The organism is Streptomyces sp. NPDC004610 (assembly GCF_040609715.1).
Lineage (GTDB): Bacteria > Actinomycetota > Actinomycetes > Streptomycetales > Streptomycetaceae > Streptomyces.
The window spans coordinates 283,082-340,752 of sequence record NZ_JBEXLA010000004.1 but is presented as its reverse complement, the minus strand read 5'-3'; the positions used below and the strand labels follow the sequence as shown (position 1 = coordinate 340,752).

Below are 57,671 nucleotides of genomic sequence, written 5' to 3'. Positions count from 1 at the left end.
TCGCCGATCAGGCTGGATCGCTCCAGGGTTCTGGCCCACGGAAGGCCCACATCTGGTGGTGCTGCGTCGTCTGCTTCCGGAATCCGGCACCGGTCGCCGTAAAGGCATAGGCGTCTGCCTGAGCCAGTACTGCCGCTTCCAGTGCCTTGATCGGTCGCTCATTGCGCTCACGGACGGGGAGACCGGCCGGAGACACAGGGGCAGCCGGGCGCACGGCGGGAATGCCGGACAGACCGGTGCCCGGGTTCGAGACGCCGAGCATGCACAGCGAGACGGTCGAGCGATCGGTCATTTTGACCGTGCTGCTGAAGCTGGTGTGGATGCTGATCACTGGACTCGCCTCCTCTCGGCGTATCGGGGGGCTGGGGTGAACCAACCCGTCGGATATGTAAGTAGAACACGGAATCAGGGCCTCCGAGAAGGCCGCTGCTCTCGTGTGTAAGAACCTATGGGGATTGACGGGGCTTTCGCAAACTATTTTTTCGACGAGTTCGGAAAGGTTTCGTCACCGGGCTCGGCGAGGTCCCGGCCTGCGCAGATGTCCAGCACATCGGCCCCGTAGCGGCGGAACTTGCGGGCGCCGACGCCCGGGATGCGGGCCAGCTCGCCCTCGTCCTGGGGTCCCGCCTCGGCGATCGCGATCATCGTCTTGTCCGTGAGAACGCAGAACGCGGGCTGCCCGCTGCGGCGGGCCACCTCCTCGCGCCAGACCCGCAACCGCTCGTACAGGCCCTCGTCCATGTCGGAGGGGCAGTCCTCGCAGCGCATCAGCTTCATCTCACCGGCGTCGGTGAGGGTGCGCCCGCAGACCCGGCAGCGGGCCGGGGTGCGCCGGGTGGGCCGCCGCTCGCCGCTGACCACGCCGGGCACCCCGCGCTCGACCCCGCCCGCGCCGCCGGCCGTCCCGGCACGGGCCGCGCCGGACGCGGAGCCGGGGCGCAGTCCGTCCAGAAAGCGGCTGGCACGGCGGTTGGGCCGGTGGCCCGGGGAGCGGGCGAGGGCCCAGGAGACATGGAGCCGCTCCCGGGCACGGGTGACCCCCACATAGAGGAGACGGCGCTCCTCCTCGATCTGCTCGTCCGTTCTCGCGTAGGTGATCGGCATCATGCCCTCGGCGACACCGACCAGGAACACCGCGTCCCACTCCAGGCCCTTGGCCGAGTGCAGGGAGGCCAGGGTGACGCCCTGCACGGTCGGGGCGTGCTGGGCGCCGGCCCGCTCGTCCAGTTCGGCCACCAGATCGCCGAGGGTGGCGCCGGGTCCGGCGGCGGCGAAGTCCTGCGCGAGATGCACCAGCGCGGCCAGCGACTCCCAGCGCTCGCGCACCGCTCCGGATCCGGCCGGGGGCTGTGTCGTCCAGCCCTCGCCGGAGAGCACGGCACGGACCTGGGAGGGCAGGTCGACGGCCTCGTCCAGGGCGGCGTCGTTGCCGCCGAAGCGGGCGGCGGCGCGCAGGGCGACTCCGGCCTTGCGGACCTCGGGCCGGTCGAAGAACCGCTCGGCGCCGCGCAGCTGATAGGGGACACCGGCGTCGGCGAGGGCCTGCTCATAGGTCTCGGACTGGGCGTTGGCCCGGAACAGGATGGCGATCTCGCCCGCCGGGACCCCGGAGTCCAGCAGGGCGCGGATCCGCCGGGCGGCGCCCTCGGCCTCGGCGGGCTCGTCGCCGTACTCGGTGTGCACCGGTTCGGGGCCGGCGGGGCGCTGGGAGATCAGTTCCAGCCGGTGGTCTGCGGCGCGGCCACGGGCCTGGGCGAGCAGTCCGTTGGCGAGATGGACGACCTGGGGGGTGGAGCGGTAGTCGCGGACCAGTTTGACGACGGTGGCGCCGGGGTGGCGGACGCGGAAGTCGAGCAGATGGTCCGGCGTTGCTCCGGTGAACGAGTAGATGGTCTGGCTGGCGTCGCCGACCACGCACAGGTCTTCCCGGGGCCCCAGCCACAGCTCCAGCAGCCGCTGCTGGAGCGGGCTCACATCCTGGTACTCGTCGACCACGAAGTGCTGGTACTGGGCCCGTACCTGGTCGGCGATGTCATGGCGGTCCTGGAGGACGCCGACGGTCAGCAGCAGCACATCCTCGAAGTCGATGACCCCGCGGGCCCGCTTGAGGTCCTCGAAGGCCGCGTACAGCTGGGCGATCTCCGCCGGGTCGCGGGGGAGATCGCGGCCCGCCTTCGCGGCTGCGAGCGCGTAGTCCGCGGGCACGGTCTGGGTGACCTTGGCCCACTCGATCTCTCCCATGGCATCGCGCAGCTCCCCCCGGTCCAGCCGGAGCCGGCAGGCCGCGGCGGCGTCCGCGACCAGCTGGCTCTTGCGGTCCACGAGCCGGGGCATGGCCCCGCCGACCGCTTTCGGCCAGAAGTACTGGAGCTGACGCAGAGCGGCCGAGTGGAACGTACGGGCCTGGACGCCCTGGGCGCCGAGCATGCGCAACCGGCCGCGCATCTCTCCGGCCGCGCGGTTGGTGAACGTGACAGCGAGGATGCTGGAGGGCTGGAGGATGCCCGCGCGCACCCCGTAGGCGATGCGGTGGGTGATCGCCCGCGTCTTGCCCGTACCGGCACCGGCCAGGACGCACACCGGGCCGCGCAGGGTGGTGGCCACCTCGCGCTGCTCGGGGTCTAGCCCTTCGAGCACCGCGTCGGCCGTGTCCGGTACCCGCGGGAAGAGAGGGGAGTGCGTTGCTGCTGTCACACCGCCATGCTGCCAGGTCGCCGGAGACGGGTGAGCCGGTTGTCCACAGGGGCACCCTTGCGGTCGTACTAATGCCGGACGGCGAGGCTGAGGCCGGGTGCGGTCACCTGCGTGCCGGGCGGCGGCGGGCGTGGCTCTTCCCGGCGGCGACCTGACGGAGAGCGTCCCGGATACCCCCGGCGGGAATGGCCGCCAGGTCCGATACGTTCCATCAGCGCGAGCACCCGTCCCCGGAACCGCATAAGGAGCGCAAGAGACATGTCGGGCACTGTGACGATGTACAGCACCACGTGGTGCGGTTACTGCCGCCGGCTGAAGAGCCAGATGGACCGCGAGGGCATCGCGTACAACGAGATCAACATCGAGCAGGACCCGGAGTCGGCGGCCTTCGTGGAGAAGGCGAACAATGGGAATCAGACGGTGCCGACCCTGCGTGTCGTCCCGGCCTCCGGCGGTGACGAGGTGGTCATGACCAACCCGAGCCTGGCTCAGGTCAAGCAGGCCCTCACGGCCTGAGGCCGGTTGCCGGTGCCGGTCGCCGTGGCCGGTCAGAGGGACGTTGACGGCCCCTTCCGCAGGTGGCGGAGGGGGCCGTCGGCGTTCTCGGACCGGGGCGGAGCGGGGTCAGGGCATGTGCCGGGTCGGCATGGGCTTGCCGTACCAGAGTTCGATCAGCCGGGCCGCGACGGAGATGCCGTACGGCGGCAGGACCTCGCCGGAGTCGAAGGCCGCGCGCAGTTCGTCGCGGGAGAACCAACGGGCCTCGCCGATCTCGTCGCCGTCGACGGTGATCCTGGTGGTGGTGGCGCGGGCCATGAAGCCCAGCATCAGGCTGGACGGGAACGGCCAGGGCTGGCTGGCGACGTAGTCGACCTGGCCGACCGTGATCCCGGCCTCCTCGAACACCTCGCGGCGCACCGACTGCTCCACCGACTCGCCGGGCTCGACGAAACCGGCCAGCGTGGAGAAGCGGCCCTCGGGCCAGTGCACCTGGCGGCCGAGCAGGATGCGGTCGTCCTCGTCGGTGACCGCCATGATCACGGCCGGGTCGGTGCGCGGGTAGTGCTCGGCGCCGCAGGCGGGGCAGCGGCGGATATGACCGGCGGCGGCGATCACCGTGCGCTCCCCGCAGCGGGAGCAGAAGCGATGGGTGCGCTGCCAGTTCTCCAGGCCGACCGCGTGCACCATGAGACCGGCGTCGCGCGGGGAGAGCAGCAGCCCGGCCTCGCGCAGGCCCGCCGGGCGGGCCGACTGGTCGATCCGGCCGGGCAGGGCGTCCTTCTGGAGGGCGAAGTAGCTCACGCCGTCCCCGTCGATGCCCAGGAAGTAGCGGTGGGCCTCGGTGAGGGGGGCCTCGAAGGACGGGGTCATGACGAGTTCGGTGCGGCCCTCGGGCGTCTCGTCGATCAGGACCTGGCCGCCGGACACCACGAAGCAGCGGGTCGTGGGGTGGCTCCACGCCGCCGCGAGCCATGCCTCGTCGAGCCGGTGGTGCGCGGCACGGTCGATGCCGCTGGGGGCGGTGAGCGAGACGGGTCGGTCGGCGGTGTGGTCGGTCCAGGTGGTCACGGGTGCTTCCAACTCCCCCAGGGCAACGGTTCGTTTCGGCGGGCGGTTCGGCGGGACGTACGGCAGGCGGTGACCTGGTCCGTCCGGGCCCGGCCGGGCGGGGCGGTCCTTCCAGTGTGCCCCGCGCGGGAGGTCCTTCCGGACGGGGCGGGAGGGGGGTCAGTGCGCGTCATGGGGGCCCTCGCCGCCGTGCGCTCCGCGCTGGTTCGCCGTGACGTGGCGGGTCCCCGGGACGTGGTTGGTGCCCGGGACGTCGTGGGCCCCCGTTACCTGGTCGGTCCCCGGGACGCGGTGGGCCCCCGTTACCTGGTGGGCCCCAGTTGCGTGGTCGGCCCCCGTGACCTGGTGGGCCCCCGCGGCGCCGAGCGGCCCTTGCTGGGGCGCCTCGGCGCCGAGCGCCTCATGCTGGCGGCCCTCGCCGTCATGCACGGCGGGCTGGTCGCCCGCGTTGCCGTGCATGCCGGGCTGGTCGCGCGCGCCGCCGTGCATGCCGGGCTGGTCGCTTCCGTCGCCGTGGACCCGGCGCTGATCGCCCTCGTCGCCATGCGTGCCGTGCTGGCCGTCCTCGTCGCCATGGGCCCGGCGCTGATCGCCCGCGCCGCCATGCGCGCCGTGCTGGCCGCCTCTGTCGCCACGCACACCAGGCTGATCGCCCTCGCCAGCATGCGCCCCGTACTGGTCGCCCGCGCCGCCCTGCACCCCGTGCTGATCGCCCCCGTCGCCATACGCCCCACGCAGGCCGCCCCCGTCGCCATGCTTCCCGGTGCTCCAGTGCTCCGCGAGGTCGCCCCACAGGTAGGCCGTGGTCTCCACGCCCTTGAACAGCAGGTCCAGCTCCACCTTCTCGTTCGGTGCGTGCCAGCCGTCGGACGGGACGGAGATGCCGAGGAAGAGCACCGGGGCGCCCAGCACCTCCTGGAGGTCGGCGGCCGGTCCCGAGCCGCCCTCGCGCGTGTAGCGCACCGGCTGCTCGAAGGCGCGGCTCATGGCCCGCGCCACGGACTGGAGCGCGGGGTGGTCCAGCGGGGTAAGACAGGGGCGGGTGGCGCCGCTGAACACGATGTCGTAGCGGATCCCGGACGGGACCTGCCCGGCCGCCCAGTCGCGCACCGCCTTCTCGATGTGGTCGGGGTCCTGCCCGGCGACCAGCCGGAACGACAGCTTCACCATCGCCTCGGACGGGATGATCGTCTTGGTGCCGGGGCCCTGATAGCCGCCGCCAATGCCGTTGACCTCGGCGGTCGGGCGGGCCCAGACCCGCTCCAGGGTGGTGTGCCCGGCCTCGCCGACGGCCGCGTACGACCTGGCCGTGCGCAGCCAGCTCGCCTCGTCGAAGGGAAGCTCGGCGAACAGATCGCGCTCGCGGTCGGTCAGCTCCACCACACCGTCGTAGAAGCCGGGGATGGCCACGCGCGCGTGTTCGTCGTGCAGGGCGGCGACGAGGCGGGCGGCGGCGGTCGCCGGATTGGGCACCGCGCCGCCGAACGAACCCGAGTGGATGTCCTGGTCGGGTCCGTGGAACCGGATCTCGCACTCGGCCAGGCCCCGCATCCCGGTGCACACGGTCGGGATGTCGGCCGCCCACATGCCCGTGTCCGAGACGATCACCGCGTCCGCCGCGAGCCGGTCGGCCCGCTCCTGGACCAGCGCCCGGAAGTGCGGCGAGCCGGACTCCTCCTCGCCCTCGATCAGCAGCTTGAGATGGACCGCCGGAGCCGTGCGCCCGGTCGCCGCGAGATGGGCGCGGACACCGAGTGTGTGGAAGAACACCTGGCCCTTGTCGTCGGCCGCCCCGCGCGCATAGAGCCGGTTCTCCCGGACGACCGGCTCGAAGGGGTCGCTGTCCCAGCCGTCCTCCGGCGCGGCGGGCTGTACGTCGTGGTGGCCGTAGACGAGGACCGTGGGGGCCGCCGGGTCGTCGCTGGGCCACTCCGCGTAGACGGCGGGGGCGCCGGGCGTGGGCCATACCTCGGCGACCGGGAAGCCGGTCTCGGTCAGCTTGGCGGCGAGCCAGTCCGCGCTGCGCCGGACGTCCGCCGCGTGGTCGGGCCGGGCCGACACCGACGGGATGCGGAGCCACTCGCGCAGACCGTCGAGAAAGGGCTCGCGGTGCTCGGCGATGTACGTACGGACGGCGTTGTCCGGGGTGTGGCTCATGGTCACGAGCCTATCGGCCCACAGTGACAACCCGTTCGTGCTGTTCGTCACCGGGCGGCTCGTCCCCGGGCGGCTCGTCCCTGGGGTCCGTGAGCAGCAGCCGTTCCAGCGCGGCCCGGTCCGGCAGTTTGTCGGGGCGCACCACCTCGCCGGTGCGGATGTGCACGAACGCCGCCGTGACCGCCTCGGGCGGCACCCCCCGCTGCTCGGCCCACGCCAGCCGGTAGACGGCGAGCTGAAGCGGATCGGCGTCCTGGCTCCGCCCGGTCTTCCAGTCCACGATCTCGTACGTCTCCGGCTCCGTACCGCGACCGGCGGTGTCGCCCCCGCCGGTCCGGTAGACGGCGTCGATGCGGCCCCGGATCACCCGGCCCGCGATGCCGAGCTGGAAGGGCGCCTCCACCCGGTAGGGCGTGCGCCGGGCGTACTCGGTCCGCTCGAACGCCTCCTTCAGGGCCTTCAGGTCCCGTTCGTCCGCGATCTCGGCGTCGTCGCCGGGCAACTCGTCCGGGCCCAGCAGGGGCAGGGTCAGTTCCTCGAAGCGGGCCTCGACCCAGGCGTGGAAGCGGGTACCCCGGCGCGCGGCGGGCTGCGGCGGGCGGGGCATGGGGCGGGCCAGCTCCCGCGCGAATCCGTCGGGGTCGGCGGCCATCCGCATCACCTGCGAGGCGGTGAGCGAGGCGGGCAGGCGCACCTCCGTGACGGCCTCCCGCGCGCGGAGCAGTTCCCCGGTGAGCGCGTCGAGGTCACGGTCCCAGGAGGCGACGGCACGGGCCTCTTCGGGGGTCAGGGGATCGGCGGTCCCGTCGTCGTGGAGGGCGGTCTGCGGGGCAGACGCCTGGTGCGGGACGGCGGGGGGCTTTCCCTGGGTGGGGCTCTCCTCGGGAGCAGCCTCATGGGCGGGCTCTCCGTACGCCGCATCCTCGTCGTAGGCGGCGTCCCCGTACGGCTCCCCAGGGGGCCCGTCCTCGTACAGTTCCTCCTCCGGTGGTTCCGTCGGCCACTCCGGGTCGTCGTAGGTGCCCGGCTCGGGGGTGGCCGTGGCGGTGAGGTCGCGGGCGGCGAGGGTGTCCAGGTGGGCGAGGACGGTGCGGGCGGCGGCGCGGCGGCGGGTCAGGGCGGTGTCGTCCAGGGGCAGGGGCCATGCCTGGTCGGCGGTGCGGCGGTGCAGTGCCGGGTTCTCGGCGTCGTCCTCCGGTTCGTCGGCCCAGGCTTCGATCTCGCCGTGTCCGGCCGCGCAGTGCTCGTAGAGGGCCGTGAGGAAGTCGGAGGGGCCCCGGCGGCGCTTCTGGGTGGGGCCCCACCAGTGGCCGGAGCCGAGCAGGAGGGAGCGTGGGCGGGTGAAGGTGACGTAGCCGAGGCGGAGTTCCTCGGTGTGCTGGTGGTCCTTCATCGCCTCGTGGAACGCCTTCATCCCGCGCGCGTCCCAGGCGCCGATCTCGGGGAGGGTGTCGGCGTCGCCGCGCAGGCCGTGCGGCAGCACCTTGGCCTGGGCGGTCCACTTCTCGCGGCCCTGGGCGCTGGGGAAGGTGCCGGTGACCAGGCCGGGGACGGCGACGACGTCCCACTCCAGGCCCTTGGACTTGTGCGCGGTGAGCACCTTGACCGTGTTCTCGCCGCCCGGGAGGGCGTTGTCGAGGCCCTTCTCGTACTGGGCTGCGGTGCGCAAGAAGGCCAGGAAGGCGAGGAGGGTGGCCGCGCCGTCCCCGGCGGCGAAGGACGCGGCGACGTCCAGGAAGTTGGAGAGGGTCTCGCGGCGGCGGGCGGCCAGCGCGTGCGGGGACGCCGACAGCTCGACCTCCAGACCGGTGACCGCGAGGACCCGGTGCAGTACGTCCATCAGCGGGTCGGCCAGCGAGCGGCGCAGGTCGCGCAGCTCGGTGGCGAGGTGGGCGAACCGGACGCGTGCCTCGGCCGAGAACGGCAGGGCGTCGTCGTCCCCGGTGTGTTCCAGGAAGGTGTCCAGGGCGTCCGCGAGGGAGATCACCTCGGCGGGGTCGACGCCTTCGACGGCCTCGGCGAGCCTGCGGTCGGGGTCGCCGCCGCCGTCCACGCGCGCGTGGGCCACCAGCCGCCGGGCGCGGCGGCCGAGGAGGGCGAGGTCGCGGGCGCCGATGCGCCAGCGGGGGCCGGTCAGCAGCCGGACCAGGGAGGCGTTGGCGCCGGGGTCCTGGAGCACCTCGCAGACGGCGACCAGGTCGGCGACCTCGGGCAGATGCAGCAGCCCGGACAGGCCGACCACCTCGACCGGCACGTCCCGGGCGACCAGCGCGCCCTGGATCTCGGCGAAATCGCCGGCCGTGCGGCACAGCACGGCGATCTCACCGGGCGGCGTGCCGGTGCGGACGAGATGGGCGAGGGAGTCGGCGAGCCAGTCCAGCTCCTCGGCGTGGGTGGGCAGCAGGGCGCAGCGCACCAGGCCGTCGCGCTCGGCGCCGGGGGCGGGGCGCAGGGCCTCCACGCCCGCGTGCAGGGCGCGCAGCGGCCCGGCGAGGCCGTTGGCGAGGTCGAGGAGCCGGCCGCCGCTGCGGCGGTTCTCGCTGAGCGCCTGGCGGGTCGCGGGGCGGCCGTCGGCGCGGGCGAAGTGCTCGGGGAAGTCGTCCAGGTTGGCGACGGAGGCGCCGCGCCAGCCGTAGATGGCCTGGCAGGGGTCGCCCACGGCGGTGACCGGGTGGCCGGTGCCCTCGCCGAACAGCCCGGCCAGCAGGACGCGCTGGGCGACCGAGGTGTCCTGGTACTCGTCCAGCAGCACCACGCGGAACTCCTCGCGCAGCAGCCGCCCCACCTCGGGGAGGCGGGCGAGACGGGCGGCCAGGGCGATCTGGTCGCCGAAGTCGAGCAGATCGCGCTCGCGCTTGGCGGTGCGGTAGCGCAGCACCAGCTCGGCGAGTTCCCGGCGGGCGGCGGCCGTGTCGGGGACCTTGCGCAGTTCGGCGTTGCTGAGCTTGGCGCCCTGCACGGCGAGCAGCAGCTCGGCGTCCCAGGCGCGCAGGCTCTCCGGCCGGACGAGGTGCTCGGACAGCTCCGAGTCCAGCGCGAGGAGATCGCTGACCAGGTCGGGGAAGGAGCGGGTGAGCGCCGGGTAGGGGCCGGGGGCCTCGCGCAGCACCCGCGCGGCGAGCTGGAAGCGGGTGGCGTCGGCGAGGAGCCGGGCGGAGGGCTCCAGGCCGATGCGCAGCCCGTGGTCGGTCAGCAGCCGTCCCGCGAAGGCGTGGTAGGTGGAGATCACCGGCTCGCCGGGCGGATGGTCCGGGTCGATGACATCGGGGTCGGTCACGCCTGCCTTGACCAGGGCCTTGCGGACGCGCTCGGCGAGTTCTCCGGCCGCCTTGTTGGTGAACGTGAGCCCGAGCACCTGTTCGGGGGCGACCTGGCCGGTGCCGACCAGCCACACCACGCGGGCCGCCATCACCGTCGTCTTGCCGGAGCCCGCCCCGGCCACGATCACCTGCGGGGCGGGCGGCGCGACGACGCAGTCCATCTGCTCCGGGGTGAACGGAATCCCGAGCAGTTCCTTGAGCTGCTCGGGATCGCTGAGAGGTGCGGGCATGTCGAAGAGGCTAGCCGCGGGCACTGACAACGGGGGTGGCGGGCGGGGCGGCGGGGCCGGGCCGGGCCGGGCCGGGGGAAGCCTGGGACGGGCCCGGGTCGGGTCGTGCCGTACGTCACTCCACCACATGGTGTCACTCCACCACGTGGCATGAGTCCACCACGTGGCGTCAGTCCACCACGTGGCGTCAGTCCACCACGTGGCGTCCCTCCGGGCGGGCGCTGCACGAGGCCCGGAAGGCGCAGTGGGTGCACTGCTGGCCGACGGTCGGGGTGAACCGTTCGTCGAGGACCTTCCCGGCGGCCGTGGCCAGCAGTTCGCCGATCCACTCACCCGCCAAGGGCTCCTGCGCCTGCACCTTGGGCAGGGTCTCGCCCCCGTCGCGCCGGGCGGCGCCCTGGCGGAGCTGGACGAGTTCGGCGCCGCCGGGAACGGGACGGACGCCGTCGAACACCTCGTCGACGGCGCCCTCGCGGACGGCGAGCTGATAGACGGCCAGCTGCGGGTGCTGGGCCACCTCCGCCGCACTGGGCGCCTGTTTGCCGGTCTTGAAGTCCACGACATAGGCGCGGCCGTCGCCGTCGGCCTCCACCCGGTCCATCTGCCCCCGGATCCGGACCTCGTACGCGCCCGCTTCGAGGGTGATGTCGAAGTCGTGCTCACTGGCCACCGGGGTGCGGCCCGCGCGGTCCATGACATGCCACTTCAGGAACCGTTCGAGCGCCACGCGCGCGTTGTCCTTCTCCTGGGTGGACTTCCACGGCGCGTCGAAGGCGAGCGCGTTCCATACCGAGTCGAGACGTTCCATCAGGACGGACAGGTCGGCCGGGGAGTGCCCGGAGGCGACCTCGTCGGCCAGGACATGGACGACGTTGCCGAAGCCCTGGGCGGCCGAGGCGGGCGCGTCGGCCTTCACCTCGCGGCCCAGGAACCATTGCAGCGCACAGGTGTTGGCGAGCTGGTCGAGCGCGCTGCCGGACAGGACGACGGGCTGGTCACGGTCGCGCAGCGGCACCTTGGCCGCGGTCGGCTCATACATCCCCCACCAGCGCTCGGGGTGCGCGGACGGCACCAGGGGGCGGCCGTCCTCGTCGGCGAGCGCGGCGAGCCGGGCCAGCCGCCGGGCCGCGGCCTCGCGCAGCGGCGCGGACGCGCGCGGGTCGACGGTGGTGGCGCGCAACTCGGCGACCAGCGCCGCCACGGCCAGCGGGCGGCGCGGGCGGCCGGTGACGTCCCGGGGTTCGACGCCGAGTTCGGTCAGGAAGCGGGACGGCTGGTCGCCGTCGTCGGCCGGGGCCTTCACGGCGGTGACGACGAGCCGCTCCTTCGCGCGCGTGGCGGCGACATAGAACAGCCGCCGCTCCTCGGCGAGCAGCGCGCCCGGGGTGAGGGGCTCGGCGAGTCCGTCGCGGCCGATCCGGTCGGCCTCCAGGAGCGAGCCGCGGCGGCGCAGGTCCGGCCACAGCCCCTCCTGCACGCCCGCGACGACCACCAGCCGCCATTCCAGGCCCTTCGCGCGGTGCGCGGTCATCAGACGGACCGCTTCGGGGCGTACGGCACGCCGGGTGAGCGTGTCGGCGGCGATGTCCTCGGCGTCGACCTCCTCCAGGAAGTTCAGCGCGCCGCGCCCCCCGGTGCGTTCCTCGGCGCGGGCGGCGGTGGCGAACAGCGCGCACACGGCGTCCAGGTCGCGGTCCGCGTTGCGCCCGGCCGCGCCGCCGCGCCGGGCGGCCCGCTCCAGCCGCGCCGGCCACGGGGTGCCGTCCCACAGGGCCCACAGCGCCTCCTCGGCCGTGCCGCCGCCGGCGAGGGTCTCCCGGGCGGTGCGCAGCAGCCTGCCGAGCCGCTGGGCGCCGTGCGCGTACGCCGGGTCGTGCACGGCCAGCCGCTCGGGTTCGGCGAGCGCCCGCGCCAGTAGTTCGTCCGAGGGCGGCGGCAGCGCGTTGCCCCCGGCCCGCTCCTCGTCCCGCAGGGCCCGCCCCAGGCGCCGCAGATCGGCGGCGTCCATCCCGGCGAGGGGGGAGGTGAGCAGGGTGAGGGCGGTCTCGGTACCGAGCCAGCAGGGGGGGGTGACGGGCTCCGGGGCGGAGGGTTCACTGGGGGCGGGTTCGCTGGAGGTGGGGGCCGCATCGGAGCCGGGATCGAGGTCGAGGTCGGGACCGGGACCGGGATCGGGACCGGGATCAGGACCGGAGACCGCGTCGGACCCGGCATCCACACCGGCATCCACACCGGCGCCGTCCCGGCCGCCCTCCGCCACAGCCACGTCAGCCGCTCCCACGCCCCCTCCCCCGCCCGCTCCCCCTCCCCCGCCCGCCTCCGTCTCCGCCTCCGCCACCGCCCGCAGGGCCGTCAGCAGCGGGGCCACCGCCGGTTCGTGCCGGAGCGGCACCTCGTCGCCGTCGATGTCGAGCGGGACCCCGGCGGAGGTGAGGGCGCGGCGCAGGACCGGGATGGTGCGGGAGCCGGCCCGGACCAGGACGGCCATCTCGCGCCATGGAACGCCGTCCTCCAGATGGGCCCGGCGCAGGATGTCGGCGATGTTGTCCAGTTCCGTGCCCGCCGTCGGGTAGGTGAAGACGTCGATACGGCCGCCCTCGCGCGCGGGGGCGAGGTCGCGGTGGGCGCGGACCTTGTCGGCGGGGAGCCGGGTGAGCGGCATGCGCCGGGTGAGGAGCCGGGTGGCGTCGAGCAGGGCGGCGCCGGAGCGGCGGGAGGTGCGCAGCACCTCGACGGGCGCCGGGCGGCCGTCCGGGCGGGGGAACGCGTGCGGGAAGTCCAGGATGCCGTTCACATCGGCGCCCCGGAAGGCGTAGATCGACTGGTCGGGGTCGCCGAAGGCGACCAGGGTGCGGCCACCGCCGGCCAGTGCGTGCAGCAGCCGTACCTGGGCGGCGTCGGTGTCCTGGTACTCGTCGACGTAGACGGCGTCGTACCGGGCCGCGAGCCGGGCGGCGACCTCTGTGCGGTGGGCGAGGAGCACCGCGCGGTGGACGAGTTCGGCGTAGTCGATGACGCCCTGGAGGTCGAGCACATCGAGGTACTCGGCGAGGAAGGCGGCTCCGGCCCGCCAGTCGGGGCGTCCGATCAGGCGGGCGAAGGCGTCCAGGGCGTCCGGGCCGAGGCCCAGCTCGCGGGTGCGGGCGAGCACCGCGCGGACCTCGTCGGCGAAGCCCCGGGTGGTGAGGCAGGCGCGCAGTTCGTCGGGCCAGCGCACCGAGGCGAGACCGGCCCGCGCGAGGTCCCCCTGGCCCGCGAGCAGCTCGCGCACGGCCACGTCCTGCTCGGGGCCGGACAGCAGCCGCAGGGGCTCGACGAAGAGATCGCTGTCCTGGTGGGCGCGGAACAGGGCGTAGCAGAACGAGTGGAAGGTGGTCGCGCGGGGCGCGTGGGCGGCGCCCATGCGCAGGGCCATGCGGTCGCGCAGCTCGACGGCGGCCTTGCGGCTGAAGGTGAGGACCAGGATCCGTTCGGGGTCGCCGCCGCGGGCGACCCGGGCGGCGACGGACTCGACCAGCGTGGTGGTCTTTCCGGTGCCCGGACCTGCGAGAACGAGCAGCGGGCCCCGGGCGTGGTCAACCACCGCGCGCTGTTCGGCGTCCAGACGAGGGGGATCCGGCCGGGCCTCAGGAGTACGGACCAGCCGGTAGGCGCCACGGTTCCCCTGCCGCACCTTCAGCTGCGGCAGGCGCCTGGTGGAGGAAGAGGAGCTCACGTGGTTCGCCGGTCCTGGTGGTCGTGCTCGGGTCTGTTCGGTACGGCGGCGCGCGCCGTCGTCAAGGGGGTCTCGGGGGGCGTCCGCCGCCGGGTGCGGTGGGCGGTGGCCGCGGGGTGAACGGGACACGCGCTGCCGACGCTACGCCGCCCCGGGGCACGGAAGCCGGACTTCCGCTTCTTCCCGGAGGCCCCGCGCACCACGCGCGACCCGCGTGCACCGCACACACCCTGCGCCGCACAGGCAGCACAGGCAGCACCGGCACAGGAAGCACCAGCACAGGCAGGACAGGCCGCATACACCCCGTGGACCTCGCGGACCCCGCAGAGCCCACACCCCCCATCCCGCACCCCTCGGCCCATGAACGTACGCCATGCCACGCAAGTGCCCAATTTCGCTCGTACGGATCACGCGCCCCCCACGGCCGCTCCCGATGGCGGAAGCTGTCAGGTGTGAGCCTCCGCGTGTTCGCCGCCGTCCCAGCGCGCCCGTTTCATATCGATCCGGGGCAGATGCCCTTCCGCGGCCAGGCTCGCGCCCCTCAGCGGGGTGCCCTCGGATCTGTACCGGTCGAGGGCGCGCAGCTCATGTCCGGGCAGCAACGCACCGTCCGCGCGGACGACCCGCCACCACGGCACCGCGCCGCCGTAGAGGGCCATCACCCGGCCGACCTGACGCGGCCCGCCCTCCTGGAGCCACTCCGCGACATCGCCGTATGTCATGACCCGGCCCGGCGGGATCAGTTCGGTGACCTCAAGGACCCGCTCGGCGTATTCCGGCAGCGCGTCCGCGTACTCCGCGCGGGCGTCCACCGGCAGGCTCTCCTCGCTCATTCGTCCCATCCTGCCCCACCCCACCGACAATGTGACGGGCTCGCGACGGTGCGTGGCCCCCACCCGCGCGCGGGGCGTCCGGCAGACTGTGCGGCCCCGCATTTGCACCCTGATGCCCCCGTGTGTCGGTGCGGCATGCCACCATCGTGCGGGCGGTGACCGGTGATACGAGACCAAGAAGAGTCGATGAAGCAGCAGGGTGCGCACCCCGAGGACCCTGAGGGCCCGGAGGGCTCCTCCGGCGCGCAGGCACGCCCGGACGCCGCCGATGCGGACGCGAAGACCGACGGCCCGCCCGAGGAGAGTGACGACGACCGCCACGCCGCGGGGGGCGGCGAGCCCGGCGGTGACGGCCCCGGCGACCTGCCCACCGGTGCGGTCGAGGGCGACGAACCGCTGCTCCCCGCGCGCGTGCACCGCCCCTCCGACCTCATGCGCCTCCTGGTGGGCGTCCTCGGCATCGTCGTCCTGCTGGCCGTCGCCGCGTTCGCGCACGGCACCACCTCGGGTCTCGAACAGGACATCAACAAAGGCACCGGACAGGCGCCCGACCTGCTGATCAAGATCGCGGGGCTGGCGTCCAGCATCGCGATCCTGCTGGTCCCGGTCGCCTTCGCGATCGAGCGGCTGATCAAACGCGACGGCCTGCGCATCGCCGACGGCGTCCTGGCCGCCGTCCTGGCCCACGGGGTGACCCTGGCCACGGACCTCTGGGTCGCGCAGGCCGCCCCCGGCTCCATCCAGGAGGCGCTCACCCAGCCCTCCCCCGGCAGTGGCACCGCGCTCACCGACCCGGTGCACGGCTATCTCGCCCCCGTGATCGCGTACATGACCGCCGTCGGCATGTCCCGCAGACCCCGCTGGCGGGCGGTGCTGTGGATCGTCCTGATGCTCGACGCGTTCTCCATGCTGGTCACGGGCTACACGACACCGTTCTCGATCATCCTGACCGTGCTGATCGGCTGGAGCGTGGCCTACGGGACGCTGTACGCGGTCGGCTCGCCCAATGTGCGGCCCACCGGGCGCACGCTGATGGCGGGCCTCAGGACGGTCGGTTTCCGGCCCGTGAGCACCGCGCGCGAGGAGCTGCCGGAGAACAGCGACAACGGCGACCGCGGCCGGCGCTACTTCGTCACCCTGGAGGACGGCCCGCCCCTGGACGTCACCGTGGTGGACCGCGAACAGCAGGCACAGGGCTTCTTCTACCGGGTGTGGCGCAATCTCACCCTGCGCGGCTTCGCCACCCGCCGCAGCCTCCAGTCCCTGCGCCAGGCCCTGGAGCAGGAGGCGCTGCTCGCCTACGCGGCCATCGCCGCCGGGGCCAACGCGCCGAAGCTGATCGCCACCTCCGAGCTGGGCCCGGACGCGGTGATGCTGGTCTACGAGCACACGGGCGGCCGTTCCTTCGACTCGCTGGCCGACGACGAGATCACCGACGATCTGCTGCGCAACGCCTGGCACCAGGTGCGGGCCCTCCAGTCGCGGCGGATCGCGCACCGCAGGCTGGCCGGTGACGCGATCCTGGTGGATCGTTCCGGCGAGGTGATCCTGACCGATCTGCGCGGCGGGGAGATCGCGGCCGGTGATCTGCTGCTGCGGATGGACATCGCCCAGCTCGTGACCACGCTCGCGCTGCGGGTGGGCGCCGGGCGGGCGGTGGCCTCGGCGCTCAGTGTGCTCGGTCCGGACGCGGTGGCCGACTGTCTGCCCATGCTCCAGCCGATCGGTCTGAGCCGCTCCACGCGCGCGACCCTGCGCCGACTGGCCCGGGAGCGGGCCGAGCGGGAGCGCGAGGCGGTCCTGGAGGCCTCCCGGCAGGCGAAGCTGGCCCGCGCGGAGGCCGCCGGGGTGGATTCCGAGCAGGCGCTGGAGAAGGCCGACAAGAAGGCGGCCCGCGCGCAGTCCCGGGCCGAGAAACGGGCCATGGACGAGGCCATGGACGAGGCCCGCGAGGAGGATCCGCTCACCCAGATCCGGCACGAGGTGCTGAAGATCCGCCCCCAGGCACCGGTGGAACCGGCCCGTCTGGAGCGGGTCCGGCCGCGCACCCTGATCAGCATCATCGCGGGCGCCATCGGCGCGTACTTCCTGCTCTCGCAGCTCACCCACATCGAGTTCGGGACGCTGTTCGCGACCGCCGAGTGGGGCTGGGTCGCCGCGGCGGTGCTGTTCTCGGCGCTGAGCTATGTGGCGGCGGCCATGAGCCTGCTGGGCTTCGTACCGGAGCGGGTGCCCTTCGTGCGGACGGTGGCGGCGCAGGTCGCCGGGTCGTTCGTGAAGATCGTGGCGCCCGCCGCGGTGGGCGGGGTCGCGCTGAACACCCGGTTCCTCCAGCGCCAGGGGGTGCGGCCGGGTCTCGCGGTGGCGAGCGTGGGCGCGTCGCAGTTGTTCGGCCTGGGCTGCCACATCCTGATGCTGCTGGCGTTCGGCTATCTCACCGGTATCGAGAAGACGCCGTCGCTGTCGCCGTCCAGGACGGTCATCGCGGGCCTGCTGACGGTGGCGGTCCTGGTGCTGGTCGTGACCTCGGTGCCGTTCCTGCGGAAGTTCGTCGTCACCCGCGTGCGGTCGCTCTTCGCCGGTGTGGTCCCGCGCATGCTGGATGTGCTCCAGCGGCCCCAGAAGCTGGTCACCGGCATCGGCGGGATGCTGCTGCTGACCGCCTGCTTCGTGATGTGCCTGGACGCCTCGATCCGCGCGTTCGGCGACGAGTCCAGCTCGATCAGCCTCGCCAGCGTCGCGGTCGTCTTCCTGGCGGGCAACGCGCTGGGCTCGGCGGCGCCCACCCCGGGCGGTGTCGGCGCCGTGGAGGCCACCCTGACGGTCGGCCTGATCGCCGTCGGCCTGCCGAGCGAGGTGGCCGCCCCGGCCGTGCTGATGTTCCGGCTGCTGACCCTGTGGCTGCCGGTCCTGCCGGGCTGGCTCGCCTTCAACCACCTCTCCCGCAAGGGCGCCCTGTAGGGCCCGGACGCCCCGCCACCGGGCTCGATCACCGTACGGCGTCCGGGCCGTTACCTCGTACGGCTCGCGCCCCGCGCGGGGTGCTCCCGGCGACCGCAGGATGGGTTCATGCCGAACCCATCCCGCGCGCGTGCCGCCGCTCTGACCGCCACCGCCGTCCTGCTCACCGCCCTGACCGGTGGGTGCGGGAACGACGACGCGCAGGGCGAGGATCTGACGGCGCAGAAGCTCAGCTGGCAGGACTGCCCGGCGCCGTCCCCGGCGGAGGGCGGCGGGGAGGCGCCGTCGCCCCTGCCGGACGGCACCAAGTGGCAGTGCGCCACCCTGAAGGCGCCGCTCGACTGGGACAGCCCCCAGGGCGACACCCTCGGCATCGCCCTGATCCGGGCCAGGACCAGCGGCCCGGCGGACCGGCGGATCGGTTCGCTGATCTTCAACTTCGGCGGACCGGGCGGTTCCGGCGTCACCACCCTGCCCGCGTTCGGCGGGGACTACGACACCCTGCGCACCCGCTACGACCTGGTGAGCTTCGACCCGCGCGGGGTGGGCCGCAGCGCCGGGGTGCGCTGCGAGAACGATCAGCAACTGGACGCGTACTTCCAGCAGGACGCGACCCCCGACGACGCCGCCGAGCGCACCGCGTACGCCGACAACGTCAGGAACTTCAACGCGGCCTGCGAACGGAACTCCGCGCGGGTCCTGCCCCATGTGCGCACCACGGACGCGGCCCGGGACATGGACCTCATGCGCCAGGTCCTCGGCGACGCCAAGCTGTCCTATTTCGGCATCTCCTACGGCACCGAACTCGGCGGTGTCTACGCCCATCTGTTCCCCGAGAACGTGGGCCGGGCGGTGTTCGACGCGGTCGTCGACCCCACCCAGAACGCGGAGCAGGGCTCGCTCGGCCAGGCCCGGGGCTTCCAGCTCGCACTGGACAACTTCGCCGAGAACTGTGTCTCGCAGACCGAGGACTGCCCGATCGGCGACAGCGCGCAGGACGTCAAGAACCGGATCACCAAGCTGCTGAACGACCTCGACCGCAAGCCGATCCCCGGCATCTTCCCGCGCGAGCTGACCCAGACCGCCGCCACCAGCGGCATCGCCCAGTCGCTGTACTCACAGGACTTCTGGCCGTACCTCACCGAGGGCCTCGAACAGGCTTACGACGGCGACGGGCAGATCCTGATGGTGCTCTCGGACTCGATGAACGGCCGCAGCCCGAACGGCGAGTACAGCAACCTCACCGCGGCCAATGTGTCCATCAACTGCGCCGACGACAAACCCCGCTACGACACGGCGTACGTGCAGCGGAAGCTGCCGGAGTTCCGGGCCGCCTCGCCGGTGTTCGGGGACTATCTGGCCTGGGGCATGATCAGTTGCACCGACTGGGCGGTGCCGGGCGCCGCCGACCATCCCGACGTCAGCGCGCCGGGATCGGCCCCGATCCTGGTCGTGGGCAACACCGGTGACCCCGCGACCCCGTACGAGGGCGCCCGCAAGATGGTGACCGCGCTCGGCGACGGCGTCGGCGTGGAGGTGACGTACAAGGGCCAGGGCCACGGGGCCTACGACAGCGGCAACCGCTGTGTGCGCACCGCGGTCGACGGCTATCTGCTGAACGGCCGCGTCCCGAAAACCGGCACGGTCTGCGGCTGACCACCCCACTTCCCCGAGAAGGCCGAGGAAGCCGAGGAAGCCGAGGAAGCCGGGGAAGTCGGGGAAGTCGGGGAGTTCGGGGAAGCCGAAGTAGCCGAAGCAGTCGAAGTATTCGAAGTGATCGAAGAAGAAATCGCAGGTCAGAAGGTTATCCACAGGCTCCGACGGATTTCTTCGGCGCCGCCTACGATGGCCTGACAACCGTTCGCCGAACAAGCGCGGACGGCATGCGAGGGGGAAAGGCACGATGACGCGTTTCGTACGGTGGTCCGCGCTCGGCGCGGCTGCCGCACTGCTGGTGGCGGGGTGCACGTCGGGTTCGTCGGACGGGAAGAGCGGGGAGAGCGAGAGTCCGTCGGCCGCGGCACCGTCCGGATCGGACCTGCCCGCCTCGCTGGCCTCGCAGCGAATGGACTGGGCGGAGTGCAGGGCCACGGCGGACTCCCCCGCTCCGGGTGACGACTGGCGGTGCGCCACCCTGAAGGTGCCGCTGGACTGGTCCGAGCCGGAGGGCGAGACCATCGGCCTGGCCCTGATCCGCTCCGAGGCGACCGGCGGTGACCGGATCGGCTCGCTGCTCTTCAACTTCGGCGGACCGGGCGGCTCGGGGGTGTCCACGATGCCGTCGTACGGATCGGTGGTCTCCGCGCTGCACGAGCGGTACGACCTGGTGAGCTGGGATCCGCGCGGGGTCGGCGCCAGCGAGGGGGTGCGCTGCCGGGACGACGCGCAGATCGAGGCGGCGGAGCAGGTGGACGCCACGCCGGACACGGCGGCCGAGGAAGAGGCGTTCCTGAAGGACGCCGCCGACTTCGGCGCCGGTTGCGAGGAGTCGGCGGGCCCGCTGCTGGCGCATGTCTCCACGACGGACACGGCCCGGGACATGGACCTGATGCGCCAGGTCCTCGGCGACGCCAAGACGCACTACTTCGGCATCTCGTACGGCACGGAGCTGGGCGGGGTGTACGCCCATCTGTTCCCGGAGAACGTGGGCCGGCTGGTCCTGGACGCGGTGGTCGACCCGGCGGCGGACACCATCGAGCACGCCAAGAACCAGGCCCGGGGCTTCCAGCGCGCCCTGGAGAACTACCTGGAGTCCACCGGCGAGGACCCCGCCGAGGGCACCCGTCGGATCACGGAGTTGCTGACCGGGCTGGACGCCCGGCCGCTGCCCACCTCCGGCGACCGGGAGCTGACCCAGACGCTCGCGGTGATCGGCATCGTGCTGCCGCTCTACAGCGAGTCCGGCTGGCCGAGTCTGACCAGCGCGCTGGCCGCCGCCGAGGAGGGCGACGGCTCGGAGCTGCTGGCGCTGGCGGACGGCTACAACGAGCGGGATCCGGCGGGCGGTTACGGCACGACGCCCCACTCCCAGCGCGTCATATCGTGCCTGGACGACAAGCAGCGGCCGACCATGGCGGAGACGAAGCGGCTGCTGCCGGAGTTCGAGGAGATCTCCCCGGTCTTCGGCCCGTTCCTGGGCTGGGACACGGCCGGCTGGTGCCACGACTGGCCGGTGCCGGGCCAGGTCGACACCCCGGAGGTGAGCGCGCCGGGCGCGGCCCCGATCCTGGTGGTCGGCAACACGGGCGACCCGGCCACCCCGGTCGAGGGCGCCCAGCGGATGGCCGACGAACTGGGCGAGGGGGTCGGTGTGGTCGTCACCTGGGAGGGCGAGGGCCATGGCGCCTACGGCAATGGCAGCGACTGCGTGGACTCCGCGGTGAACGGCTATCTGCTGGAGGACGAGGTGCCGGAGGACGGCACGGTCTGCCGCTGACGACAGCGGGGGCCGTCAGCACCCGTGGTACTGACGGCCCCCGCTGCGGGAAGCGTGCGACGCCCGGCCCGAGGGCCCGTGGGCTAGTAGACCGGCTTGTCGGGCTCGACCTGGTGGACCCAGCCGATGACCCCGCCGCCGACATGGACGGCGTCGGAGAAGCCCGCCGACTTCAGGACCGCGAGGACTTCCGCACTGCGGACACCCGTCTTGCAGTGCAGGACGATCTTCTTGTCCTGCGGAAGGGTCTCCAGGGCGGTGCCGAGCAGGAACTCGTTCTTCGGGATCAGCTTGGCGCCCGGGATGGAGACGATCTCGTACTCGTTGATCTCGCGGACGTCGATGATCTCGATGTTCTCGCCGTCGTCGATCCACTCCTTGAGCTGCTTGGGAGTGATCGTGGAGTCCGCGGCGGCGGCCTGCGCCTCCTCGGAGACGACACCGCAGAACGCCTCGTAGTCGATGAGTTCGGTGACGGTCGGGTTCTCACCGCAGACCGCGCAGTCGGGGTCCTTGCGGACCTTCACCTGGCGGTACTGCATCTCCAGGGCGTCGTAGATCATCAGCCGGCCGACCAGCGGCTCGCCGGTGCCGGTGAGGAGCTTGATGGCCTCGGTGACCTGGATGGACCCGATGGACGCGCACAGCACACCGAGCACACCGCCCTCGGCGCAGGAGGGGACCATGCCGGGGGGCGGGGGCTCCGGGTACAGGCAGCGGTAGCAGGGGCCGTGCTCGGACCAGAAGACGCTGGCCTGGCCGTCGAAGCGGTAGATCGAACCCCATACGTACGGCTTGTCGAGCAGCACGCACGCGTCGTTGACCAGGTAGCGGGTGGCGAAGTTGTCGGTGCCGTCGACGATCAGGTCGTACTGGCTGAAGATGTCCATCACGTTGTCGGCTTCGAGCCGCTCCTCGTGAAGGATCACGTCCACGTACGGGTTGATGCCCTTGACGGTGTCGCGGGCGGACTCGGCCTTGGAGCGGCCGATGTCGGCCTGGCTGTGGATGATCTGACGCTGGAGGTTCGACTCGTCGACCTCGTCGAACTCCACGATGCCGAGCGTGCCGACGCCCGCCGCGGCCAGGTACATCAGCGCCGGCGAACCGAGGCCGCCGGCGCCCACACAGAGCACCTTGGCGTTCTTCAGCCGCTTCTGCCCGTCCATCCCGACGTCGGGGATGATCAGGTGGCGGGAGTACCTGCGGACCTCGTCTACGGTGAGCTCGCCGGCTGGCTCGACCAGGGGTGGCAACGACACGGGGACTCCGTTGGTCGGTCTGTCACTACGGTTGTTCTCCCCGTAACAGTGCCATGGCGATTTTCATTCCGAGACACCTGGTCCAAGGCGCGAGACGATCTCGTCCCAGTAGCCGGGCATGGCCGCCCAGGGGTCGCGCGGGTCCTCCTCGTCACCACCGCGGACCGTGCGGTCGGTGAACCAGATGGTGGCGGCGCCCTGCCAGCGGGCGATCCGCAGCGCCTCGTCCAGATGCCCGCCCGGCACGCCGTGCACGAAGTGGCAGAACTTCTCCGGCGGGTAGCCCGCGGTCCACTCGGCCACCTGCGACCAGCGGTAGTCGCTCCAGGGGCCGGAGAAGGTGACCAGTTGGTCGGCGTTCTCGGCGTAGCCGGGGTGCGGGTGGGTGCCGTGGCCGAGGACGACATGGGGTTCGCTGTCGCCGATCAGCCGCAGGGTGGTGACCGTGCGGCGGATCTCGGGCAATTCCTCGCGCCCGGCCGGGCAGCGGTCGAGGAGAAAGCCGTCGGCGAGGTACCAGTCGAGATAGCGGTGGGCGGCGGAGATCACCTCGCCGAGGCCGCGGGCACCGTAGGCGCTGTCGATCCGGCCGAGGACCCGCACTCCGGCGTTGCGGAGCCGACCCGCGGCCTCCAGACAGTGCGGGTCGGGGCGGTCGCCGGGGCCGTCGGCGACATCGAGGACGACCCAGTGCAGCGGGATGCCGGGGTCGGTGAGCGCGGCCCATTCGGCGCGGGCGACGAGGGGGTGGGCGTACCCGGGGACCCCGAACCCGGTGCCGACGGCCGGAGTGACCGAGGTGGACGACGTGACCGAGGTGACCGAGGTGGACGAGGTGGACGAGATCGATGAAGGGACCGAGGTGGCGGGGGCGAGCCGGGTGGTGCCCCAGAGGTTCGCGGTGGCCGGATCGACCGGGTTCAGATACGGCATGCGGCCTCCATCCAGATGTCGGCGAGGGACTCCTCCAGATTGATCCGGGGCCGCCAGCCGAGCCGGTCGCGGGCGGTGCGCACATCGGCCTGCTGCCAGCTTCCGCAGCCGTCCGGGTACGGGTACGCGACGGGCGCCACATGGTCGGAGTCGCCGCGCGGGTGCCCGATGGCGGGGCGGAGCGGGCCGGGCGGGCCGTCGAGTTCGTGCAGGGCACCGCCGTAACCGGCGACCCGGGCGAGGGTGGCGGCGGCGTCGCGCAGCCGCACGGCCCGGCCGGAACCGATGTTGATCACGCCCTGGGCTGCGGACAGCGAGGCGGCGTGCACCGCGCGGGCCACGTCCCGGACGTCGATGAAGTCGCGCTGGGCGCCGAGACCGCCGAGCTTGAGTTCGCCGTCGCCGGACTGCATCGCCCGGCGCATCGCCTCGGCGAGCCGCCCGAGCGGGGAGCCCGCCGGGGTACCGGGCCCGGCCGGGGAGAAGACCCGCAGCACCACGGCGTCCAGGCCGGAGCCAAGGACGAGTTCGGTCGCGGCGAGCTTGCTGACCCCGTAGGGGCCGCCGGGCCGGGGGACGGCGTCCTCCGCGGTGGAGGATCCGGGCTGGCTGGGCCCGTACTCGGCGGCGCAGCCGATCTGCACCAGCCGGGCACCGCAGCCGCTGCGGCGCAGGGCCTCGCAGACGGTGGCGACGGCGACGGTGTTGTGCCGGGTGAGGTCGCGGGCACCGCCCCGGGTGGTACCGGCGCAGTTGATGACGACGCCCGGGTGGACCGCGTCGAGGAACCGGGTGAGCGCGCCGGGGCTGCCGGACGCGAGGTCGAACCGCACATCGGCGTCGTCACCGCGGCCGAGCGCGGTGAGCTGGACGGCCGGGTCGGCGAGCAGCCGGTCGGCGACGAAGCGGCCGATGTATCCGTTGGCTCCGATCAGCAGGACCCTCATCGGGCGGCTCCCGGGGTGTGGCATCCGGCGCTGCCGGTGACGCCGGTGGCGCCGGTCGCTCCTGGGGCCGCGGTCGCGCCGGGTCGGGAGGTGGTCATCAGGTGCTCTCCTTTGAAGGGGTGGGGGTGGGGTGGGGGTGGGGTGGGGGTGGGGTGGAAGGGGGGTGGGGGTGCGGGTGGAAGAGGGGTGGGGGTGCGGGTGCCTTCGGTGACTGAAGGGAGGGGGTTACGCCTTTTGGGGGTGCTGGGAGGCGGGTGCGGGTGCGGTGCGTCTTCTTCTTGGGGCGCTGGGAGGCAAGGGGGCGGGTGCGGTGGGTGTTCTCCTCGGGGTGCTGGGAGGCGGGGCGGGTGCGGTGGGTGCTCCTCTCGGGGTGCCGGGAGGAGGCGGGGCGGGTGCGGGTGCGGTGGGTGTTCTCCTCGGGGTGCTGGGAGGCGGGGCGGGTGCGGGTGCGGTGGGTGCTCTTCTCGGAGTGCTGGCAGGTGACGGGGCGGGCGCGGTGGGTCCTCGGCCGGGCGCCCGGCGTCGTCGCCGCCCTCGCGGTCACCCGCCCAGGGAGCCGGGCATGGGCCACGCGCCGGAGGCAGCGGCACGAGCTGGGGCGGCGCGCACCGGACCCCGCACCCGGACTCCGTCCCCGCACCCCGCTCACCACGACGGCCCAGTTCTCGCATGGGCCGAGGCCCGGGTGAGGGTGCGGGCGGCGTGAACGAGCAGGGCCAGGGCCGCCACCGCGCAGATCAGAGCCGGGACGCTGCCCGGCCCCCAGCGGTCGACCAGGGTCTCGACCGGGAGGGAGAGGAGGTCGCAGCCGGGCAGCCGCGCGGCGAACACCGTGGTCAGCGCCAGCGCCTCCGCGCTCGCGGCGACGGTGAGGGCCAGCGACGGGGCATGGGTGAACCCGTGGACGTGGAGGAGCCGGGCGAGCAGCAGCAGGGCGCCCAGGCTGAGGGTCTGCTGGAAAGCGGCGGGTTCCCCGAGCACCGCCGCACTCCCGGCGGCCAGCGCCGCGAGAGCAGCGAGGGACAGGGCGAACGTACCGAGCAGCAGCGGCCGTACGGCACCGGCGAACTCCTCCAGACCACGGCTGGTGGTGAGCCGGCGATGGGCGGCGGCCGTGAAGAGGTGGGTCGTCCAGGCGGCCGGGGCGCAGGACAGGGCGAGCGCGGTCAGCGGCGCGAGGGCCAGCGGCCAGGGGTCGGCGGGGGCACCGCCCGGCAGGGCGTCGGGGCCTCCGGTGACGGCGGCCTGGAGCAGTCCGTCGCCGAGGAAGGCGTAGGCCAGGAGCCAGAGGGTCCAGGTGCCGGTGGACAGGGTCGGGCCGGTCACCGGACGCCGGTTGGCGAGCGGGCCCCGGGTGAGGGCCGCGCGCAGGCCGATGCCGAGGGCGAGGACCCCGGCCGCGGCCACCAGCAGCCGGGTCCGTCCGCCGGTGAACCGCAGCCCTGCGAGGGTCGCGGCGCACAGCGCGCCCGGCAGCAGCGTGCGGAGCACCCAACCGGCCCGCACCCTGGGCGCGTCCAGGGCCTCGGCGGGCGGCCGGGCCGCTCCGTCGCGGGGTACCCGGGCGTACAACTCCTCGGCGAGCGAGAAGACGTCCTTGTGCAGGAACCGCGCGGCGGTCCGGTCGGTGACGCCGTGCGCCTCCAGCCCGGCGGCGATCTCCAGCGGGTCCACGGCCTGCTCGCACAGGGCGCGGTGCCGGTGCATCAGCGCCTTGACGGGATCGGCCGCGCCCCGGCGGGGGACGGCGGGGGCGGGGCTGGGTGCGGCCGATGACGGCGCGGTGGGCGGCACGGGGGAGGCGGACGGCTGTGCGGTACGCGGCACGGGGGACGACGAAGAGGGCGACAAGACGGAAGAGCGGGACGGCTCCGGCACATCAGCGACCGGCCCGACACCAAGGACACCCGCCGCGGCCTCACCCCCACGACCACTCCGATCCCCTCCCCGGTCCCCGCTCCGATCCACACCCCGCGTCCCATCCCCACCACCCCTCCCCCCAGCACTCCCAGCTCCACCCCCACCACCATCCCCACCCCGCGTCCCATCCCCCACATCCACCGCTGCCCAAGCCCGCGCGGACCCGGCGAAGCCCCTCACCCACTGCTCGGACCGCGCGTCCCAGGCCCCCGGACTCCCCGGCGTCCCCGGCCGGTCCGGCGCACCCACCCCGCCCGCCCCGCCACGCGCATCCACCCCACTCAACTCACCCACTCCACTCAGCTCACCCACCCCACTCAACTCACCCACTCCACTCAACTCACCGAACTCACCCATCACGCCCCCTCCCCCAGCACCGTCATCGCCGTTCCCCGGACCGGTGGTCCCGCAGCCCAGGCCGGGACGGGTCGGGGCGCGGGACGGCGGGACGGGTCGGTCCAGTGGCCGGGGACATGGGCCTCGGCCGGGTAGGCGAACGGCAGTGGCTCACCCGCCGCGTCGAGGACGACCCGGCGGACCGGGCACCGGAAGACGACCTCCAGGTAAATGCCGTGAAATGCCGCGATGTTCTGCTCGACGCTGAAGAGTTCGAGCGCCCGAGCGCGCGCCGCTTCCTCGAGGCGCGTACGGCGCGCGGGGTCGCGCAGCAGTGCCACGCACGCCTCGGCGAGCGCCCGCGGATTGCGGGGCGGCACCACCAGTCCCGTACCGCCGATGACCTCCACCACCGCCCCGACGTCCGTCGACACGGTGGCCCGGCCGCCGAGCATCGCCTCGACCAGCCCGACCGGAAAGCCCTCGACGACGCTGGACAGCACGACGACCGCGCCGGAGGCGTACGCCGCGGCGGGCGTCGGGAGGTCCGGGCCGCCGATCCCCTCGAACGACACCGGGTTCTCCCCCACGACATGCGGCCCGGCCGCCTCGTCGGGGAACAACTGCGCGGCCAGCGCCCGGCAGTGCGCCAGATAGGCATCGGCACCGGTCTCCGGGTCCCCGACGCTCACCACCCGCAGCCGCGCCCCCGGCTCCACCCGGCGCACCTCGGCGAACGCGTGCAGCAACGACACCAGATCCTTGGCCGGCGCAACCCGCCCGACCCACACCAGCGTGCCCGGATCCCCAGCCCCGGCCTCGCCCCCGCACCCGACCCCGCACTCACCGCCGCACCCGCACCCGCCCTCGACCCCACACCCACCCCCGACCGCTTCCGGCTGTCCCCCGAACGCCGTCACATCCATCCCCGGATACACCGTCCGCACCTTCCCCCGCTCCGCCCCGCACCGCTCCTGCCAGCGCCGCGCATACGCGTTGCCATGGGTGACGACAGCGGCCCGGCGGTACACCTCCGCCGCGAGCCGCCCGTGGAAGCCGGCCAGCAGCGCCCGTACGGCGGGGGCCGCCGCGTCCGCGCCGGACGCCAGATAGTGGGTACGCAACTGCACCCCGTACTCCGTCACCACCAGCGGTACGCCGGTGAAGTGCCGGGCGAGCAGCCCCGGGAGGGCGCCGATTCCGCCGGAGGCGGCGTGGCACAGATCGACGGCGCCGAGCGCGTCGTCCTCGTACCAGTCGAGGGAGAGGGGGCGCAGAGCGCGTTCGAGGTGTGCGGCGACGGTCAGCAGATCCGGCACGCGCGCCCCGCGCGCGGAACCTTGGGCGCCGGGCGCACGACAGGCGCGCTCCAGGGCGCGTACCGCGGTCTCCGAGCGCAGCGCGCCCTCCAACCCGCCGCCCTCGTCCCGGGCGAGGTCCGCGAGCCCGTACAGGGCATAGGCGAAACGGTCCGCCAAAAGCGCGGACCCCTCAGGGACCCCCTCCCCCAGCCCCACCCGCCCCGCGAACCCCCCAGGCTCCCCCGCCCTCACTCCCACCCGCCCCGCGAACCCGCCGGATTCCCCCTCCCCCACTCCCACCCGCCCCCCAGAAACCACATCCGCACCCCCCGCGCACACCACCCCCGCCAGCTCCCCATAAACCTCCGCGAAGCGCCGGCGCGCGCGCCTCCCGAACCCCCGCCCGCACCACCCCTCCCTCACCCCCTTCCTCACCGCCCCCCTCACCGCCCCCCTCAGCGCCTCCCTCTCCCCCTCCCCCCCACCACCGGCACCACCGGCACCACCAACACCACCGCTCCCGGCGGTCCACAGCGGAGCGGTCCGTACGCGGGTGACCTGCGGCGGCAGCGGCAGCCAGCCGCCGGCCTCCTGGTCCTCGCTGCGGCTGAGCGCGTAGACATGGAACTCGTGCTGCCCGAGCCCGCGCACGAGCCGATCGCACCACAGCCTGGCGTCACCGCTCACATACGGATAGCCACCCTCCGTAAGCATTCCGATGCGCACAAGTGCACCCCCGATCTCCCGTATGGGGAGCCGCCGTTGACCCGGCGGCTCGCAGCGGGACGAACGTATGCGGACAAGGCGGTGGCGCGACGGACGGTTGTCCATCGCGCCACCAAAAGGGGTGAACGGTCGTAACTTTCCCGTGCGAGACGCGTTCGATCGCGCTAGGCGATCACCCGGCTACCTACCGCACACCGCACACGCATCCGCACCGCCACGGCCGGACCGCGTCCACGAAGGCGTCGGCTCAGCGGCCGGCGTCGCCCGGATAGGGCCAGGGATTGGGCAGACACCGCACCCCGTCGAACTCCAGGAACTTGGTCTGCTGCTGCATGACCGGCGCGAGATCGCCGTCCTTGTCGCAGGTCACATGGGTGTAGCCGAGCCGGTGGCCGACCTCGTGATTGATCAGCATCTGCCGGTAGGAGAGGATCTCGTCGTCGCCGTAGGTCTCCGACCCCTGCGCCCAGCGGTACGCGTTGATCATCACGCGCTCGGTGGAGGCGGAGTCGCAGGACACGTTGTCGATGGTCGTGTCCAGGCCGGACATGGCGCACCATTCGGCCGTCGTGCCGGGACTGGCGAGCGTGATCACGAAGTCCGGCGAGCCGCTGTGGATCCGCTCGAACGTACGGCCACCGTCGTGCGCCCAGCTCCGTTCGTCGTTCAGCGTCGTCTGCACGGCCTCGGCGAACAGCTCCCCGTCGAGCCCGAGCCCCTCCTCGACATCGACCCGGTAGGTGTACTTCTCACCCGAACCCGGCGCCTTGTCGACACCCTCGATCGCCTCGAAGGTCCCCGGCCCGGCCAGCGACTCACCGAGCGGATACAGCTGCGACATCTTCTGGTCGTACGACAGCGGCGCCGGAGGGCTCGGCGACTCGGACGCCGTCGGCCGCCCGTCCCCGCGCGAGGCCGGATCCCGGGCGTCCCGCGCCTGCTCGGCGGCGGCCCGCGACTGTACGGAGTCGTCGTCACCGCCGTCGCGCACCTGCCCGGCGACCACCACGGCCAGCACGGTCGTCACCGCGAGGGCCGCGATCCCGGTGAAGGTCCGCCCCTTGCCGCCCTTGGCCCGCTCGGGCGCGACCGGCGGCACCAGATCCTCGTCCGGCTCCCGGGGCTCGGTGAGCACGCCGACCCGTCCCGCACCCTCACGCTCCCGCTCCGGCCCGCGCTCCCACCGGGTGACGGAGCCGTACGGGTCGTCGGGGCGCCCCTGCTGCCGGGAGACGAGGACGCCGTCGTCACCGTCCCCGGCGTCGAAGGCGTCGACATACTCCTGACGGGGTCCGCCGGGAGGCGTCGGCCGCTGTCGCGGTATCCCACCGCCACCGGAACCCCCACCGGAACCGGAACCGGCAGCGGCACCGGCCGCCCCCCGCCCCCGGAACTCGCCCCAGCCGCCCCCGGTCTCATGCTGCTCGGGATGCCCACCCCGCACCGACGCCGCTCCCCCACGCGCGGACGCCCCATCAGCCACCCGCCCATCCGGGGCACGACCGTCAGCCACACGCCCGTCCGCCACACGCCCGTCCGGCATGCGTCCGTCCGGCATCCGAGGAAATCCGTGCGCCGGAGTGCCGTCCGGCAGCCGGGGATAGCCATGCGCCGGAGTGCCGTCCGCCAGTCGTGGAAACCCATGCGCCGGAGTGCCGTCGGCGAGTCTCGGACCACCGGCTCCCGCCCCCGCACCTGCCCCCGAACCGGCTCCCGACCCGGCCCCCGGAGCCCCCCGCCCCGGCATCCCGGGCGCGGGCGCCCCCTCGGCTCTCGCCGCACCGCCGGAACCGCGCGCCGAATCGGCCCCCGCCCCCCGGCGACGGCCTGTGGTGTCCGCGGCGTCCCCCTTGGGGGCGGGTCCACGACGACTGTGGCGTCCCACGTCCCGCCTCAGCTCCCTGTGTTCGTCTGCATGATCCGGCGTCGTATCCGTCTTCGTCCGCGTGCAAGGTGCCCGTACCGCTACAAGTAACCGATACACGTACAACTACAGGTACCAGTACACGTACCGGTGCACGTACCTCTCCTACCTCTGCCTCTCCACCACTCCACCCACCGTCGGACCGGTCGTCGCATCCGTACCCGATTCCGTACCCGATTCGGCCGCGACATCCCGGAGCAGTTCGCGAAACGCCGTGGCCACCGTCGACGGGTACTCCATCATCGCCACATGCCCGGCGTCCGGCAGCGACAACAGCCGGGAGTCGCGGAAACTGCGGGCCGCCTTCTGGGCCATCCGGAAACCGACGAGTTGGTCCCGGCCGCCGTAGACGAGCAGGGTCGGCGCGAGGACCCGTTCGGCCTGGCGCCACAGCCCATGCTGGCCACCGAGCGTGTACGCATCGACGATACCCCGCGCCGAGCGGGCCATCGCGTCCCAGAAGTACGGCAGTTGCAGCCGCCGTTCCATCTCCTCCACGGCGTCGCTGAACCCCTCCGGGCTCACCCGTCCGGGATCGCCGTAGCACAGCGACGTCACTGAGCGGACCCGCTGTTCGGCGGACCAGCCGGTGGTGAGGCGGGGGAACAGCCGGACCGCGCCGGGCAGGGCGAGCAGCGCGGTGGGCACGGCGCTGCGCTGCACACGCAGCTCCGGCAGCGCGGGCGAGACCAGCGTCAGCGTACGGATCAGGTCCGGCCGTACGGCGGCCACCCGGGTGGTGACCGCTCCGCCGAGCGAGTTGCCGAAGAGATGGACGGGGCCGCGCCCGGCGGCGTCGAGATGGCGGATGACCGCGCGGGCGTGCCCGGTGACCGAGTAGTCGCCGTCGTCCGGCGGCGGGGAGTCGCCGAAGCCCGGCAGATCCGGCGCCTCGCCGTCGACCGTGTCGTCGAGCAGCTCCATCAGCGCCGACCAGTTCTGCGAGGAACCGCCGAGGCCATGGACGTAGAGCGCGGGCGGGAGCCCCTCGACGCGTCCCGGCCGGGAGCGGACCGTCAGCGAGATCCCGGGCAGCCGTACCGACCGGAGCCGCTCGCCGTCCGCGACCCTGACGGGAGCCACCTTCGGAAGCGCATTGGCCGCCACGGACGGCAACTCGGTCGAAGACATGCGGCAATGTTACGAGACGATCACGTACCGACAGGGGTGTTCTCCTGTGTTCGCCCTCACACGTCTGTTCGCCCCCGGGGACCGAGCGGAATCCGGCCGGACCGACCGGAATCCGCACCCGATCCGCGTCCGATCCCCGTCCGATTCGGGCCCGATCCCCGTCCGGTCCGGGGCCGATCTCCGTCCGGTCCGGGGCCGATCCGCATCCGGCCCGGGGCCGACCCGCATCCGATCCCCGTCCGATCCGGGGGCAATCCGCATCCGATCCGTATCCGGCATGGATCGCCATCGCCCCCTCCGTCTCCTACGCTCGAAGAGAGGGCACCCGCGTGTGGCCCCTGCATGCCTCAGGGACGGGCGCTCGTAGGAAGGGAGCCCGCCATGGCCGTCGACCCCACCGATCCCGACACCTTCACGGACGAGGAGACCCGCAACGGCGAGGCGTACGACGTCGAGGCCCCGGCCGACGACGCCGCCGAGCAGCACGCCGATCTCACCCCGCGCCACGACGACCCGCTGACCAGGGACACCACGGACGAGGCCGACGAGGCGGACCTCGCCGAGCAGGCCCGGGTCGTCTCCCTGGACGAGGACGACTACCGCTGACGCGGACACCGACCACGAGGCCCGCACAGAACCTGTCGACCCCCTGTCGACCCCACCCCCAGCCGCCCGGTTTACCCCGGCCGGAGCGTGTTCGCGGCCATACGCACGGCTTTCCCGACCGTCCGGTCCGTGAAATTCTGCGCTCGCACCGCGCACACCACGGTTACCGAAAAGTACGATGGCCGCGCGGCGGCACACCGCGATATGGACGATTTTGGGAGGCGGCGTGACAGCCATCGAGCAGACAGAGGCGGCGCGCCCGCGAGGCACCCGCCTGCCGCGCCGCGCACGACGGAACCAGCTGCTGGGCGCCGCACAGGAAGTCTTCGTGGCCCAGGGTTACCACTCGGCCGCGATGGATGACATCGCCGAGCGGGCCGGGGTCAGCAAGCCGGTGCTCTATCAGCACTTCCCCGGCAAGCTCGACCTCTATCTCGCCCTGCTGGACCAGCACTGCGAGTCCCTCATCCAGTCCGTCCGCAACGCGCTGGCGTCGACCAGCGACAACAAGCAGCGGGTCCGGGCGACCATGGACGCCTATTTCGCGTACGTCGAGGACGACGGCGGCGCCTTCCGGCTGGTCTTCGAGTCGGACCTGACCAATGAACCGGCCGTGCGCGAGCGCGTCGACAAGGTCACCAACGACTGCGCCGAGGCCATCTGCGAGGTCATCGCCGAGGACACCGGGCTGTCCCGGGCCGAGTCGATGCTGCTGGCCTCGGGACTCGGCGGGCTCGCCCAGGTGGTGGCCCGCTCCTGGCTGCACAGCGACCGCAGCGTCCCGCGCGACCAGGCGGTCCAGCTGCTCACGTCGCTGGCCTGGCGCGGCATCGCCGGCTTCCCGCTGCACGGCACCGAGCAGATCCCGCACTGAACCAGCACTGCACCAGCACTGAACCGGCGCCGGGGGACTGCTGAGGCACCACCGAGGCGTGCCGCGCGGCAACCCGGCGTTTGTTCCCGCCCCCTGTTCGCTCCTGGCGTGGCAGGGCGGCCCATGCCGATCCCCTCACCGGGCTAATGTGTGCTGGGTACGGCGCGGAAGGTCGCGCACTTCACTGACCGTCGGAGGGACATAGCCGTGGAGGTCAAGATCGGCGTGCAGCACGCGCCCCGCGAGATCGTTCTGGAGAGCGGTCAGACCGCCGAGGAGGTCGAGCGTGTGGTCGCCGAGGCGCTGGAGGGCAAGTCTCGCCTGCTGAGCCTGGTGGACGAGCACGGCCGCAAGCTCCTCATCCCGGCCGACCGCCTCTCGTACGTCGAGATCGGCGAGGCGGCCCCGCGCAAGGTGGGCTTCGGCGCGCTGTAGTCGGGTCGATTCCAGCCGTCGAGTCGATTCGAGCCGACCCGGCGAACGCCACCAGGGCGGACGGAACGCCACGAGGGCCGGTGGGCCCGCGGCCGAGTGCCAGCGGACCCACCGGCCTTTGACGTTCCCGGGACCCGTCCCGGGACCCGCCCTGGGACCCGTCCCGGCACCCGTGAGCTTGTGACGTCCCGTCAACTCATCCGCCGGGGCCACCCCCTGGGACCACCCTCCCCCTCCACGGCTCCACCACCATTCACACACAGAGGGGGATTGCATTCCGCAGGTCAGGGGTAAGACCGGCTACGACCGTTTAGGGCAGGACGGCCGGGTGGGAGGAACCCCGACATGGTCTTGGAAGCGATCAGCTCCGCGGTGCTCGGTCTGGCCCTCGCCTGGGCAGCCGCCAGCCGGCTCCCGCACCGGCTCCCCGCCCGCCCCCTGGTGCTGTCGACCGGCGTGGCAGGCTCCCTGTTCGGCGCCTTCGTCACACACAGCGCGCTGGAGACGGCCCATCTGGTGCTGCTCCTGACCGGCTCGGCCATCGTCGCGACGGCCTCCGTCTCCCTGCTCGTCCGCCCCACGGGCAGACTCCGCCGCCGCTCGGCGACGGCGTAGCCGAGCCCGCCCCCTCACCCCGGCCGGGGCCGGGGGCCTACGCGGCGAGCCCCAGCGCCGCCATCCGCTTGGTGTGCGCCTCGGTGATCCGCGAGAACATCCGGCCCACCTCGGCGAGGTCGAACCCGTCGGCGACCCCGCCCACCAGCATCGTCGACAGGGCGTCCCGCTCCGCCACCACCCGCTGGGACTGCGACAGCGCCTCCCCCATCAGCCGCCGCGCCCACAGCGCCAGCCGCCCGCCGACCCGCGGGTCCGCGTCGATCGCGGCCCGCACCTTCTCCACCGCGAAGCCGCCGTGCCCGGTGTCGTCCAGCACGTCCAGCACCAGCTGCCGGGTGTCGGAGTCCAGCCGTACGGCGACCTCGCGGTAGAAGTCACTGGCGATCGAGTCACCGACGTACGCCTTGACCAGGCCCTCCAGCCAGTCCGAGGGGGCGGTCTGGCGGTGGAAGCCGTCGAGGGCGGCGACGAACGGCTGCATGGCCGCCGTGGGCTCCTGGCCGATCTCGGTCAGCCGGTCCCGCAGCCGCTCGAAGTGGTGGAACTCGGCCGACGCCATCTTCGCCAGCTCCGCCTTGTCCGCCAGGGTCGGCGCCAGCTTGGCATCCTCGGCGAGCCGCTCGAACGCCGCCAGTTCCCCGTACGCGAGGGCGCCCAGCAGATCCACGACGGCGGCCCGGTACTGCGGATCGGCGGCGGCCCGCGCCCAGTCCTGGGCGGCGATCCCGGTGGGCCCCGCGGCGTCGGAGGCGGCGGGATCAGGGGTGCCGGGCGAGGGATCAGGTGTGTCAGCGGAGGTCATGCAGCGCACAATAGCCCGCCCGCCGCCCGAGGGAACCCCCTGGCCACAAGGCCCGGGAACACCCGTCCGGGCCCCCGCCGAGCGGCCTCGCGGACACTCCGCGCACACCCTGCGCACACCGTTGTGAACGTCCCTGTGAACGCTCCCGTGAATGTGACGACGGCAACGTGACCGAATCGGCCATCATCTGTGCGCCATTCCGGGGTATGGTGGTAATGCGCCTGCTGAGTACCCAGTCGTCATGTGACTCCGCGCTCGACAGGCCGCACGTATGAGGATGCCCGGTCGGTGGCCCGATCGGCTCCGACCCGACAGCTCTCCCTGACCGTACAGCCCGGTGTCCACCGAGGACGTACGACGATCGGAGGGACCCCTCAGCGGTACGAGCGCTAGAGCGTCGGCAGAGGTCCCGTGCCAACCGGCTCGCCATCCGGCTCGCTGTTCGGGGGCCGACGTCCCCCGGCACGGTCAGCACGACCCCCGCGCTCGCCTCGCACCGCGCACACAGAAGAGGCAAAACCCTGACTACGTCGTTCCGAGAGCTCGGGATCCTGCCCGAGACCGCCGAGGCCCTGGAGGCCGTCGGCATCGTCACCCCGTTCCCCATCCAGGAGATGACCCTCCCCGTCGCCCTCTCCGGCACGGATGTCATCGGACAGGCCAAGACCGGCACCGGCAAGACACTGGGCTTCGGACTGCCGCTCCTGGAGCGCGTCACCGTCCCCGCCGACGTGGAGGCCGGACGCGCCGCCCCCGACTCCGTCACCGACGCCCCGCAGGCCCTGATCGTCGTCCCGACGCGCGAGCTGTGCCAGCAGGTGACCAACGATCTGCTGACCGCGGGCAAGGTGCGCAATGTGCGCGTCACCGCGATCTACGGCGGCCGGGCCTACGAGCCCCAGGTCGAGGCCCTGCGCAAGGGCGTCGATGTCGTCGTCGGCACCCCCGGCCGGCTGCTCGACCTGGCGGGCCAGAAGAAGCTCGACCTCAAGCATGTCCGCTGCCTGGTCCTGGACGAGGCCGACGAAATGCTCGACCTGGGCTTCCTGCCCGATGTCGAGAAGATCATCAACATGCTTCCGGCCAAGCGCCAGACCATGCTGTTCTCGGCCACCATGCCGGGCGCGGTCATCGGCCTGGCCCGCCGGTACATGTCCCAGCCCACGCACATCCGCGCCACCGCGCCGGACGACGAGGGCGCGACGGTCGCCAACATCTCGCAGCACGTCTACCGCGCGCACAACATGGACAAGCCCGAGCTGGTCGCCCGGATACTCCAGGCCGAGGGCCGCGGCCTGGCCATGGTCTTCTGCCGCACCAAGCGCACCGCGGCCGATCTCGCCGACCAGCTGGGGCAGCGCGGTTTCGCCTCCGGCGCGGTCCATGGCGACCTCGGCCAGGGCGCCCGCGAACAGGCGCTGCGCGCCTTCCGCAACGGCAAGGTCGACGTCCTGGTCTGCACCGATGTCGCCGCGCGCGGGATCGATGTCGAAGGTGTGACGCACGTCATCAACTACCAGACACCGGAGGACGAGAAGACCTACCTCCACCGCATCGGCCGCACCGGCCGCGCGGGCGCCTCGGGTACGGCGATCACGCTGGTCGACTGGGACGACATCCCGCGCTGGCAGCTGATCAACAAGGCGCTGGAGCTGAGCTTCAACGACCCGCCCGAGACGTACTCGACGTCCCCGCATCTCTTCGCCGAGCTGAGCATCCCGGCGGGCACCAAGGGTGTCCTGCCGCGTTCGGAGCGCACCCGCGCCGGTCTGGCGGCGGAGGAGCTGGAGGACCTGGGCGAGCCGGGTGGCCGCGGCCCGCGCGGTCGCGGCGGTCGCAACGACTCCCGCAACGACCGCCCGGCCCGTTCCGACCGCTCGGGCCGCCCCGACCGCTCCGACCGTTCGGACCGTGCGGACCGTGCGGACCGTGCGGAGCACTCCGACCGCGAGCGCCCGGCCCGCACCCCGCGCCGCCGCCGCCGCACCCGTGGCGGTACGGCGCTGGAGTCCGGCCCCGTGCAGGAGACCGCCGGTACGCCGGTGACCCCGGCCGGACCGCCCGCCGTGGCGCCGGTCGCCGAGGACGAGTCCGCCGCGCGCACCCCGCGCCGCCGTCGCCGTACCCGGGGCGTCGCCCAGGCCACCGCGGTGAGCGAGCCGTCGTCCGTGACCCCTGCCGACAGCCCGGCCGCGCTTGTCGAGGCCGAGCAGCCGGTGACGCCCGTCGCCGAACCGGAGCAGGTCCAGGCCGACCTGGAGCCTGCCCCGGCGAAGCCGCGCCGCCGCCGCACCCGTAAGGCAGCGGAGCCGGCGGAGCCGATCGAGACCGCTGCGGTGACCGAGGCGGTGACGGCACCGGAGGCCCCGGTCCTGCCGACCCCGGAGGCCGTCGTGCCGGACGCCGTCGAGCCGAAGCCGCGCCGCCGCACCCGTAAGACCGCGGAGGCGGTCGAGCCCGCCGCCGAGGTGGCGGTGGACACGGCCGAGGGCGCGGAGGTCATCAAGCCGAAGCGCGCGACGACCCGCAAGACCGCCGCCAAGAAGGCCACCACCGCCGAGCCGGAGGTGACCACCGAGGCCGCGGCCGAGGTCAAGCCGAAGCGGGCTCCCCGCAAGAAGGCCACCGCCGCCGAGGTCGCCGTCGACACCGCCGAAGCCGTCGAGGTCAAGCCCAAGCGGGCCCCGCGCAAGAAGGCCGCCGCCGCACCCGTGGCCGAGGAGGCCCCGGTGACCGCCGAGGCCGCCGTGGTCAAGCCGAAGCGGGCCCCCCGCAAGAAGGCCACCGCCGCCGAGGTGGTGGTGGACACGGCCGAGGGCTCGGAGGCCACCAAGCCGAAGCGCACGACGACCCGCAAGACCGCCGCCAAGAAGGCCACCACCGCCGAGCCGGAGGTGACCACCGAGGTCAAGCCGAAGCGGACCACCCGCAAGAAGGCGACGGCCGCCGAGGTGACGGTCGACACCGCCGAAGCCGCCGAGGCCAAGCCCAAGCGGGCCCCCCGCAAGAAGGCCGCCGCGGCGATCCCGGCCCAGGCCACCGCCGGTGAGGCGGAGACCGCCGCCGAGCCCAAGCCGAGGGTCCGCCGGACCCGCAAGGCGACGGTCGCGGCCGAGCCCACCGACGGCTGACCGACCCGCGCAAGGCGACGGCCCGGTTCCTCCCCACGAGGAGCCGGGCCGTCGCCGTACCCGGACCGGACTCCCGCGTACCCGGACCGGCCGCCCCCACCCACACCCACATCCCCCCTCCCCTCCCTCCCCGCCCCCACCCCCGTTACCCTCGCAGCGTGAGCCGACCCCCCTCTCTGACCCCGCCGCCCGCCGCCCGCGCCCACCCCCTGCGCACCGCCCGCGGTGACTTCGCCGTCGTGGACCATCCGGTCGCGCCCGGTGTCGAACCCAGGGGGACCGCGCTGCTGCTGCCCGGGTTCACCGGCAGCAAGGAGGATTTCCGGCTGCTGCACGAACTGCTCGCGGCCCGTGGCTACCGCACGATCGCGGTGGACGGCCGCGGCCAGTACGAGTCGGACGGCCCGGAGCACGACGAATCTGCGTACGCGCAACCGGAGTTGGCGAAGGATGTCCTCGCCCAGGCGGCGGCGGTCGGCGAGCCCCTGCACCTCTTCGGCCACTCCCTGGGCGGTCAGATCGCCCGCGCGGCCGTGCTGCTGGACGCGGCCCCCTTCCGCTCCCTCACCCTGATGTCCTCGGGCCCGGCGCAGATCTCACCGTCCCAGCAGGAGCGGGTGAAGCTGCTGCGGGACGCGCTCGCGGTGATGTCGATGGCGGAGGTGTGGGAGGCGATCGAGTCGATGGGCGCGCCCGAGGACGTGGGCGGCCCGGCGGTCGGTACGGGCGGCCAGGACCATCTGCGGCTGCGCTGGCTGGGCAACAAACCGGCCCAGCTGATCGCCACCGGCCGTCAGCTGTGCGTCGAGCCGGACCGGGTCGCGGAGCTGGCCGCCCTCGCGCTTCCGTACCACGTGCTGTCCGGCGCCTCCGACAGCACCTGGCCGCTGCCGCTCCTGGACGACATGGCCGTACGGCTGCGGGCCCGCCGCACGGTCATCGCGGACGCGGACCATTCGCCGAACATCGACCGGCCCCTCCCCACGGCCACCGCGATGGCCGCCTTCTGGGACACCCTGCCGTAGGGAGTCGGGCGGCCCGCTCGCTCAGTACAGCGTGCGCAGATGCTCCCAGAATCCGTCCCGCAGGGCCCGGCGCAGATCGGCCTGGCCGCGCAGCGAGTACTGGAGCATGCCCTCCGCCTCCACCAGCAGATCCTGATCGACCGAGCCGGGCAGATAGGGGTGGCCGGGCAGCAGTTCGACCAGGGCCTCGCGCCCGCGTGAGGCCAGCCACTTCGCCGCGATCTGGGCGCCGACGAAACGGACGTCCTCCCGGCTGGGCCGGGTCGCCCCCGCGTTCTCGTAGGCGGCGGCGGTGCGGCGGCTGACGTAGGGCTTGAAGAAGTCGAGGTCGAGGGTGCGCTGGCTGTCGACCTCCCAGAGCAGGGGTTCGGCCTGGTTGCGGCCCTCGGGGGCCTCGATGCCCCAGAGGTGGACGCGGGCGCCGTAGCCCTGGGCGGCCTCCACCGCCGAGACCAGGTCCTCGTCACCGCCGAGCAGGGCCGCGTCGCTGACCGCGCGGTGCCGGGCGAGGGACTCCAGATCGGTACGGATGAGGGAGTCGACGCCCTTCTGCTGGTTGTTGGCGTTGAGGTTGCCGAGGCGGACCTTGACGTCCGGGAGCTCGGCGATGGACTGCTGCTCGGCGGTGTGGATACGGCGCCGGGCGCCGTCGTACCAGTAGACGCGGAGCAGCCGGCTGTCGGCGAAGATCTGGCGGCCCTTGTCGATGAGGCCCTCGATCAGCCCCTCGGCGTCGACATCGAAGGCGCGGCGGTCCTCCGTCCCGGCGATCAGCCGTCCGGCGGCGGCGTAGAGATAGCCCGCGTCGACGAAGATCGCATGGGTCGAGGGCGTCTTCGCCACCTCGGCGAGCATGCGCTGCAACAGCTCGTTCGTACGGTCGATGCGGGCGGACAGTGCCGCCAGGTCCTCGTTCATCCATTCCATTGTCCCGGCGGTCACGCTACGAACACAACCGGTCCCGATCAGTCTCCGTCCACACTCTTACCTTCATCCCGCACTCCAAGATATTTAGCCGTCCGAAAATTTTCTTTAGCGTAGGGAATGTTTGTAGTGGCCCGGCTGTTGTCCACGAATGGAAAACGAAGGGAGAAGCCCATGCGCTTCGAGATCATGCGCCTCGACGACGTCGACGGTACGCCCGTGGACACCACCGTCGTGGACGCCGCCTCCGTCAACCGGATCGTTCAGCAGGCCGCTGCCATCGGACAGCGATTGTGGATCCGTCCCGCCGACACCTCGGCCTCGTAACACGGATCGTTTTTGACGAGCTTCAGGGCCCCGCACGGAACACCCGTACGGGGCCCTGTTTCTGTCCCTTGCGGGGGAGGGGCTAGCTGCCCTGGATCACCTGGGTGACCCCGTTGATGATCTGCTGCACGGCGATCGCGGAGAGCATCATCCCGGCGAGCCGGGTCACCAGCACCACACCGCCGTCCTTGATGACCCGGATGATCAGCGGCGAGTACCGCATCACCAGCCACAGCACCACATGGATGGCGAGGATCGCCGTCCACACCGACAGCTGTGCGCCGATGTCGTCGGCGCGCTGCACGGCGAGGATCACCGACACGATCGCGCCGGGCCCGGCCAGCAGCGGCATCCCCAGCGGCACCAGGGCCACATTGACGTCCTTCGTCTGCCTCGGCTCGTCGGTCTTGCCGGTGAGCAGATCCAGCGCGATCAGCAGGAGCAGCAGTCCGCCGGCGATCATCAGGGCCGGTACGGACACATGGAGATAGCTCAGGATCTGATGCCCGAGCACCCCGAAGACGGTGATCACCCCACCGGCGACACAGACCGCCTGGAGGGCCATCCGCCGCTGGGCCGCGGCCTGCCGCCCGGAGGTGAGCCCGAGGAAGATCGGGGTGATCCCGGGGGGATCCATGATGACGAAGAGCGTGAGGAAGAGAGAGCCGAACACGGCGAGATCGAACACGGTGAAGCCTTGGCACGGGAGCTGACGGACGTATGGGGGGGAGGGCCGGGGTTCAGTTCCCGCCGGTGCCGGGTACGGGGAACGCCCCGGTCGCCCGCCGGACGATCTCGCCGTACACCTCGGGGTCGGTGGTGTTCTCGCCGAGCACACAGGTCTTGCGGCTGCCGTGGTAGTCGCTGGACCCGGTGACCAGCAGTCCCAGTTCCCCGGCGAGCCCGCGCAGCCGTGCCCGGGTGTCGGGGTCGTGGTCCATGTGATCGACCTCGATGCCGTCCAGCCCGGCGGCGGCCATCTCGGCGATGGCCGATTCCGGCACCGTACGGCCGCGCTTGCTGGCGCCCGGGTGGGCGAAGACGGTGACCCCTCCGGCGGCCTTGACCAGCCGGATCGCCTCGAAGGGATCCGTCTCGTGCTTGCCCATATGGGCCCGGCCGCCATCGGCCAGCCAGTCCCGGGTGAAGGCGTCGTCCACGGTCGGTACAACGCCCAGCTCGACCAGCGCGGTCGCGAGGTGCGGCCGTCCGACCGACCCGTCCCCGGCGATCCGCGCGACCTGCTCCCAGGTGACCGGCACGCCGAGCGCGTTCAGCTTGGCGATCATGCCCTGGGCGCGGGGCACCCGGTCGTCCCGCACGAGTTCCCGCTCGGCGAGCAGCGCGGGCTCTTCTGCGTCGAAGAGATAGGCCAGCATGTGCATGCTGATCCCGTCGACCCGGCACGACAGCTCCGCCCCGGTGACCAGCGTGAGCCCCTCGGGCAGCGCGGCGACGGCCTCGGCGTGTCCCCGAGTGGTGTCGTGATCGGTCAGCGCGACGACGTCAAGCGACGCGGTTGCCGCCGCCTTGCGGACCAGGTCGGCGGGGGTGTCCGTACCGTCGGAGGCGGTGGAGTGGGTGTGCAGATCGATACGCACGAACACGGACTCCCAGCACGCCGGACCAGTGGAAACGGAAACGTCCCTAGGGTAACCGGCGCGGGGGGCGGGATCGGGGGGCGGGAGGTGGTCCGCCGGGTGCGGGAGCGTCGTGGCCGTTCGCGCAGTTCCCCGCGCCCCCAAGATGCAGGGTTGCCGCGGACCCCCTGCTTTCAGGGGCGCGGGGAACTGCGCGAACGGCCCCCACCGCACCCGCACCCGCCTCCCCACAGACCCACCCCACCCCTCAGGCGCCCCCAACGCCCCCGCACCCTTCAACCGCCCCGGCGACAACGCCTACGGCTCAAGCAAGCGCCGCGCCAACGCTCCGCAGGGCACCAGCTCTATCTCCGCCCCCGCGTCCCGCAGATCCGTCAGCACCAGTTCGTCGTACATCAGCAGCCCCGCCTGCTCCGGCCACACCACCGCCCACAGCCACAGCCCGCGCGCCTCCCCGGCGAAGACCGCACGGTCGGCCGGTGGTCCCGGGACATGCCACAGCGGCGTCGGCCGCCCGGCCGCCAGCACCTTGGTCTCCGGCGGTTTCCCGACGCTGAGGTGCGGCCCCGGATCCGGCCCGTCGATGCCCGCGTACCGCGCGCCGAACCCGACGCCGATCTCCTCGGCGACGAGGATCAGCTCGCTCGTCCCGCCGAGCGGCCCCGGCCCCGAGCAGGCCACCGCCGTGGCCCGCCCCCCGCTGCGTTCGTCGCCCGCGATGGCGACACCGGTGAACAGCCAGCCCACGGGCAGCGGCCACGGCATCCAGACCGGCACCTGCGTCTGCCGCACCACGGCGGCGAGCGCGTCCACGCTGGGCGGCACCACGGGCTGCACGGGATGTACCGGGCCGTGGACAGCGCACTGCCAGGAGTCGGCGAAGAGGCCGGGAGCCCTGACCCGGCCACCGCACTTCGGGCAACTGGGTTCGCCTCTCATAGAGCCCCACGGTCCTACCCGGGCACCGTCCCGTCAAGGACGATCACCCGACCGGTCCGCCACCGCCCGTACCACGGGCGCACCGCCCCGGCCAACTGAACGGCCGTACAGGTGAGTTCCGTCACGGCGCCGAAGGGCCCGCGCCGGTCTCAGTCCAGCGGGACCGCGCCCCGCAGCGGGTCGCGCAGATCCGTGCCGTGGGTCAGCCACCGCTCCTGGAGCGCCCCCGCCCCGTGCACCCGCTTCCACGCGGCCTCGTTCGGCGTCATCGGCAGCAGCGGCAGGAACCGTACGGGGTCGAGGGGCTCGTCCAGTTCCAGGTCCTCGACCAGGCCGCCCGGCTCGGCGACCAGGACGGAGGTGAAGGGGGCGCCGGGCCACAGCGGGCCGCCGATGTCCAGGGACGCGCCGGGGGCCACGATCACGCCCTCGACCTGCGGGGACGCGGCGAGGACGGCGAGCGGGCGGAGCACCTTGTCGGTGTCGGCGAGCCCGCCCCGTACGGAGATGATCAGCTCGGCGCGGGGGCCCTTGACCGGGTCGGCGAGGGTCGCGGTGGGGTCCGCCATGGGCTGGGCGGACATCCCCAGGGTGGCGTAGCGGACGATGAGGCCGGGGTCCGGTCCGGCCGCCCGGAAGCGGAGCACCTCGACGCGGTCGGTGCCGAGGAAGGTGATGGCCGCGCGGGCGTCCGGCGTGCCCAGCGCGGCGCACAACCGGGCCTCGACCAGAGGAAGAACATCAGCCATGCCGGGAGCATAGAACTCGTCAGTACCGGGCGAAGCAGCCCCTTGACACTTCTGTCGGCTGATACTCTTGGCCGGTGGTCGGGCAGCACGCGCCAAGCGTCGGCCCACAGCCCGGCCGACACCGAGCATTCCCCGGGACTCCCCTCGGGGGGTTCTCCCCACGGGACTCGATTCCCACGGGGAATGGATCGTCCCTCACCAGGGACCGGCCGGAGGAGGTGGGGCTGCAATGGACCGAAGTCGACCGTGCAGTACCGCCCGCTCTTCCGCCCGCTGAAGTAGCCGCCCTCGCACAGGGCTTCTCGCTCTGGAGCCCTCAAGCTCTCGTCGGCTGCCGCCTCTCGCGTTCTCCTCATCTCGGAAGAGCAGGAAGCACCCGTTTCGTTCTGCGTGATCCGTCTGTACTTCCGTACTTCCGTACGTACTGACTCAGCAGCGAAGCTCACCACCGCAACGGTGCGGTGCTCCCCGCTTTGTGGACGTGCCAAACATCCCGTAGCACGGACGTCCTCATTCCGGGCAGTTCCACCCGTCGCAGTCCCGCGTGAGCGGCTGCTCCGTCGCGAAGGAGCCTGCCATGTCGATGATCCGTGATCTGCGTGCCGCCGTCCGGCCCGGCCGCCCCGCCGCCGCCCTGCGCAAGGACCCCGGCGGTTACGACACCACCCGCGACCCCTCGACCCCCTCGGCGGTCGTGGACTGCGCCGTCTACCGCGACGGCGCCCGCGTCCAGACCCCGAGGTCGCTGACCCCGCAGGAGGCCATGCGCCAGGTGCGGCGCTCGGGCGGCTTCGTGTGGATCGGGCTGCACGAGCCCACCGAGGCCGAATTCGCCGGGATCGCCGATGAGTTCGGGCTGCACCCGCTGGCCGTGGAGGACGCGGTGCAGGCGCACCAGCGGCCCAAGCTGGAGCGCTACGACGACTCTCTCTTCACGGTCTTCAAGACCATCCACTACGTGGAGCACGACGAGCTGACCGCGAACAGCGAGATCGTGGAGACCGGCGAGGTGATGTGCTTCACCGGCCGGGACTTCTTCATCACCGTGCGGCATGGCGGGCAGGGCTCGCTGCGGGGGCTGCGCCACCGGCTCCAGGACGACCCCGAGCTGCTCATGAAGGGCCCCTCGGCGGTGCTGCACGCCATCGCCGACCATGTGGTGGACGGCTATATCGCGGTCGCGGACGCGGTGCAGGACGACATCGACGAGGTGGAGACCGAGGTCTTCTCGCCGGGCCGCAAGGGCGCCCCGCGCGGTACGGACGCGGGGCGGATCTACCAGCTCAAGCGTGAGGTGCTCCAGTTCAAGCGGGCGGTGTCGCCGCTGCTGCGGCCGATGCAGCTGCTCAGCGAGCGGCCGATGCGGCTGATCGACCCGGACATCCAGAAGTACTTCCGGGATGTCGCCGACCATCTGGCGCGGGTGCAGGAGCAGGTCATGGGCTTCGACGAGCTGCTCAACTCGATCCTTCAGGCCAATCTCGCGCAGGCGTCGGTGGCGCAGAACGAGGACATGCGCAAGATCACCTCCTGGGCGGCCATCATCGCCGTACCGACCATGGTGTGCGGGGTGTACGGGATGAACTTCGATCACATGCCGGAGCTGCGCTGGCAGTACGGGTATCCGATGGTGCTCGGTGTCACCGCGCTGATCTGCTTCGGCATCCACCGCACCCTCAAGCGCAACGGCTGGCTGTAGGGCCGCGCCGGATGGGCTGCTGGATAGGCTGCGCGCATGACATCTGAGCGCGAGCCGTCCGAGCGCGAGCTGCTCGACCGGGCCCTGATCGAGGAGGCCACCAAGAAGTCGGGCCTGGTCTGGGTCCGGGGCCAGGGAGCGGCGGCCCGCGCGCTGTGGCACATCTGGCACGAGGGCGCGGTGTACGTCGTCGGCGACGGGCCCGGTGAGCAGCCGCTGCCGGGGCTGTCCGACGGGGGCACGGCCGAGGTGACGGTCCGCAGCAAGGACAAGGGCGGGCGGCTGGTCGTCTGGACTGCGGCGGTCACCGAACCGGCGCCGGGCTCGGAGGCATGGCGGGCGGCGGTGGCTCAGCTGAAGGGCAAGCGGCTGAACGCCCCCGACGGCGAGGCGATGCCGGCCCGCTGGGAGCGGGAGTGCCGGGTGCTGCGGCTGGCCCCGACGGGCGCGACGGCACCGCTGCCGGACGGCCCGCTGGCCGAGCCCCCGCTGCCGTCCCCGGCGACGACCCGCGAACCGGCCCCGGCGGGGCTGCCCAAGCTGCTGTTCCGCAAGGGCCGCGCGCGCCGCGAGGGTCGCGAGAGTCGCAAGAGCCGCGAGCGCTGACGGTCCCGTCCGGCCGGGACGCCGGGAGCTGCTTGCCGATGCCGCTGGGGGCCCTTGCGGGCGGGGCCCGCCGGTGCCGCTGACGGTCCCCTGCGCGGTCAGGACGCCGGCAGCTGCTTCCCGTAGTCCACCGTCTCGTCCTCCGCCGGTTCCTCCAGGGGGAAGTCCTTGCCCCAGTCGGAGAAGACGAGGGTGCCCGCGCCGCCCGCGCGGGAGAGGAGCAGGGGGTAGGCGGTGCCCTCCAGGGAGACATCGAGGGTGCCCCCGGCGCCCTTGTCGCCGGTGATGCGGATGGTGCGCAGACCGGCCTGCTCATGGCGGCCGTCGGTGGACAGGGTGCCGTGCAGGGTCAGCAGCCCGTCCAGCAGTATGGCTTTATCGGTGAAGCCGGTGAACTTCTCGTAGGAGGGGTCGCCCTCCGGCACCTTCACATACTTGCCGTTGAGCTTCTCGGCCGCCGCGGTGTCGGACTCCTCGCCCTCCCCGCCGCCGGTCCAGAAACCGGCGTCGGCCATCAGATACAGCTCCTCGCCGATCCGCAGCAGCTGGAAGGTCGCCCCCTCGGCCGTGACCGACCCGGTCCCGCCGTCCTTCTTCAGCCGCATGTCCAGCTTGTAGGTCTTGCCGCCCGCCGTCACGCTCCCGGCCAGCCGCACCGCCGCCGCCCCGTCGGCAGCCAGGCGGGTCTTGGCCTGGATCTGGTCGGGGGGCAGCTTGCCGACGCCGTTCGTCCCGGCGTCCGGGTCCTCGCCGCCGCACCCGGTCAGCGCGGTCGCCCCGGTCATGACCAGGGCGCAGACCGCACCCACAAGAGCGTTCCGGCGGAAACGGCCCCGGCGCATAACGATCACAGGTGGCGCTGCCTTTCTGGCGGGTGTCCTCAGCGGCGTACGGCAGCGTACCGGGGGCCCGGACACCGCTCGGAGCCAGTCCGTCCGGACCCCCCACCTGCGCGGATCCGAGGCGTACGGGCTAGCCTGAACTCCGGTCGATCCCTGCGATTCGGCATGGATCCGGCATATTCGACACGAGTACGGCGCAGCGCTGCGGACGGCCCTGGACCGTACCGGCCCCCGGAAGGAGGCGCAGTCATGGCCGCCGGCGCCCCCCGGATCTTTGTCTCGCACCTCTCCGGCATCGCCTGCTTCGACCCCAACGGCGACCAGGTGGGCCGGGTGCGGGACGTGGTGGTGATGCTGCGCGTCGGGCACCGCCCGCCCCGGGTGCTCGGCCTGGTCGTGGAACTCTCCACCCGCCGCCTCATCTTCCTGCCCATGACCCGGGTCACCGGCATCGACTCCGGCCAGGTCATCACCACCGGGGTGCTCAACGTCCGCCGCTTCGAGCAGCGGCCCACCGAACGGCTGGTCTTCGGCGAGCTGCTGGACCGGCGCGTCACCCTCACCGAGACCGGCGAGGAGGTCACCGTCCTGGATCTGTCGGTCCGCCAGCTCCCGGCCCGCCGGGACTGGGAGGTGGAGCGGGTCTTCGTCCGCAAGGGCCGCAAGAGCCGCGCGGGCGGCTTCCGCCGGGCCCGGGGCGAGACGCTGACCGTCGAGTGGTCCGCCGTCACCGGGTTCACCCTGGAGGAGCAGGAGCAGGGCGCCGAGACGCTGCTCGCCACCTTCGAGCAGCTCCGCCCCGCCGACCTGGCCAATGTGCTGCACCATCTCTCCCCCAAGCGCCGCGCGGAGGTCGCCGCCGCCCTGGACGACGACCGGCTGGCCGATGTCCTGGAGGAGCTGCCGGAGGACGACCAGATCGAGATCCTCGGCAAGCTGAAGAAGGAGCGCGCCGCGGACGTCCTGGAGGCCATGGACCCGGACGACGCGGCCGACCTGCTCTCCGAACTCCCCGAGGAGGAGAAGGAGCGGCTGCTGAGCCTGATGCAGCCCTCCGACGCGGCCGACGTACGGCGGCTGCTGGCGTACGAGGAGCGGACCGCGGGCGGTCTGATGACCACCGAACCGATCGTGCTGCGCCCGGACGCCACGGTCGCCGACGCCCTCGCCCGGGTCCGCAACCCCGATCTCTCCCCGGCCCTCGCCGCCCAGATCTATGTCTGCCGGGCCCCCGACGAGACCCCCACCGGCAAGTATCTCGGCACGGTCCACTTCCAGCGCCTGCTGCGCGACCCGCCGTACACCCTGGTCAGCTCGATCCTGGACGACGATCTCCAGACCCTGGACCCGGACGCGGCGCTGCCGGTCGTCGCCGGGTTCTTCGCCACGTACGACATGGTCGCGGCGCCGGTGGTGGACGAGGCGGGGTCGCTGCTGGGGGCGGTCACGGTGGACGACGTGCTGGACCACATGCTGCCGGACGACTGGCGGGAGACGGAGTTCCATCTCGGGGAGGGGGCGGTGGGCGATGGCGCCTGAACGGGACAGCGCGCGGGAGCGCGGCGGGCCCGCCGGGGCGACCGCCACCACCCGGCCGCGCGCCCGGCTGGATCTGCCGCTGACGCGGCGGCGCCGGCTGCTGCCGGAGTGGGACCCGGAGGCGTTCGGGCGGCTCTCGGAGCGGATCGCGCGGTTCCTGGGGACCGGGCGGTTCCTCGTCTGGATGACGTTCGTCATCATCGCCTGGGTGCTGTGGAACATCGCGGCGCCCCAGGTGGTGCGCTTCGACGAGTACCCGTTCATCTTCCTGACCCTGATGCTCTCCCTCCAGGCGTCCTACGCGGCCCCGCTGATCCTGCTCGCGCAGAACCGGCAGGACGACCGCGACCGGGTCAATCTCGAACAGGACCGCAAGCAGAACGAGCGTTCGATCGCCGACACCGAGTATCTGACCCGGGAGATCGCCGCCCTGCGCATCGGCCTGGGCGAGGTCGCCACCCGGGACTGGATCCGCTCCGAGCTCCAGGACATGGTCCGGGAACTGGAGGGCGACGGCGAGCGGACGATCGGGGCGGACCGGACCGGGGCACGTGACGCAGACGACCGGTGACGGGCATCCCGGCGGCCCGGTACGGCGCCGTACCATCGACCCTATGGCTACGGAAGACGCGGTGCGCGAAGCGCTGGCGACGGTGAACGACCCCGAGATCAACCGTCCCATCACCGAACTCGGGATGGTCAAATCGGTTGAGATCGGTGCGGACGGAGCGGTCGCGGTCGCCGTGTACCTGACGGTCTCCGGTTGCCCCATGCGGGACACCATCACGCAGCGCGTGACGGACGCGGTCGCGGCGGTCGAGGGCGTCACCCGCGTCGATGTCACGCTGGACGTGATGAGCGACGAGCAGCGCAAGGAGCTGGCGACCGCGCTGCGCGGCGGCCAGACCGAGCGCGAGGTCCCGTTCGCCAAGCCCGGCTCCCTGACCCGGGTCTACGCGGTCGCCTCCGGCAAGGGCGGCGTCGGCAAGTCCTCGGTCACCGTCAACCTGGCGGCGGCGATGGCGGCCGACGGACTGAAGGTCGGGGTCGTGGACGCCGACATCTACGGTCACAGCGTGCCCCGCATGCTGGGCGCGGACGGCCGTCCGACCCAGGTCGAGAACATGATCATGCCGCCGTCGGCGCACGGTGTGAAGGTGATCTCCATCGGCATGTTCACCCCGGGCAACGCACCGGTCGTCTGGCGCGGCCCGATGCTGCACCGGGCGCTCCAGCAGTTCCTCGCGGACGTCTACTGGGGCGATCTGGACGTGCTCCTGCTGGACCTTCCCCCCGGCACGGGTGATATCGCCATCTCGGTCGCCCAGCTCGTCCCGAACGCCGAGATCCTGGTGGTGACGACCCCGCAGCAGGCGGCGGCGGAGGTCGCCGAGCGCGCGGGTTCCATCGCCGTACAGACCCATCAGAAGATCGTCGGCGTGGTCGAGAACATGTCCGGTCTGCCGTGTCCGCACTGCGGCGAGATGGTCGACATCTTCGGCACGGGCGGCGGCCAGGCGGTCGCCGAGGGCCTCACCCGCACCACCGGCGCCACGGTCCCGGTCCTGGGCGCCATCCCGATCGACGTCCGCCTGCGCGAGGGCGGCGACGAGGGCAAGCCGGTCGTCCTCTCCGACCCCGACTCCCCCGCGGGCGCCGCCCTGCGCGCCATCGCCGGCAAACTGGGTGGCCGCCAGCGCGGCCTGTCGGGCCTGTCCTTGGGAATCACCCCGAGGAACAAGTTCTAGGAAACGGCTATCAGGGGCGCGGGACAGGGCTTTTGGGGGCGCGGGAGAGGGTCTCTTAGGGGCACGGGGAGGGTTTTTTAGGGGCGCGGGGAGGGTTTTTAGGGGCGCGGGGAACTGCGCGAAGAGCGACCCCAACCCGCACCCGCCCCCGTACCTGCCCCCCACACCCCCACCCATCACCCGTACTCGGCGATGTCCTTAATCACCGCGAACCCCAACCCATACGCACTCATCCCCCGCCCATACGCCCCCAGATGAACCCCCTCCCCCGTGGATCCGGCGAGCACCCACCCGAACTCGGACTCCCGGTAGTGAAACGCCCGCGGCACCCCATCCACCGGCAGGGACAACGTCGACCACTCCACCCCCTCCAGATCGTCCGCGAGGACCCACGCGGTGTCGGTCTGCTGCTCCAGCCAGTCGTCCCGCAGGGTGTGGTCCATCTGCCCCGGCCAGGTGCAGGTCAGCAGCCCGACCCCGGCCAGCCAGGCCGCCGAGGACACGGACGTGGCCTCCAGCAGCCCCGTACCGTCCGCGCTGCGCCGGGACGGGTTCGCGGCGACGGTCACGACCACCGCGAACCGGTCCCGCTCCTCCGCCGCCGCTTCGCCGCCCCGTACCGAGGGCTCGTCACCGTGCCCGATGGAACCGTGCTCCACGGCCCCGTCGGCGGCCGTCCCCACCTGTGTCAGCCAGCGCGGCCCGGTGAACGCCTCGTCCAGGCCGTACCAGGGGAAGGGTGCCCGCAGATATCCGTCGATCGTGCGGCGCGCGGAGGGAAGCGGTGTGCCGTCCTCCGCGGCCGGCGCCTGCGCGACGGCTTGACTCGTCGTCTCCATGTGCCCGGACGCCTCCTCGCTCTCGTCGGACCGGCGCGGCCCGCCCCCCTTCGGGCGTACTCGTCCGGTCCGCACAACAACTCGGCAGCATATCCACACCTCTGCGGGCAGCAGGGAAAGCGCCGGGCGCAAGGGTCGCCCGGACGGCGCGTTCCGACCGCGCGGACGGGCGTACGGCGAGGGGTGCGGGTATGACAAGCGTCACATCCGACGGACGGGCCGACGCCGACCGCGCCGGGCCGCGGCTACGCCGGGGGAACGCTCAGGTGGCGTCGGCGTCGAACGGCGGGCGGTCGTCGCGGGCGGCCTCGGGCTTCTTGGTCATGTCGATCCGGCCACCGGAGTCGGACGAGCCGGCGGCAGCGGACGACGACGAGGTGGACGACTCCGACTCGCGGCCGTGCACCACGTCCGTGACCTCGGCCATCTCCTTCTTCAGGTCGAAGCCGTTGCGGATCTCCTTCAGCCCCAGGTCATCGTTCTCCATCTGCTTGCGGAGAAACGTCTTGGGGTTGAGATCCTCGAAGTCGAAGTCCTTGAACTCCGGCCCGAGTTCTTGCCGGATGTCGTCCTTGGCGCTCTCCGAGAAGTCCCGGATCTTCCGGATCGTTCGGGTCACATCCTGGATCAGCTTGGGGAGCTTGTCCGGACCGAAGACGAGCACGGCGAGGACGATGAGCGTGACCAGCTCAAGCGGTCCTATGTCATTGAACACCTGAAGCTCCTTGCCATGTCCGGGCCGGAACCACGGTACCCGCCGATACTGTCCGACCGGTACTGCCCTGTGACGACCGAGTATGTGTATGCGACCGCTTTTTCCCGATGCGCGCCCGACGGGACGCCCGGGGCTCAGGGGACCTTCGTACGGAATTCACCATGGGGACGCCCGGTCAGCTCCCGTCGGAGGAGCCGAGGACCAGTGAGAGCGTCCGCTCCTCGCCGTCCCGCAGCAGCTTCAGCTCCAGCCGGTCGCCGGGGCGGTGCGAGCGGGTCTTGACGATCAGCTCCTCGCCGGAGTGGACGCGCTGGCCGTCGATCTCGGTGATCACATCGCCGGGCTCGATCCCGGCCTGGTCACCGGGGCCGCCCTCGGTGACCGGGGAGCCGCCGTCGCTGGTCTCGGTGCCGACCCGGGCGCCGTCGCCGGAGTAGTTCATGTCGAGGGTCACGCCGATCACCGGGTGGGTTGCCCGGCCGGTGTTGATCAGCTCCTCGGCGACGCGTTTGCCCTGGTTGATCGGTATGGCGAAGCCGAGCCCTATCGAGCCCGCCTGGCCGCCGTCCAGCTCGGAGCCGCTGCCCGCGGAGCGGATCGCGGAGTTGATGCCGATCACCCGGCCCCGGGAGTCCAGCAGCGGCCCGCCGGAGTTCCCGGGGTTGATCGGGGCGTCCGTCTGGAGGGCGTCCACATAGGAGATGTCCGTGCCGTCGGCCTCGCCACCGGCGGTGATGGGGCGCTCGGTGGCGCTGATGATCCCGGAGGTGACCGTGCCGGACAGGTCGAAGGGGGCGCCGATGGCCACCACCGGGTCGCCGACCTGGACATTCTCCGAGTTGCCGAGCGGCGCGGGCTGGAGTCCCTTGACCGCGGTCACCTTCACCACCGCGAGGTCGTAGCCGCCGTCGCTGCCGATCACCTCGGCCTGCGCGGTGTCCCCGCTGTTGAAGGTGACGGTGATCTCGCCATCGTCCCCGGCGGGCTCGACGACATGGTTGTTGGTGAGGATGTGACCGCTGCCGTCCAGCACGAAGCCCGTACCGGTCCCGGCCTCCTCGCCGCCGGACACATGCAGGGTCACCACGCTGGGCAGCGCGCGGGCCGCGATCCCGGCCACCGTGTCCGGCGCCCGCTCGGCCGACTCCTTGCCGGCCTGCGGCAGCACCACCTCACCGACCCCGCCGCCGCGCTCCAGATATGTCCCCACGGCCCCGCCGATGCCCCCGGAGACCAGCGCCAGCGCCACGGCCCCGGCGATCAGCACCCCGCGCGCCCGTCTGCGCCGCTGTCCCTCGCCGGGCACCGCGGCCCCGGCCTGCTGCAAGGGCCCCGAAGGGCGGGGCGCCGCCCAGGGGTCGTAGCGGCCCCAGGGGTCGGCGGGGCCGCTGGGGGGCGCGAAGTGGGCGGTGGGGTGGGGGCTGGGGTGTTCCGCGACCGGCGATGCGCCGTGAGCGGCGCCGGGAGTGGGCGGGCCGGGCACACCGGCGCTCCCGGTCTGCTGCTGCGGCAGGGCCGGCGCAACCGCTGTGCCCTGCGCCGGAGTGGCCGTCGGATGCTGCACGGGCGGCGCGAGGGCCCAGGGGCCGGGCTCCCCGTAGGGCGGGGTGCTGTACCGGTCGGGCGCGTGCAGCGGCGCACCCGGCTCACCGGAGCCATGCGGCACGGAAGCGCTGGGCAGGGCATCGGGGACCTCGGCGACTTCGGGGACCTCGGGGACCTCGGGGTGAGCAGGGGACGCCGACGCGCCTTCCGGCAGCCTGGTGGAGCTTGATCCGGCGTCCGGCACACCTGCGGAACGCCCGGCGGAACCCGATCCGGCCTCCGGCACACCCGCGGAACGCCCGACGGAGCCCGATCCGGCATCCCGCACACCGGCAGAGCGCCCGGCGGAACCCGATCCGGCGTCCCGCACACCCGCGGAGCCCCCGGCCGAGCCCGATCCGGCCTCCCGCACACCCGCGGAGCGCCCGGCGGAACCCGATCCGGCGTCCCGCACACCCGCGGAGCCCCCGGCCGAGCCCGATCCGGCCTCCGGCACACCCACGGAACGCCCGGCGGAACCCGATCCGGCGTCCCGCACACCCGCGGAGCCCCCGGTGTCGTCCGCCGCCGCACCCCAGGGCTCCCCGGCAACCGCCGCCTGCCCCACGGGACGCTCCAGCACGAAGTCTCCTTCGCCCGCGCCTTCGCTCTCCCCGGGATGCCTCAGCTCGAAGTCGGCATGGGCGGCGGCACCCTCAGGGGGACCCTCGACGGCACCGGCGGCGCGAGCACCTTCAGCGGCACCCTCGGCAGCGCGCCCGCCCTCAGCGGCTGCAGCAGCGGCACCCGTCGGCCCGACCGGCTCACCGTGCCCCGTCGGGCCCTGTGCGGACTTCCCCTCGTCCATGCTCTCCCCACAGCTGGCCGCGGCCGACCGCGCAGGCGGTGACCGCGGTACGTCGACTCCGCGCCCGGCTGCCTGCCGAAGGCACGGTCCACCCCGGAATTCAACCAGGTTCGCCCGCGAGACGAGCGCCGCTCCGGGTCAGCGGGGCGGGGTGGAGGGGCCCACCGGCGGTGGGGCCGAGGCGCCGGGGACGGAACCGGCGAGCAGCCCGGGGGCGGTGATCTCGGGCACCTCCGACCACGCAGTGAGCGTGAGCGGCGGGGTCGCGGTGAAGGGACGTATCAGCGGGGACATGGCGGCGGCACCGGCTTCCACGGCGGTGGTCAGCGGGTGCGCCGGGGCCGGGCGGCCGGTCGGCAGACCGGGCAGCAGCGGGGCGGACACCTCGCTGGCGGCCACGGAGGTGTCGAGCGACTGCTGGCCCTGGGCGAGCAGCGGCCCGGCACCGCGGCGGCGCTGGGACTCGGGGGTGGTGGTGGCACCGGTGCCCGGGGAGCGCATCGGTGTCACATTGCTGCCGTTGCCGCCGCGGGCGTCGTTGCCGGTGGTGTCGCCCGGCATACCGGTGGTGACCCCGCCCAGCGCGATGGCGGCCAGCGACACCGCTCCGGCGGCGGCGAAGGCGAACCGGCGGCTGCGCGAGGCGGCGCTGCGGTCGCTGTCGTGCCGCCGCACCTCATGGATGCGGAAGCCGCGCTGCCCGGCAGCCGCGGCGACCGCCGGGAGCAGGGCGGTGGACCGGCGGGCGGCCACATAGGCGAAGTCGAAGCGCTCACCGCGCTCGGTGTCGAACGTCCCGGCGGGCGGTCGGTCCGAGAGGCCGTCGAGGAAGCCTCTGTCGTCGAGCGGGCCGTCGCCGTCGTCGTCACCACCGCCCGGCAGGCCCTGGAGGCGGGCCAGGAAGCTGGCGGAGGGCGGGGGCGGGGCGGCCTCGGCGAAGACGTTCTTCAGTCGGCGCTGGGCGTCGACCTCCGCCTTGCAGCGGACGCAGGTCGCCACATGCGCCAGGACCCGCTCACGCGTGTCATGACCGAGCTCGCCGTCCACCAGGGCGGCGAGTCGGTCTCCCAGATGCTGTTCTGCCAGGCGCTCCTCGGCAGATTTCGGCCGTGAACCACTCACGCGGGCGCGCCCCCTCCCCCCAGAGCGGGAACACGGGGCACGAAGGCGCGGCGCTCGGCGCGCGCCTCGGGCGAGCGGTGCGCGAGGGCCTTGCGCAGCTGCGAGCGGCCACGGTGGATCCGCGAGCGGACCGTGCCCAGCTTGACCCCGAGGGTCGCGGCGATCTCCTCGTACGACAGTCCTTCGATGTCGCACAGGACGACCGCGGCGCGGAACTCGGGGGCGAGGGTGTCGAGGGCCTGCTGGACGTCCGCGTCGAAGTGGGCGTCGTTGAAGACCTGCTGCGGGTTGGGCTCGCGGCTGGGCAGCCGCTCCGCCGCGTCCTCACCGAGGGCGTCGAAGCGGATGCGCTGCTTGCGGCGGACCATGTCGAGGAAGAGGTTGGTGGTGATGCGGTGCAGCCAGCCCTCGAAGGTGCCCGGCGTATAGGTCGACAGGGATCGGAAGACCCGGACGAAGACCTCCTGGGTGAGATCCTCGGCGTCGTGCTGGTTGCCCGTGAGGCGGTAGGCGAGGCGGTAGACGCGACCGCTGTGCGTGCTGACGATCTCCTCCCAGGTGGGCGGAGTCCACGCCTGCCCGTCCGCGTCGGTGGAAAAGGTCGCGGTCGTGGTCCGGTCAGCGGCGTGACGGTGGTCAGCAGCGGTGTTGTTCACGGATTTCGGCCTGCCCGCCGACCCGAGAAAGCGCCGGAGCACTCCTCCCCGATCCACAGGTCCGGCCGCACCTCCCCTGTCGGCTCTGGTGGTGTCCAGTGGAGCCCCTACCATAACCACCTCGCCCGTTAGCTCCTCATAAGCGGTTTTACAAGAGTTTGATCTGTGCTGATACGGCTCATGCGGCTGCGTCAGGACTTGGACTTCGCACCGCTCGTCGTCGTGATCCAACCGTGTCCCCCGTGTCCGTGCTCACCCTTCTAAACGCCCGGTCCCATCTGCGGGTTCCCGGCGCCAACGGATACAGTCACGCCGAAGGACCAACGGGGACAGGAGAGGGTCATTACCGGCAACCGGCAGACGAGCTGGGCGTTCGCCGACGCCTATGTCGCCGAGGACGAAGCGCTGCACTGGGCCCGGGACCGGGCCCGTGAGGCAGGGCTGCGCTCGGTGTCGCCCGGCACGGGTGCCGCGCTGCGGCTGCTGGCCGCCTCCGTGGACGCCAAGGCCGTCGCGGAGGTCGGTACCGGTACCGGGGTCTCCGGGATCCATCTGCTGCACGGCATGCGTGCCGACGGGGTGCTGACCACCGTCGACCCCGAGCCGGAGCACCAGCAGTTCGCCCGGCAGGCGTTCCGCGCCTCCGGTTTCGCCGGGAACCGCGCCCGTTTCATCCCGGGCCGGGCTCTGGACGTGCTGCCCCGGCTCGCGGACGCCGGCTACGACCTCGTGTTCTGCGACGGTGACCGGCTGGAGGTCCTCGACTACCTCGCCGAATCGTTGCGGCTGCTGCGCCCCGGCGGCCTGGTGGTCTTCGAGGGCGTCTTCGCCAATGGCCGTACGGTCGATTCGGGGCCCCAGCCGACCGAGGTGCTGCGGCTGCGGGAGCTGCTGCGGTCGGTGCGGGAGAGCCCGGAGCTGGTGACGTCCCTGCTGCCGATGGGCGACGGCCTGCTGTGCGCGGTCAAGCGCTGAGCCGGACAGTCGTTCGAGCAGAACAGTCGTTCGGGGCGATCAGCCGTCCGACGCGGCCGGGGAACGAGCAACCGCCCCGGCACCGGTGAGGTGCGGGGCGGCTGAAGGGGTGTGTGGTCGCGCGCGACCGGACCGCAGTGGGATCGCGGTCAGCCCACGACCTTCTTGAGGGCGTCGCCGAGCGCGTCGGCCTCGTCCGGGGTCAGCTCGACGACAAGCCGACCGCCGCCTTCGAGCGGAACGCGCATGACGATGCCCCGCCCCTCCTTGGTCACCTCGAGCGGGCCGTCGCCCGTCCGCGGCTTCATGGCCGCCATGCTTGTTCCCCTTCCTGAAACCAGCTCATCGTCAAAACCGACGACCCCTTGGGGGGCACGCGCGGCCCTGCGGACACGCGACACCGGCATCGAACACATTGCTTCCCGGCCATTATCCCGCATCGCGCGACCCGATGACCAACATCAGTCGGCATCGCTTGGGCAACGCGCGCGAGCAAAACCACTCAATTCGGCGATCGGAACGCGATACCGCGCTCCCGCACTGACTTCCGGCCACCGGAAACCGACCTGAATTCTTTGACGCAGGTCACACGTCCGTTCCGGTGCAACGACCATGATCTCCGCCATGCTGTCCTGAGGACACGACCTACCGTTCGGTACGCCGCCGGACGCCAGACGACGGAGGGGACCCGCCATGGCCGACACCGTGCTCTACGAGGTGAGCGCCGGACTCGCGACGATCACGCTGAACCGCCCCGAGGCGATGAACGCGCTGAACCTCGCCGCCAAGGTCGCCCTCCGCGAGGCGGTCCGGTCGGCGGCGGACGACGACGCGGTGCGGGCGGTGCTGCTGACGGCGGCCGGGGAGCGGGCGTTCTGTGTGGGCCAGGATCTCAAGGAGCACATCGGGCTGCTGGCGGCGGACCGGGAGTCGGGCGGCGGACAGACCATGACCACGGTCCGGGAGCACTACAACCCGATCGTGCGGACACTCGCCGGGATGGCCAAGCCGGTGGTCGCCGGGGTGAACGGGGTCGCCGCGGGCGCCGGTTTCGGCTTCGCCCTCGCCGCGGACTACCGGGTCGTCGCCGACACCGCCTCCTTCAACACCTC

General features: G+C 72.7%; 46 protein-coding genes and 1 pseudogene (1 of these 47 cut by a window edge). 19 read left to right on the top strand and 28 right to left on the bottom strand.

Annotation, left to right across the window (positions count from 1 at the left end; translation table 11 throughout):
* Positions 1 to 7: 7 nt before the first annotated feature.
* Both ABZX40_RS06885 and ABZX40_RS06880 read right to left on the bottom strand, forming a co-directional pair.
* On the bottom strand, positions 8 to 331 hold the full coding sequence (locus ABZX40_RS06885) for a hypothetical protein (RefSeq protein WP_355748499.1): 324 nt from the start codon (positions 329 to 331) through the stop codon (positions 8 to 10).
* 143 nt (positions 332 to 474) lie between these two features.
* Entirely contained in the window at positions 475 to 2,694 is a 2,220-nt protein-coding gene (locus ABZX40_RS06880) for an ATP-dependent DNA helicase UvrD2 (protein WP_355748496.1), read from the bottom strand.
* Positions 2,695 to 2,952: 258 nt separating this feature from the next.
* Here ABZX40_RS06880 and ABZX40_RS06875 point away from each other — a divergent pair, with 258 nt between their 5' ends.
* Positions 2,953 to 3,210 (top strand): mycoredoxin, encoded by a 258-nt coding sequence (locus tag ABZX40_RS06875; protein WP_355748494.1) that lies wholly within the window; start codon positions 2,953 to 2,955, stop codon positions 3,208 to 3,210.
* A 108-nt stretch (positions 3,211 to 3,318) separates the two neighbouring features.
* Here the strand turns inward: ABZX40_RS06875 and nudC are convergent, their stop codons facing one another.
* The 5 genes and pseudogenes from nudC to ABZX40_RS06850 all read right to left on the bottom strand — a co-directional run bounded on the left by nudC (position 3,319) and on the right by ABZX40_RS06850 (position 14,518).
* Complete coding sequence (nudC, locus tag ABZX40_RS06870) at positions 3,319 to 4,263, bottom strand: NAD(+) diphosphatase (RefSeq protein ID WP_355748491.1); 945 nt, start codon at positions 4,261 to 4,263, stop codon at positions 3,319 to 3,321.
* A 768-nt stretch (positions 4,264 to 5,031) separates the two neighbouring features.
* Positions 5,032 to 6,420: pseudogene (locus tag ABZX40_RS06865) on the bottom strand (dipeptidase); the annotation flags it as partial.
* 10 nt (positions 6,421 to 6,430) lie between these two features.
* A complete protein-coding gene (locus ABZX40_RS06860) occupies positions 6,431 to 9,970 on the bottom strand; it encodes an ATP-dependent DNA helicase (protein WP_355748488.1) in 3,540 nt (1,179 codons plus the stop codon).
* 187 nt (positions 9,971 to 10,157) lie between these two features.
* Positions 10,158 to 13,685 carry an ATP-dependent DNA helicase gene (locus ABZX40_RS06855; protein WP_355748486.1) on the bottom strand — a complete coding sequence of 1,176 codons (3,528 nt, stop codon included), beginning with the start codon at positions 13,683 to 13,685 and terminating at the stop codon, positions 10,158 to 10,160.
* Positions 13,686 to 14,131: 446 nt separating this feature from the next.
* Entirely contained in the window at positions 14,132 to 14,518 is a 387-nt protein-coding gene (locus ABZX40_RS06850) for an MGMT family protein (RefSeq protein WP_355748483.1), read from the bottom strand.
* A 186-nt stretch (positions 14,519 to 14,704) separates the two neighbouring features.
* Here ABZX40_RS06850 and ABZX40_RS06845 point away from each other — a divergent pair, with 186 nt between their 5' ends.
* The 3 genes from ABZX40_RS06845 (at position 14,705) to ABZX40_RS06835 (ending at position 20,915) form a co-directional block, all read left to right on the top strand.
* Positions 14,705 to 17,479: a lysylphosphatidylglycerol synthase domain-containing protein gene (locus ABZX40_RS06845; protein ID WP_355748480.1), complete on the top strand. Its 2,775-nt coding sequence runs from the start codon at positions 14,705 to 14,707 to the stop codon at positions 17,477 to 17,479.
* Positions 17,480 to 17,587: 108 nt separating this feature from the next.
* Positions 17,588 to 19,135, top strand: coding sequence for an alpha/beta hydrolase (locus tag ABZX40_RS06840; RefSeq protein ID WP_355748477.1), 1,548 nt, complete (start codon positions 17,588 to 17,590; stop codon positions 19,133 to 19,135).
* 247 nt (positions 19,136 to 19,382) lie between these two features.
* Entirely contained in the window at positions 19,383 to 20,915 is a 1,533-nt protein-coding gene (locus ABZX40_RS06835; RefSeq protein WP_355748474.1) for an alpha/beta hydrolase, read from the top strand.
* An 83-nt stretch (positions 20,916 to 20,998) separates the two neighbouring features.
* On the opposite strand, the gene moeZ is transcribed toward ABZX40_RS06835, so the two are convergent.
* From moeZ to ABZX40_RS06795, 8 genes are all read right to left on the bottom strand, one after another.
* On the bottom strand, positions 20,999 to 22,177 hold the full coding sequence (gene moeZ / locus ABZX40_RS06830) for an adenylyltransferase/sulfurtransferase MoeZ (protein WP_355748471.1): 1,179 nt from the start codon (positions 22,175 to 22,177) through the stop codon (positions 20,999 to 21,001).
* 63 nt (positions 22,178 to 22,240) lie between these two features.
* Complete coding sequence (locus tag ABZX40_RS06825) at positions 22,241 to 23,110, bottom strand: spherulation-specific family 4 protein (RefSeq protein WP_355748468.1); 870 nt, start codon at positions 23,108 to 23,110, stop codon at positions 22,241 to 22,243.
* Positions 23,098 to 24,057, bottom strand: a complete 960-nt coding sequence (locus ABZX40_RS06820) for an NAD-dependent epimerase/dehydratase family protein (RefSeq protein WP_355748465.1) — start codon at positions 24,055 to 24,057, stop codon at positions 23,098 to 23,100. Before ABZX40_RS06820 ends, ABZX40_RS06825 begins: the two co-directional genes overlap by 13 nt.
* Before the next feature lie 97 nt (positions 24,058 to 24,154).
* Positions 24,155 to 24,601 carry a hypothetical protein gene (locus ABZX40_RS06815; RefSeq protein WP_355748462.1) on the bottom strand — a complete coding sequence of 149 codons (447 nt, stop codon included), beginning with the start codon at positions 24,599 to 24,601 and terminating at the stop codon, positions 24,155 to 24,157.
* A 101-nt stretch (positions 24,602 to 24,702) separates the two neighbouring features.
* Positions 24,703 to 25,851 (bottom strand): hypothetical protein, encoded by a 1,149-nt coding sequence (locus tag ABZX40_RS06810; RefSeq protein ID WP_355748578.1) that lies wholly within the window; start codon positions 25,849 to 25,851, stop codon positions 24,703 to 24,705.
* Between the two features lie 482 nt (positions 25,852 to 26,333).
* Positions 26,334 to 28,340 carry a DUF3492 domain-containing protein gene (locus ABZX40_RS06805; protein ID WP_355748461.1) on the bottom strand — a complete coding sequence of 669 codons (2,007 nt, stop codon included), beginning with the start codon at positions 28,338 to 28,340 and terminating at the stop codon, positions 26,334 to 26,336.
* Positions 28,341 to 28,587: 247 nt separating this feature from the next.
* The gene (locus tag ABZX40_RS06800) at positions 28,588 to 30,225 is read right to left on the bottom strand and encodes a DUF3152 domain-containing protein (RefSeq protein ID WP_355748458.1); all 1,638 of its coding nucleotides are present in this window, start codon (positions 30,223 to 30,225) and stop codon (positions 28,588 to 28,590) included.
* A gap of 144 nt (positions 30,226 to 30,369) precedes the next feature.
* Positions 30,370 to 31,395 carry an alpha/beta hydrolase gene (locus tag ABZX40_RS06795; protein WP_355748455.1) on the bottom strand — a complete coding sequence of 342 codons (1,026 nt, stop codon included), beginning with the start codon at positions 31,393 to 31,395 and terminating at the stop codon, positions 30,370 to 30,372.
* A 381-nt stretch (positions 31,396 to 31,776) separates the two neighbouring features.
* Between ABZX40_RS06795 and ABZX40_RS06790 the strand changes: the two genes are divergently transcribed.
* The 4 genes from ABZX40_RS06790 (at position 31,777) to ABZX40_RS06775 (ending at position 33,925) form a co-directional block, all read left to right on the top strand.
* The gene (locus ABZX40_RS06790; RefSeq protein ID WP_355748453.1) at positions 31,777 to 32,001 is read left to right on the top strand and encodes a hypothetical protein; all 225 of its coding nucleotides are present in this window, start codon (positions 31,777 to 31,779) and stop codon (positions 31,999 to 32,001) included.
* Positions 32,002 to 32,227: 226 nt separating this feature from the next.
* A complete protein-coding gene (locus ABZX40_RS06785) occupies positions 32,228 to 32,875 on the top strand; it encodes a TetR/AcrR family transcriptional regulator (protein WP_355748450.1) in 648 nt (215 codons plus the stop codon).
* 207 nt (positions 32,876 to 33,082) lie between these two features.
* Positions 33,083 to 33,310: a DUF3107 domain-containing protein gene (locus ABZX40_RS06780; protein ID WP_355748447.1), complete on the top strand. Its 228-nt coding sequence runs from the start codon at positions 33,083 to 33,085 to the stop codon at positions 33,308 to 33,310.
* Positions 33,311 to 33,655: 345 nt separating this feature from the next.
* Positions 33,656 to 33,925 (top strand): hypothetical protein, encoded by a 270-nt coding sequence (locus ABZX40_RS06775; RefSeq protein WP_355748444.1) that lies wholly within the window; start codon positions 33,656 to 33,658, stop codon positions 33,923 to 33,925.
* A gap of 37 nt (positions 33,926 to 33,962) precedes the next feature.
* Here ABZX40_RS06775 and ABZX40_RS06770 read toward each other — a convergent pair whose 3' ends face one another.
* Positions 33,963 to 34,730: a ferritin-like fold-containing protein gene (locus ABZX40_RS06770; protein ID WP_355748441.1), complete on the bottom strand. Its 768-nt coding sequence runs from the start codon at positions 34,728 to 34,730 to the stop codon at positions 33,963 to 33,965.
* Positions 34,731 to 35,344: 614 nt separating this feature from the next.
* Between ABZX40_RS06770 and ABZX40_RS06765 the strand changes: the two genes are divergently transcribed.
* Complete coding sequence (locus ABZX40_RS06765) at positions 35,345 to 37,861, top strand: DEAD/DEAH box helicase (protein ID WP_355748438.1); 2,517 nt, start codon at positions 35,345 to 35,347, stop codon at positions 37,859 to 37,861.
* A 158-nt stretch (positions 37,862 to 38,019) separates the two neighbouring features.
* Positions 38,020 to 38,886, top strand: coding sequence for an alpha/beta fold hydrolase (locus ABZX40_RS06760; RefSeq protein WP_355748435.1), 867 nt, complete (start codon positions 38,020 to 38,022; stop codon positions 38,884 to 38,886).
* 21 nt (positions 38,887 to 38,907) lie between these two features.
* Here the strand turns inward: ABZX40_RS06760 and ABZX40_RS06755 are convergent, their stop codons facing one another.
* Positions 38,908 to 39,813 (bottom strand): NYN domain-containing protein, encoded by a 906-nt coding sequence (locus ABZX40_RS06755; RefSeq protein ID WP_355748576.1) that lies wholly within the window; start codon positions 39,811 to 39,813, stop codon positions 38,908 to 38,910.
* A gap of 171 nt (positions 39,814 to 39,984) precedes the next feature.
* Between ABZX40_RS06755 and ABZX40_RS06750 the strand changes: the two genes are divergently transcribed.
* Entirely contained in the window at positions 39,985 to 40,137 is a 153-nt protein-coding gene (locus ABZX40_RS06750; protein WP_129801357.1) for a hypothetical protein, read from the top strand.
* Between the two features lie 82 nt (positions 40,138 to 40,219).
* Here ABZX40_RS06750 and ABZX40_RS06745 read toward each other — a convergent pair whose 3' ends face one another.
* From ABZX40_RS06745 to ABZX40_RS06730, 4 genes are all read right to left on the bottom strand, one after another.
* Complete coding sequence (locus ABZX40_RS06745) at positions 40,220 to 40,825, bottom strand: MarC family protein (RefSeq protein ID WP_355748432.1); 606 nt, start codon at positions 40,823 to 40,825, stop codon at positions 40,220 to 40,222.
* Between the two features lie 52 nt (positions 40,826 to 40,877).
* On the bottom strand, positions 40,878 to 41,738 hold the full coding sequence (locus ABZX40_RS06740) for a PHP domain-containing protein (RefSeq protein WP_355748429.1): 861 nt from the start codon (positions 41,736 to 41,738) through the stop codon (positions 40,878 to 40,880).
* A gap of 297 nt (positions 41,739 to 42,035) precedes the next feature.
* Positions 42,036 to 42,677 (bottom strand): DUF6758 family protein, encoded by a 642-nt coding sequence (locus ABZX40_RS06735; protein WP_355751359.1) that lies wholly within the window; start codon positions 42,675 to 42,677, stop codon positions 42,036 to 42,038.
* Positions 42,678 to 42,826: 149 nt separating this feature from the next.
* Positions 42,827 to 43,426, bottom strand: coding sequence for a suppressor of fused domain protein (locus tag ABZX40_RS06730; RefSeq protein WP_355751357.1), 600 nt, complete (start codon positions 43,424 to 43,426; stop codon positions 42,827 to 42,829).
* A gap of 577 nt (positions 43,427 to 44,003) precedes the next feature.
* Here ABZX40_RS06730 and ABZX40_RS06725 point away from each other — a divergent pair.
* Together ABZX40_RS06725 and ABZX40_RS06720 are read left to right on the top strand one after the other, a co-directional pair.
* The gene (locus ABZX40_RS06725; RefSeq protein ID WP_355751354.1) at positions 44,004 to 45,125 is read left to right on the top strand and encodes a magnesium and cobalt transport protein CorA; all 1,122 of its coding nucleotides are present in this window, start codon (positions 44,004 to 44,006) and stop codon (positions 45,123 to 45,125) included.
* 36 nt (positions 45,126 to 45,161) lie between these two features.
* The gene (locus tag ABZX40_RS06720; protein WP_355751351.1) at positions 45,162 to 45,731 is read left to right on the top strand and encodes a hypothetical protein; all 570 of its coding nucleotides are present in this window, start codon (positions 45,162 to 45,164) and stop codon (positions 45,729 to 45,731) included.
* Positions 45,732 to 45,829: 98 nt separating this feature from the next.
* On the opposite strand, the gene ABZX40_RS06715 is transcribed toward ABZX40_RS06720, so the two are convergent.
* Entirely contained in the window at positions 45,830 to 46,573 is a 744-nt protein-coding gene (locus ABZX40_RS06715) for a hypothetical protein (protein WP_355751348.1), read from the bottom strand.
* A 249-nt stretch (positions 46,574 to 46,822) separates the two neighbouring features.
* On the opposite strand from ABZX40_RS06715, the gene ABZX40_RS06710 reads away from it, so the two are divergent.
* Genes ABZX40_RS06710 through ABZX40_RS06700 form a run of 3 tightly spaced genes read left to right on the top strand, consistent with a single transcriptional unit; the run spans position 46,823 to position 49,860 of the window.
* The gene (locus tag ABZX40_RS06710; RefSeq protein ID WP_355751346.1) at positions 46,823 to 48,112 is read left to right on the top strand and encodes a CBS domain-containing protein; all 1,290 of its coding nucleotides are present in this window, start codon (positions 46,823 to 46,825) and stop codon (positions 48,110 to 48,112) included.
* The gene (locus ABZX40_RS06705; RefSeq protein WP_355751343.1) at positions 48,102 to 48,683 is read left to right on the top strand and encodes a DUF1003 domain-containing protein; all 582 of its coding nucleotides are present in this window, start codon (positions 48,102 to 48,104) and stop codon (positions 48,681 to 48,683) included. The genes ABZX40_RS06710 and ABZX40_RS06705 overlap by 11 nt, the downstream gene beginning before the upstream one ends.
* 43 nt (positions 48,684 to 48,726) lie before the next feature.
* The gene (locus tag ABZX40_RS06700) at positions 48,727 to 49,860 is read left to right on the top strand and encodes an Mrp/NBP35 family ATP-binding protein (RefSeq protein ID WP_355751340.1); all 1,134 of its coding nucleotides are present in this window, start codon (positions 48,727 to 48,729) and stop codon (positions 49,858 to 49,860) included.
* A 176-nt stretch (positions 49,861 to 50,036) separates the two neighbouring features.
* On the opposite strand, the gene ABZX40_RS06695 is transcribed toward ABZX40_RS06700, so the two are convergent.
* The 3 genes from ABZX40_RS06695 to ABZX40_RS06685 form a co-directional block, all read right to left on the bottom strand.
* Positions 50,037 to 50,774, bottom strand: coding sequence for a hypothetical protein (locus ABZX40_RS06695; protein WP_355748239.1), 738 nt, complete (start codon positions 50,772 to 50,774; stop codon positions 50,037 to 50,039).
* A gap of 187 nt (positions 50,775 to 50,961) precedes the next feature.
* Positions 50,962 to 51,414 (bottom strand): sec-independent translocase, encoded by a 453-nt coding sequence (locus tag ABZX40_RS06690; RefSeq protein WP_355748237.1) that lies wholly within the window; start codon positions 51,412 to 51,414, stop codon positions 50,962 to 50,964.
* A 175-nt stretch (positions 51,415 to 51,589) separates the two neighbouring features.
* Positions 51,590 to 53,581, bottom strand: a complete 1,992-nt coding sequence (locus ABZX40_RS06685) for a trypsin-like peptidase domain-containing protein (RefSeq protein ID WP_355748235.1) — start codon at positions 53,579 to 53,581, stop codon at positions 51,590 to 51,592.
* A 36-nt stretch (positions 53,582 to 53,617) separates the two neighbouring features.
* Here ABZX40_RS06685 and ABZX40_RS06680 point away from each other — a divergent pair, with 36 nt between their 5' ends.
* A complete protein-coding gene (locus tag ABZX40_RS06680) occupies positions 53,618 to 53,848 on the top strand; it encodes a hypothetical protein (protein WP_355748232.1) in 231 nt (76 codons plus the stop codon).
* Positions 53,849 to 53,944: 96 nt separating this feature from the next.
* Here ABZX40_RS06680 and ABZX40_RS06675 read toward each other — a convergent pair whose 3' ends face one another.
* Together ABZX40_RS06675 and sigE are read right to left on the bottom strand one after the other, a co-directional pair.
* Positions 53,945 to 54,928: a zf-HC2 domain-containing protein gene (locus ABZX40_RS06675; RefSeq protein WP_355748229.1), complete on the bottom strand. Its 984-nt coding sequence runs from the start codon at positions 54,926 to 54,928 to the stop codon at positions 53,945 to 53,947.
* Positions 54,925 to 55,626, bottom strand: a complete 702-nt coding sequence (gene sigE / locus ABZX40_RS06670; RefSeq protein ID WP_355748255.1) for an RNA polymerase sigma factor SigE — start codon at positions 55,624 to 55,626, stop codon at positions 54,925 to 54,927. Before sigE ends, ABZX40_RS06675 begins: the two co-directional genes overlap by 4 nt.
* A gap of 234 nt (positions 55,627 to 55,860) precedes the next feature.
* On the opposite strand from sigE, the gene ABZX40_RS06665 reads away from it, so the two are divergent.
* Positions 55,861 to 56,559, top strand: a complete 699-nt coding sequence (locus tag ABZX40_RS06665) for an O-methyltransferase (protein WP_355748252.1) — start codon at positions 55,861 to 55,863, stop codon at positions 56,557 to 56,559.
* A 149-nt stretch (positions 56,560 to 56,708) separates the two neighbouring features.
* Here ABZX40_RS06665 and ABZX40_RS06660 read toward each other — a convergent pair whose 3' ends face one another.
* Entirely contained in the window at positions 56,709 to 56,876 is a 168-nt protein-coding gene (locus ABZX40_RS06660; protein ID WP_003966491.1) for a DUF3117 domain-containing protein, read from the bottom strand.
* 376 nt (positions 56,877 to 57,252) lie between these two features.
* Between ABZX40_RS06660 and ABZX40_RS06655 the strand changes: the two genes are divergently transcribed.
* Positions 57,253 to 57,671 carry the 5' portion of an enoyl-CoA hydratase-related protein gene (locus ABZX40_RS06655; RefSeq protein ID WP_355748225.1) on the top strand. The gene runs 385 nt beyond the window's last position, so only the first 419 of its 804 coding nucleotides appear in the window; it begins with the start codon at positions 57,253 to 57,255; its stop codon lies off the right edge, out of view.

What these genes read in the sequence shown, in the direction of transcription:
- ABZX40_RS06875 (WP_355748494.1), top strand. Translation starts at nt 2,953, where the DNA reads ATGTCGGGCACTGTGACGATGTACAGCACCACGTGGTGCGGTTACTGC.
- ABZX40_RS06860 (WP_355748488.1), bottom strand. Translation starts at nt 9,970, where the DNA reads ATGCCCGCACCTCTCAGCGATCCCGAGCAGCTCAAGGAACTGCTCGGG.
- ABZX40_RS06850 (WP_355748483.1), bottom strand. Translation starts at nt 14,518, where the DNA reads ATGAGCGAGGAGAGCCTGCCGGTGGACGCCCGCGCGGAGTACGCGGAC.
- ABZX40_RS06845 (WP_355748480.1), top strand. Translation starts at nt 14,705, where the DNA reads ATGAAGCAGCAGGGTGCGCACCCCGAGGACCCTGAGGGCCCGGAGGGC.
- ABZX40_RS06840 (WP_355748477.1), top strand. Translation starts at nt 17,588, where the DNA reads ATGCCGAACCCATCCCGCGCGCGTGCCGCCGCTCTGACCGCCACCGCC.
- ABZX40_RS06835 (WP_355748474.1), top strand. Translation starts at nt 19,383, where the DNA reads ATGACGCGTTTCGTACGGTGGTCCGCGCTCGGCGCGGCTGCCGCACTG.
- ABZX40_RS06825 (WP_355748468.1), bottom strand. Translation starts at nt 23,110, where the DNA reads ATGCCGTATCTGAACCCGGTCGATCCGGCCACCGCGAACCTCTGGGGC.
- ABZX40_RS06820 (WP_355748465.1), bottom strand. Translation starts at nt 24,057, where the DNA reads ATGAGGGTCCTGCTGATCGGAGCCAACGGATACATCGGCCGCTTCGTC.
- ABZX40_RS06795 (WP_355748455.1), bottom strand. Translation starts at nt 31,395, where the DNA reads ATGTCTTCGACCGAGTTGCCGTCCGTGGCGGCCAATGCGCTTCCGAAG.
- ABZX40_RS06790 (WP_355748453.1), top strand. Translation starts at nt 31,777, where the DNA reads ATGGCCGTCGACCCCACCGATCCCGACACCTTCACGGACGAGGAGACC.
- ABZX40_RS06775 (WP_355748444.1), top strand. Translation starts at nt 33,656, where the DNA reads ATGGTCTTGGAAGCGATCAGCTCCGCGGTGCTCGGTCTGGCCCTCGCC.
- ABZX40_RS06770 (WP_355748441.1), bottom strand. Translation starts at nt 34,730, where the DNA reads ATGACCTCCGCTGACACACCTGATCCCTCGCCCGGCACCCCTGATCCC.
- ABZX40_RS06765 (WP_355748438.1), top strand. Translation starts at nt 35,345, where the DNA reads ATGACCCTCCCCGTCGCCCTCTCCGGCACGGATGTCATCGGACAGGCC.
- ABZX40_RS06755 (WP_355748576.1), bottom strand. Translation starts at nt 39,813, where the DNA reads ATGGAATGGATGAACGAGGACCTGGCGGCACTGTCCGCCCGCATCGAC.
- ABZX40_RS06750 (WP_129801357.1), top strand. Translation starts at nt 39,985, where the DNA reads ATGCGCTTCGAGATCATGCGCCTCGACGACGTCGACGGTACGCCCGTG.
- ABZX40_RS06735 (WP_355751359.1), bottom strand. Translation starts at nt 42,677, where the DNA reads ATGAGAGGCGAACCCAGTTGCCCGAAGTGCGGTGGCCGGGTCAGGGCT.
- ABZX40_RS06730 (WP_355751357.1), bottom strand. Translation starts at nt 43,426, where the DNA reads ATGGCTGATGTTCTTCCTCTGGTCGAGGCCCGGTTGTGCGCCGCGCTG.
- ABZX40_RS06725 (WP_355751354.1), top strand. Translation starts at nt 44,004, where the DNA reads ATGTCGATGATCCGTGATCTGCGTGCCGCCGTCCGGCCCGGCCGCCCC.
- ABZX40_RS06720 (WP_355751351.1), top strand. Translation starts at nt 45,162, where the DNA reads ATGACATCTGAGCGCGAGCCGTCCGAGCGCGAGCTGCTCGACCGGGCC.
- ABZX40_RS06715 (WP_355751348.1), bottom strand. Translation starts at nt 46,573, where the DNA reads ATGCGCCGGGGCCGTTTCCGCCGGAACGCTCTTGTGGGTGCGGTCTGC.
- ABZX40_RS06710 (WP_355751346.1), top strand. Translation starts at nt 46,823, where the DNA reads ATGGCCGCCGGCGCCCCCCGGATCTTTGTCTCGCACCTCTCCGGCATC.
- ABZX40_RS06705 (WP_355751343.1), top strand. Translation starts at nt 48,102, where the DNA reads ATGGCGCCTGAACGGGACAGCGCGCGGGAGCGCGGCGGGCCCGCCGGG.
- ABZX40_RS06700 (WP_355751340.1), top strand. Translation starts at nt 48,727, where the DNA reads ATGGCTACGGAAGACGCGGTGCGCGAAGCGCTGGCGACGGTGAACGAC.
- ABZX40_RS06680 (WP_355748232.1), top strand. Translation starts at nt 53,618, where the DNA reads ATGCCTCAGCTCGAAGTCGGCATGGGCGGCGGCACCCTCAGGGGGACC.
- ABZX40_RS06660 (WP_003966491.1), bottom strand. Translation starts at nt 56,876, where the DNA reads ATGGCGGCCATGAAGCCGCGGACGGGCGACGGCCCGCTCGAGGTGACC.